The organism is Brevibacterium ihuae, from assembly GCF_900184225.1.
GTDB classification, from domain to species: Bacteria; Actinomycetota; Actinomycetes; order Actinomycetales; family Brevibacteriaceae; genus Brevibacterium; species Brevibacterium ihuae.
On the sequence record NZ_FXWZ01000002.1, the window covers coordinates 969,694 to 1,024,269 of the forward strand.

The following is a 54,576-nucleotide window of genomic DNA, read 5'->3' on the forward strand; positions in this document are numbered from 1 at the left end:
GGCGCGTCGGACACATCGCTGACGCTCGGGTCCTCCTTGCCTGCTTGCGAGGGGCCTCCGGCCCCCTCGACCCCCTGGAAGAGCGAGTGCTGAGAGGTGCTCACTGGGCACCTCCCGCGACCAGTGCCAGCGGCACATCGGGGCTGCGCACCGCGAGCCCGCTCAACAGCTCGACGACGGCGCTGTCGGCGTCGTGCTCCACGGAGCTCTCCGAACCGTAGGTGAGCTCGCGTGACGGAGCCACCTGCTGGTGGTAGCGCATGTCGGTGTTGTAGCGCCGGAAGGCAGGCACTGCCGCGTATGACTCGACCCTGCCATCGTGGCAGATGGTCCGGTGAAGCCTCAGACCGAGGACGCTTGACCTTGCCCCTGGGGGAAGGCGTCAAGTGGTTGCAGGTGGTCACAACGCCACCGGCAATACGGAAAGAGGACGTGATCTGAATGGCACTCAACATCGCAGCCGAAGAGCGGCAGACGGTTCATTACATCGGCGTTCCCCTCAGCGCCCGATTCTCGGAGTTCGGCGCGCCTGGTGGGCCGAACGAAGCGATCCCGCGGATCTATCAGTGGCTGGGCGAGCACCAGGTTGCGCCACTTGGCGGGCCTCTCTACGTCTACCGTCACATCGGAAGCAGTGATGACACGGTTGATCTCACCGTCGCGGTGCCGATCGCTGGACCGGTCAAGCCGACAGACGGTCTCGTTCTCGGTGCTCTCCCGGCAGGAACCTACGTCGTCGGCCGTCATGTCGGCGCGCCCGATGCCATTCCGGCGGCACACAGCGAGGTCAAGAAATGGGCCGAGGCCAACGGGCATCACCTCGACGTCCTCGAAGACGACAACGGTGGACTGTGGACCGGCCATGCCGAGCACTTCCTCACCGATCCCGCAGAGGAGCCGGACCCCTCCAAGTGGGTCACCCATCTGCTGTTCAAGACCGTCTAAGCGCGCAGAGCCCTCGATAGACTGGAGTACTGAGGAGGGGCATGGCCGATCTGATGACGATTGGAGAGTTCGCGGCCGCAACATGGCTGTCGCCGAAGGCGCTCCGGCTCTACGACCGGAACGGCCTTCTCTCGCCCGATGCGGTCGATCCGTTCAACGGCTATCGGAAGTACAGCCACTCTCAGATCGAAGTCGCTCGTCTCGTCACCATGCTCCGGCGCATCGACATGCCTCTTGACCAGATCAGGGAGCTGTTGGGACTGCCTGAAGACGAAAGATCAGCCTTCGTGACGCGTTATCGGGAAACCGAAGCGGACCGGCACGCGCGTCGCCAATCCCTGGCTCGCTTCATCGAGCACGCGGTCGCAGAGGGCTCGTTAGACGGAGACGGCCAGCCTGGATCCTCCCGGTTTGAGGTGTCGCTGCGAACCGTTCCAGACTGCGCGGTTCTGACGTCGACCCGGCACACGTCCGCCCGCGAGCTGCCGGACGTCATTCGCTCCAACGCAGCGAAACTCCTGCAACTCGCGGACGGACGCGGCGGTGCAAGCGGTGGGCCCGTCGTGATCTACCACGGCCAAGTCGGCTGGGAGTCCGACGGGCCCATCGAGGTCTGTGTGCCGCTCCGCGACGCGACGCACGCTCACCGAGTGGAACCCGAGCATTTGCAGCTGTTCACGCGCGTCGTTTCTGAGGATGTGCAGTTCCCCAGGATTCTCGCGGCGTTCGAAGCGGTCCAGATGCGTGCTCGTCAACTCGGTTTCGCCCATGCGGGTCCGCCGCGAGAAATCTACACGCCAGATAGCCAAGAGTCGGTGCCGCGATGTGAGGTTGCATTGCCGGTCACCACAAATGAAGGATAGTTGAGCATATGAAAATCGTCCTTCCCACGGACTGCGGCAATGCGCCGAGAACCTCCATTGTCGGAGAGTTCGTCACCAACTGGGCGAAGAGCGACGTCGAGGCCATGACAGCATGGTTGACCGACGATGTCACCTGGACAGTCGTCGGGCGAGAGACCGCCAGTGACGTTGAGCCAGCCGACTTCGGGTGCCCGGGCAGCATGCCCAACTACCTCGAAGTCAATACGATCATCACGCACGGACGACTCGCTTCTTGTGATGGCTTCGTGGATTCTGACTCAGGTCGGATGCACTTCAGCCACGTGTTCAAGTTCGCGAGCACGTCGAAGGCTGCCAAGATTAGGGCGGCCCGAACCTACCTCACCGATCTTTCTTACTGAGGTCCTGCGTCTACTTCCGCCAGCGGGGCCACGTCGGCATCCCTCGGCCCTTCCAGGTCTCCACGAGGCCGGCGGCCCAGCGGATGGACGCGAAGAGCCCGTAGCCGGCCCCGGCGAGGCCCACGGAGACCACGAGCCAGCGCCCGATGGCGAGCCATACGCTCCCGTCCACGGCGAGCGCCCACTGAGCGCCCGTGATGATCCCGGAGATGCCCATCCAGAGCCCGCCGACGACGACGAGCACCGGCAGGAGTGCGAGGCACATCGCCGCGACGGCGCTCCAGAGCTGGCGCGCCTCGACCTTCGCCGTGGCGGCGATGATCCGCTCGGCGCGCTCGTTCGAGGCGTCGAGGTTCGCGGTCATCGTGGCCGAGGCCTCCCCGTAGACCTGTTCGACGGCCTTCTGCACGCGCTCCTCGGTGCGCTTCTCGATCCGCTGTACGGCACCGCCGACCCTGCTCACGAGAGCTCGGTTCTCATCGGCCTGCGCCTTGATGAGCTTCTCAATCGCCGATGCCGTGGCCGCGTGGTTCCTCTGCGCCTCCGTGATCAAGCTCTGCGAGGCGGCGTTCAGCTTCTTCCCGTTGAGACTCTGCGCGAACTCGCCGAGCGTGCTCGCGATCTCGTTCTGCCTGCTCTCGATACTCGCGATCCTCGCGGACACGTCGCTGGAGGGCGAGGAGGTCGACGCCGGGGCCGTGATCCGCTCCAGCCGCCTCGTCGTCTCCTCGTCCATGACCTTCACGAACCCCGCGAGCTTCTTCTGCAGCTCGGCCAGCCGGTCGAGCCTCGCGTTCTGCGCCTCGACGGCGGTGAGGATCGAGGTCAACAGGTCCATCGTCTCCGGACTGCCGAGCTGCTGCCGCTGCTCGTCCTGCGCGTTCTGCTGCTTCAGCCTGTCGAGTGCTGCGCTCATGGTCCTGCTTCTTCTGCTGCTGGTGGTAGTCGAAGAACGCCTGCGCGCCCTCCGGGGTGAAGTCCGCCGAGAGGGCGCTCGTGCGCTTGCGGCGCTCGGCACGCCCGGACTCGCCGCGGCGGTCCTCGATGTAGAGCGTCCAGGTCTCCTGACCGGCGCGCCTGCCCTTCTTGCTGACCGTGGAGTGCAGACGCATCCGCGGCACCGGCGCGCCGTTCTCGTCGCGGCGGGGCACCCGCTTCCCGGTCTCGTCCTCGACCGTGTTCTGGTCGTCGATCACCGCTTCGAGACCGGCCTTGTCCGAGGATGCCGGCGAGCGCCGTGCCCGCCGCGTGCTCGACGGCGAGGCGGTACTCGTCCCACAGGTGCTGCCGCGCGCGGACGATCGCGTCGTCGGGAACGAGCACGGACACCACATCGCCCGACTCGGCGAGGCGCAGCGCGGCCTCGGACACGCGGCGCGCTCCGAGCGAGTCCGCCGCCACCGAATCCGGGGTGACGTCGACCGGGCGCCCCGCCTCGACGGCGGCGGCGAGCGCGCAGCAGTTCTCCGGCTCGACGGCCACCGTGCGGATCCCGAGGTGCCCCGCCGCCGTCGCGACGCCAGCGAACAGTCCGCCTCCTCCCACCGCGACGACGACGGTGTCGAGATCGGGCACCTGCTCGTGCAGCTCGACCATGACCGTGCCGGCGCCGGCCGCGATGAGCGGATGGTCGTACGCGTGCGATGACAGCGCGCCCGTCTGCGCGGCGAACTCCGCGCACGCGACCTGCGCCTCGGCGTACTCGACCCCGACCTGCCGGACGTCCGCGCCGTAGCCGCGCAGCCGCTCGACCTTGACCGCGGGCGCCGTGGTGGGGAGGAACACCGTCGCGTGGATCCCCTGTTCCCGGGCCGCCCACGCGCACGCCAGCCCCGCGTTGCCGCCCGAGGCGATCGTCACCCCGGCCGCGGGCAGCGTCCCGGCGTCCTCATGGGCCCGGATGAAGTTCTGTGCTCCCCGGGCCTTGAAGCTCCCGGAGTGCTGGAGGTGTTCGAGCGCGAGGACGATCCTGCACGTCCCGCCGTCGTCGGTGGGCAGGCCGTCCGCCCCGGCGACGGCGAGCCTCCGCACGGACGGGGCGATCCTCGCGCGCGCGGCCGTGACATCGGCGAAGAGCAGTCCGGTCATCGTGCAGTCACCGTGCGCTCGGCATCGAGCGACGACCAGAACGCCGCGAGCTCGGCCGCGAACTCCGCCGGCATGTCGGTGTTCAGCTCGTGCCCGCCGCCGATGAGCACCCGCAGCCGCGCCCCGGGGATCCCGGCTGCCAGCGCCCGCGCCGCCGGCAGGTTCGGCCGGTCGCGCGAACCGCACAGCACGAGGGTGGGGACGGTGACGTGGGCGAGGTCGCCGCGGAAGTCAGCGTGCGACGCGGCGTCGAGCGCGGAGAGGAACCGGTCGCGGGTCATCCCCTCCGGGACGGCGAACCGCTCCGGCAGGACGCGGAGGATCGCCGACTGCAGCGCCATGAGCGCGCGGGGCGGGTGCACCTGCCCGCCCGACAGCACGAGGGAGGCGACCCGGTCCGGATGATCGACGGCGACGCGCAGCGCGACCATCGCGCCGAGCGACAGCCCGCACACATGGGCACGGTCGATCCCGTCGCGGTCGAGTCCCGCGATGACGTCCTCGGCCGCACGTGCGAACGTCAGCGGCGCCGGGTCCACCGCCGGTTCCGGCACGTCGCTCAGCCCGAGGATCGGGGGCGCGGTGCCGCGGTAGCCCGGCGGAAGATCGGCGAGCACGCGCCGCCAGGAAGCAGGGCCCGCACCGACCCCGTGGAGGAACACGACCTGCTCGCTCTGCGCCATGCCCACCAGTGTAGGCAGGACTCACCTGTTCCCACGGGCGTGCTCCCCGACCCCGTGTCCGTGCCTCGTGGGACGCTCGCGGCATGAACCTCACCGCGCTCCTCATCACCGCAGTCCTCTTCCTCCTCGTCGGTGCCGCGCTCGGATGGCTCGTCGGCGCCGCGCGCACCCGCAGCGGCTACGTCGCCCGGCTCGCCGAGGCGCAGACCGCCGAGCGCCTGCTCAGCGAGCGCACCGCCGCGCTTGAGGCCGACGCCCGGCTCGCGACCGAGCTCACCTCCGCCGTCGGGCCGCTCGCCGCCGGCGTCAGGAGCCTCCACACCGAGGTCGGGCGGCACGATCGTGAGCGGATCGAGCAGATCACCCGACTGAGCACGCAGATCGCCGCCCTCACCGAACAGAACCGGCGTCTGCAGGAATCCACCGGGCGGCTGTCGACCGCGCTCCATTCGACGGCGGCCCGCGGGACGTGGGGAGAGGTCCAGCTCCGGCGGATCGTCGAATACTCCGGCATGCTCCCCCACGTCGACTTCGACACCCAGGTGACCGTGAACCGCGCCGGCGCGGGTGCGCGCGGCTCCCGACCGGACCTCGTCGTGCGCATCCCGGGCGGCGGCACAATCGTCGTCGACGCCAAGACCCCGCTCGCCGCCCGGCTGCGGTCCGGGGACGATGCGACGGCACAGAATGCGGGCGAAACCGCGACCGCAGAGGCACGGAGTCCCGGCGACGACCACGCCCGAGCGCTCCTCCGCCACGTCGACCAGCTCGCCTCGAAGGAGTACTGGGCGCTGTTCGACACCGCGCCGGAGTTCGTCGTGTGCTTCGTGCCCACCGACGGACTGCTCTCCGAGGCCGCGGCCGCCTACCCGCAGCTCGTCGACCGGGCGCTCGCGAAGAACGTCGTGCTCGCCTCGCCGTCCACCCTGCTCGTCCTCCTCAAGACCGTCGCACTCAACTGGCGCCAGCACGAGATCAGCACCTCGGCGCAAGAGGTCCTGCGGCTGGGCCGCGAACTCTACGAGCGGACGGGGCTGCTCGGCGACCGCCTCACCCGGCTGGGTTCGAGCCTCGAGCGGGCCGTGGCCGAGTACAACGGGTTCATCGGCTCCTTCGAGTCCCGGTTCCTCGTCACCGCACGGAAGTTCCCGGCGACCGGGGTCGTGCACGACGAACTCGCCGCACTCGACGAGCTCGATGGGCAGACACGCGGGATCAGTGCGGCCGAGCTCGCCTCTCCCCCGGAGCTCCGCGCCGGCCCGACCCCCTCCGGGTGGGGAGAGGGCCGGGCCGGATCGCAGAGCGCATGATCACGGTCGAGGCGGCTGCGGAGATTGCGGATCCGAGCCGCGATCATTCCGCTTCCGCCGGCGCAGCACCAGGACGATCGCGACGGCGGCGAGCGTGAGGACGAGGAGGACCCCGATCCCGATGACGATCATCAGCGGCGAGAAGGCGAACCCGATCGCAGAGTCATCACCGTCGCCGGCCCCGGCACCGTCGTCGCCGGTCTCACCGGCGCCCGCGGCGCCCTCGGCGTCGATCGGCTCGCCCACGGTGTCCCAGCTCAGGGTGAAGGCGCCCTCGACCCCTTCGAGCTCGGGGCTGTCGACCGACATGCCCACCGCCACGTAGTAGAAGCCGGCCACTCCGGCACTGCCCGGGCCGTCGGCACCGAGCCCGCCCTCGGCACCGTTGCGCGGGTTCACCGGGTAGGCGGAATTCATCGCGAGGACGGTGCCGACGCTCGCCGTCGAATACGCCCGGCCGTTCTCGCCGGCGACGAACTCCCCGTCGAAGTCCGCCGCGCCGTCCTCGCCGGGCCGCACCGATTCGACCTCGGCACGGTTGGGGTTGAGCAGCCACATCTGCGGCATGGCGCGCTCGAACGAACCCTCCTCCGGCTCCGGCAGAGTGACGTCGGCCCGCAGCCGCACCTGCTCGCCGTAGGCCACCGGGATCCGGTAGAACTGGACCTCGCCCGCGAGGATCGGGGCGTGGACCGTCGGCTCGGTGAGCTCGGGAGCGGTGCTGAACGAGGTGCCGCCGGGCATCGGGGTCCCGGCGTTCGCCGCCCCACCCTGGCCCCCGGACCCGCCTGCAGGTGCCGCGAGGAAGTCGTGCTGGACGGGCGCGGATGCCGGCTCGGGGAACGTCGACTCGTCGAGAGCCGGCTGGACGACGACACCGAGCTCGAGCGGATAGGCCGTCGCCGCGGTGTCCGCCGACCCGCCGGTGCGCGACACCGACACGAGGAGCTCGCCCGCCCCGTCGAGGCACGAGGCCTGCGCGTTGTCCGGACCGAGGACGCCGGAATCGGCGACGACGGAAGGCGGCACATCCCCGGAGTTCTGCGAGCTCGCCACCGAGTTCGCGAAGACCGAGCAGAACTCGTCATCGGCGCGCTCGATCCTCACGGTGAGCCCGTCGAAATCCGTCGAGCTCTGCGTGCTGCGCTGCGGGATCATCGTCCCGCTGACGAGCGCCCGCTCGCCGTCGCCCACCGCGATCCGGTACCAGCGGGAGTGCCGGTCTCTCCGGACGCTCCCCCGCCCTCCGGCAGCGAGTCGAGGTACTGGCCGGGCGCCACATCGACGGCCGTCTCCCTCGACTCACCGCCGGACACCGGCGTGCCCACGGTGTCGTACCCGGTGAGCGCGGCCCGGGTCGCCGCCTGCATCGCGCCCTCGATGCTCGTCGTGTCCGAGGCGTCCGCGTAGGTGCCGCTCGTCGCCTCGGCGATGCACTGGAGCTCGTCGCGCGCCTCGTCGTCGACCCGCAGGCCGATGGTGTGGATCTGCAGATCGATCCCCTCGCCCGCGAGGTCCTCGGCGACCTCGCACGCCGGCGGGGGCGCGCACGTGTCGATGCCGTCGGACAGCAGGACGATCCCGCCCTTCGCGCCGTCGGGCAGCGCATCCGCCGCCTGCTCCAGAGCTGCGCCGATCGGGGTGTACCCCGACGCGGTAATCCCATCGATCTGCTCGTGAAGCGCCTCCCGGTCCACCGGGCCGACCGGATTGAGCAGGGTGATGTCCCGGCACCCCTCGGTCTTCTCCGCATCCGTGCTGCCGGTCTTCGTGCCGTACTCCATGAGTCCGAGCTGTGCGCCGGCGGGAAGCGCGTCGACGACCGTGCGCGCCGCCTCCTTGGCCGCGTCCATCCGAGTCGTGCCGGAGTCGTCGACATCGGCCGCGGCCATCGAGCCGGAGCCGTCGATGACCATCATCACCGGCGCCTGTGCACCCCGGTCGGAGGGCTGCGCGCCGGCCACCGGCGGGGCGGAGGGGTCCGCGGTGTCCTGCGCCGCCGCGGGCACGAGGCCGGTGAGCACGACGGCGAGCATGCTGGTGAGCAGCACGACGAGGAGGGCGTGCGGGCGCCGAGGAGCGTGATCGTGTCGGTGAGCCCGGCCGCGTCGACGGCGGCGCGGACGGCGTCGAACAGCTCGCCGTCCCCGGCGATCCGCGCCTCCACGGCGACCCCGTCGGCGACGAGGCGGCCGACGGCCTCGACGAGATCGAAGAAGCCCTTCTTCTCCACCATCCGGCCCACCGCGGCGATGCGCAGCGGGCGCTCGGCGGACACGGGCTCCGGATCGGTGTAGGGGAAGCGGTCGAGCTCGAGCCCGTTGTAGACGAGGTGTATGCGGTCGGCGGACTCCGGGTAGCTCCGCCGCAGGTGCTCGAGGTTGTACTCGGAGATCGTGACGATGTGGTGGGCGCGGGCGACGGTGAGGCCGAGCCGGGCGGCGTCGACGGAGTCGTGGAACAGGTCCTTCGCGTGGGTCGTCACCGAGTACTCGATCCCCGCGAGGGCTGCTGCGATCTCGGCGGTGCGTCCGGCGAGCGAGCCGAAGTGGGCATGGAGATGGGTGATGCCGCGCTTGGCGGCCGAGCACGCGAGCTCGATCGCCTGGTGGGCGTCGGCGGCGTCGTAGCCGGCGAGTTCCGGGAGCAGCGCGGCGTAGCGCTCGGCGAACCCGGGGATCGCCGCGGTCGCACGGGCGTACACCTGCCAGGCGTCGGCGAGCTTGTACGGCTTCGACACGAAGTGCACGGGCGCCTGGACCCGTGCGATCTCCGGGTGGAACCGGGTGTCGGTGGTGGGGCGGAGCGCGAAGATCTCGAGGTCCTCCCCGGCGTCCTCGCGGGCGAGGATCTCGGTGACGATGAACGTCTCGGAGAAGCGCGGGTAGACCTTGACGACGTAGGCGGTGCGGCGCTCGGAGGCCGGTCGGACGGTTTCAGCCTGCAGCATTGACGACTCCTGAGATCGGTTCGAGCGCGGTGGCTCCGGCGGCGGCCGCCATGACGACGGGGGCGGCGAGGGCCGCGGCGGCCGGACGGCCGCGGACCGCGGTGGCGTCCCGCCGCGGTGGGCGGGTGGTGCGCTCGGCGCGGTCGGTGCGCCAGGCGAGGGTCTGGGCGAGCTCGACGACGTGGTCGAGACCGGCGAGATCGAGTGCGGCCCGGGCGGCCGTCTGGCGTTCGGCCTTCTTCCCGGTGGCGGCGGCTGCGGCGAGCCACTCCCCGATCGCCTCGGGGGTCGCCTCCGCCGGGTCGAGCATGTCGAGGGCGCCGGCCCGGGCGAGGCCGCGGGCGCGGATGAGCTGTTCGGCGCGCGGGAGCGTGCGCGGGACGACGAGCGCGGGGGTGTCGGTCGACAGGGTCTCCGCGATGGTGTTGTAGCCGCCCATGGTGATCGCGGCCTCGGCCCCGACGACATACGCCAGGCCGTCGGACACCTTCGCGGTGACCTTGGTCGCGGGTCCGGCCGCCGCCTCGACCTCGGCGCGCATCGCGGCAGGCATCCGGGGGCCGGTGACGACGAGGTGCTGCATGCCGTCGGGCACCGGGGCGGCGGCCGCGGCGAGGGCGACCTTCCCGCCGTCGGACCCCCACCGAGCATGGTGACGACGAAGGCACGGCGGGCGGCCGGCGACCGGCCGGTGGTCTTCCGGCCCTCGGCGAGCAGACCGGTGTGGTCGACCATGTCGGCGAATGCGGCCGGCAGCTCACCGGTGGCGAGCGGGTCATGCACCGCGCGATCGCCGTACACCCAGATCCGGTCGAAGAGCTCCGCGACCCGGTCGACGCCGACCTTCTCCCATTCGGCGCGGGCGACCTCGGGGTCGTCGAGCACCTCGCGCAGGCCGAGCACGAAGGTGACCTCCGGCTTGACGGCCCGGAGCGCGCGGAGCGGCTCGACGAGCTCGCCGTCCACCCCGAACGCGTGGCGGTCGACGATGACGATGTGGGGGCGGAAGGAATCGAGGGCACCGCCGATGACCGCGGAGCGGATGTCGAAGAGCCGGTTCGAGCGGACCGCGAGGGTGCGCGGCTCGTACCGGCCCTCGCCCTTGCGGATCCCGGGCACGACGACCCAGTCGAACCCCTCGGGGCACCGGTAGGAGGTGGCGGTCCGCTCCCCGGTGATGAGGAGGCCGGACACGGTGCGGCCGGTGAGCCCGGGCAGGGAGTCGGCGAGCGCCTGGGCGATCGCGAGGTTGCGACGCGCGTGCCCCAGTCCCAGGGAGTCGTGGGAATAGAGCGCGACCCGCAGCTCCTGCGGGCTGTCTGCTGCATTCATGGCGTTCCCTCACGTTTCGGTCCGGAGACGGGCTCCGGCGGTCGGACCTTGACGTGGAACACGGTATGGACCGTCGATGAAACGCAGATGATATGCGGATGAGAACCTTCTCATCCGGGGCGGGCGGGTCAGCGCAGCTCGTGCTCCCGGTCCGCCCTGCCCTTCTTGTTCGAGGTCTCCTGCCCGGCGGCCTTGAGGTCCTTCCGCAGCTCGCGCGGCAGGGAGAACATCAGGTCCTCCTCCGCGGTGCGGACCTCCTCGACGGCGGCGAATCCGTAGTCGGCGAGGAGCCGGAGCAGGTCCTGGACGAGGGTCTCGGGCACGCTCGCTCCGCTCGTCACCCCGACGGTCGCGACGTCGTGGAACCACGACTCGTCGACCTCGCGGGCGAAGTCGACGCGGTACGCGGCCTTCGCCCCGTGCTCGAGCGCGACCTCGACGAGCCGCACCGAGTTCGAAGAGTTCGCCGAGCCGACGACGAGCACGAGGTCGGCGTCGGGAGCGACCTTCTTCACTGCGACCTGGCGGTTCTGGGTGGCGTAGCAGATGTCGTCGCTCGGCGGGTCCTGGAGCGCGGGGAACCGCTCGCGGAGGATATTCACCGTCTCCATCGTCTCGTCGACGCTCAGCGTGGTCTGCGAGATCCAGACGAGCCTGTCCGGGTCGTCCACGGTGACCGTGCGCGCCTCGGCGGGGTTCTGCACGAGGGTGATGTGGTCCGGGGCCTCGCCCATCGTGCCCTCGACCTCCTCGTGCCCGGCGTGGCCGACGAGGAGGATCGAGTAGCCGTCGCGCGCGAAGCGCACCGCCTCGCGGTGGACCTTGGTGACGAGCGGGCAGGTCGCGTCGATCGTCGACAGGCCGAGCTCCGCGGCCTCGCGGTGGACCTGCGGGGACACGCCGTGGGCGGAGAACACGACTCGCTCGCCGGCGGGCACATCGGACGTCTCGTCGACGAAGATCGCGCCGCGGGCCGACAGGGTGTCGACGACATGGCGGTTGTGGACGATCTCCTTGCGGACGTACACCGGGGCGCCGTAGTGGTCGAGCGCGCGCTCGACGGCGATGACCGCGCGGTCCACGCCGGCGCAGTAGCCGCGCGGAGCGGCGAGGAGCACCTTCTTCTCCGCCCCCTCGGGGGACCGGATCTCGGACGGGTCCAGCCGCTTGCGCGGCATGGCGGGCACGGGAACAGTCACGGTAGAAGTCACCCGATCAGTCTAGGGAAGGAACCTGAGCGCCTCCACCGAGCACGCGGTCCCGCCCGTGTCCGCGCCGGCCACTAGACTCGGTCCGGACACCGAAGGGAGGGCGGCGATCATGGCGCAGAGGATCTCGGGCACCCCGGGGACGCTGGGGGCGCAGCCCGCCGCGGAGCGCGCGCGGACCGCGGCGGAGACCACCCCGGACAACCCTTGGCCGCTCAGCCTGCTCAGCCGCAACATCAAGGCCTACATCGACCGGATGTCCGCGGTGTGGATCGAGGGGCAGGTCATCGAGCTCAACCGGCGCGGCAAGGCGAGCTATCTCACGCTGCGCGACGTCGACGAGGAGATGTCCCTGCCGGTGCAGGTGTGGAACTCCGTGCTCGACCGGATCGACGCCCCGCTGTTCGAGGGTGCCCGGGTGGTCGTCAACGTCAAGGCCGACTTCTGGCTCAAGGCCGGTCGGCTGTCCATGCGGGCCAACGACATCCGGCCCGTCGGGCTCGGCGAGCTCCTCGCCCGCTTGGAGAAGCTCCGTCGCCAGCTCGGCGCGGAGGGCCTGTTCGCCCCCGAGCTCAAGCGGCGGCTGCCGTTCCTGCCGAACCGGATCGGGCTCATCACCGGTCGGAACTCCGACGCGGAGAAGGACGTCATGCGCAATGCCGCGCTGCGCTGGCCGGCCGTCGAGTTCGAGGTCCGGAACGTCGCCGTGCAGGGCCCCGATGCCGTCCCGCAGGTGCGCGCCGCCCTCGCGGAGCTCGACGCCCTGCCGGAGGTCGACGTCATCGTCATCGCCCGCGGCGGGGGCAGCCTCGAGGACCTCCTCCCGTTCTCCAACGAGTCCCTCGTCCGTGCGGTCGCCGGCGCGAGCACTCCCGTGGTGTCCGCGATCGGCCACGAGGCGGACCGTCCGATCCTCGACGAGGTCGCCGACCTCCGCGCCTCCACCCCGACGGACGCCGCGAAGCGGATCGTGCCGGACATCCACGAGGAGCGGATGGGTCTGCTCCAGGCGCGCGCCTCGCTCGACGGGGCGCTCGAGCGCCTCCTCCATCGGGAGTCCGAGGCGCTCGCCGCGGTCCGCTCCCGGCCCGTGCTCGCCCAGCCCGAATCGATGATCACCATCCGCGCCCGGGACGTCGACGCGCTCCGCGCCCGCGCCTGGCAGTCCGGGAATGCGGCGGTGGTCCATGGCTCCGCGCAGATCGAGCACCTGCGCGCCCAGGTCCGTGCCCTCTCGCCGCGCAATACACTCGCCCGCGGCTACGCGGTGGTGCAGTCCGCGGACGGCACCGCCCTGCGGTCCTCCGCCGAGGTCGCCGCGGGCCAGGACGTCGATGTCCGGCTCGCGAGCGGAGGCTTCTCCGCCCGCGTCACCGACATCCATCCCGAACCCGTCCGCCACCGGGCGGCCGACCCCGCACCCCCGCACGAGGAGACCGCGCATGACCGATAGCCCGCACACCCCCGACACCCCGGCACCGGACGACGGCGTCGCCGCGCTGAGCTACGAGGAGGCGCGCGCCGAACTCGTCGACACGGTCACCCGGCTCGAGGCAGGGAATCTGCCGCTCGAGGAATCGCTGCGTCTGTGGGAGCGCGGCGAGGCGCTCGCCGACCGGTGCCAGGCGTGGCTCGACGGCGCCCGCGAGAAGCTCGAGACCGCGAAGGCCGCGCGCGAGTCCGCCGACGCCGAGGGCTGATCTGCACCGCGCGTGCGGCACGAGGCATGCTTCCACCCCATTGACAGTCTGCTGTCATTGTGACAGTATCCTGTCGTTCGAGGAACACCTCCTCGACCAGCGGAAGGAACCGCTATGACCACGACGATCGCCGTCTACGCCACCGACACCATGGCCGACTGGGAGTACGCCTACCTCACCGCCGAGGCGGCGCGCGCCGTCCAGCTCCGGCCCGACCACATCGCAGTCCGCTTCGTCGGCGACGGCACGGAGTCCGTCCGCTCGCTCGGCGGGATGACGGTGGAGCCGAGCCTCGACCTCGCCGAGCTCACCGCCCTCCCCGAGCTCGCAGCCCTCGTGATCCCCGGCGGCGACACCTACTTCACCGGGCACGAGCGCCTGCTCGTGACCGTCTCCGCACTTCTCGAGAGGGACATCCCGGTGGCCGCGATCTGCGGGGCCACGTTCCTCCTCGCCCGCGGCGGCCACCTCGACGAGCGCGCGCACACCTCGAACGCCCCGGAGTTCCTCGCATACAGCGGCTACGGCGGCGGGGAGCACTACGTCGCGGCACCGGTGGTCACCGATCGCGGCGTGACGACGGCCACCGGGCTCCGACCGATCGAGTTCACCGCGGAGGTCATGCGGCTCACCGACCTCTACCCGAAGGACCTCGCCGATACCTGGGAGCGGCTGAACCACACCGCTGACCCGGCCGACTACCGGGCCCTCATGGAGGCCACCGATGCCTTCGCGCAGTCCTGAGGGCGATGCGCTCACCGCGCTCGTCCTGCCGGCCTTCGAGCTCAACGGCGAGTTCCTCGCCGCGGCGGAGATGATCACCGCCCCGCGGGAGCTCACCCCCGCGCTGTGGCAGGTGCTCGGCGCCACCCTCGACGCGCCGCTGCCGGTCGCGGAGATCGCCCGCAGGGTGGGTCTCGGACTGGCGCGGCAGAGCGTGCAGCGGGTGGCGAATGTGCTCGTCGAGCGGGACTGGGCGGAATGGCAGGACAACCCGAGCCATCAGCGTGCCAAGCTCCTGGCACCCACGGCCGCCGGTCGACGCGCGGTCGCGGCGATGGCGGCAGAGCAGCACGCGTGGGCGGATGCGGTCGGAGCGGCGCTCGGCACCGAGGACCTCGACCGGCTCCGCTCACTCATCGAGCGGGTGATCACGGCCTCGCGCGACTACCGCCGGGCGCAGGACGGGTGAGGCCGGTCAGGCGCCCGCGATGATCTCGGCGGCGAAATGGTCGTAGGTCTCCCAGGCCGCGGTCCCCTTGAGGACGACGGTGGTGTCGCCCACCGGTCCGACGAGCGCCTGCTCGCCGCGGGAGTTCTCGTAGGCGGTGAACGTCTGCCCGGAGACCTCGCGGGTGCCGACCTCGGCGAGCTCGTCGGTCACCATCGACCGCACCCAGTTCTCGTTCCCCCGGGACTGCCGCAGGGACATCCACTCGCGCTCGGGTCCGACCCACGACACGTACCACGTGTCGACGGCGGGGGTCCCCATGGGCTCGAAGTTCACCTCGTTGCTCACCCAGCCCTCGGGCAGCTCGGGCACCGCGAGGGGGAAGTCGGAGGAGGTCTGCGCCGATTCCGCCATCCCGACGTAGTCGACCTCGCGCTCGAGCTCGTTCGCCGGCTCCGGCACGAAGGCGAAGGCGACGAGGACCGCGGCGAGGCACACGCCGAGCGCGATCGCCATATTCACCCAGTTGGAGGACATGCGGATCTGCCGCATCTCCTCGCGCGAACCCGGCTGCACCGGGGCTGCCCCTCTGTCGTCCACCCGGCCATTGTGCCGTGTGCGCGCCGCCCGGCCAAACCGGTCCGGGCCCCGGGCGTGCGGCCGGAGTCCGACCGTGCGGGAGTCCCGCCGGCGTCGGTGCGCGCGAGACCCGCTGGTTGCCGGACCTGGGCGAGTGGCACAATGACACTATGAGTGAGACGACGCCGTCAGAGAACCCGTCCGAGACCACCGACGCCCCGAAGGCGCACCACGGCGGAGGTCGGGCAGAGACCCCGCCCGTCGCGGTGACCGACACCTGGACGCAGAAGCTCCGGGGCGACGAGAGCGGGCCCGACCGCAACCTCGCCCTCGAGCTCGTCCGCGTCACCGAGGCCGCCGCGATCGCCGCCGCCCCGTGGGTGGGACGCGGGGACAAGCTCGCCGCCGACGGCGCCGCCGTGGCCGCGATGCGCAACGTCATCTCCACCGTCCGGATGGACGGCACCGTCGTCATCGGCGAGGGCGAGAAGGACGAGGCGCCCATGCTCTTCAACGGCGAGGCCGTGGGCGACCGCCAGGGACCCAAGTGCGACGTCGCCGTCGACCCGATCGACGGCACCACGCTCACCGCCAAGGGCATGCCGAACGCGATCTCCGTCATGGCGGTGAGCGAGGGCGGCGCGATGTACGATCCGTCGGCCGTCTTCTACATGGAGAAGCTCGTCACCGGACCCGAGGCGGCCGACGCCGTCGACCTCCGCCTCCCCGTCGCGGAGAACATCCGCCGGGTGGCGAAGGCCAAGGGCAAGCGCACCGACATGTCCTCGGTCACCGTCGTCATCCTCGACCGACCGCGCCACGCCGAGCTCATCGACGAGGTCCGGCAGGCCGGCGCCCGCATCCGCCTCATCAGCGACGGCGACGTCGCCGGTGCGATCGCGGCCTGCCGTCCCGGAACCGGCATCGACATGCTCATGGGCATCGGCGGCACCCCGGAGGGCATCATCACCGCCTGCGCGATCAACGCCCTGGGCGGAGTGATCCAGGGCCGCCTGTGGCCGCAGTCGGACGAGGAGCGCACCAACGCCGAGCGCGCCGGCCTCGAGCTCGGCGCGGTGCTCAACATCGACGATCTCGTCACCGGCGACAACACGTACTTCGTCGCCACCGGCATCACCGAGGGCGACCTCCTCGAAGGCGTCCGGTACGAAGGTCAGCGCGTGCTCACCCACTCGCTCGTCATGCGCTCGAAGTCGGGCACGGTGCGCAACGTCTACGCCGAGCACCAGCTCGAGAAGACCGCGTCCTATGTCGAGGCGGCCGAGGAGGCAGCACGCCGTGGCCTCGTCTGAGCTGCAGCGTCCGAGCACCCCCTCGGAGGTCTACCGGACCCTCATGGAGGGCAACGACCGCTTCGTCAACGGGACGCCCGCCCATCCGAACCAGGACGCCTCCCGGCGGCAGGCGCTCACCGCGGCGCAGGCGCCCTTCGCCACCCTGTTCGGCTGCGCGGACTCCCGGGTCGCCGCAGAGATGATCTTCGATGTCGGGCTCGGCGAGATGTTCGTCGTCCGGACCGCCGGCCAGGTCGCGGACTCGGTGACGATCGGCAGCCTCGAGTACGGCGTCGAAGTGCTCGGCACCCCCCTGCTCGTCGTCCTCGGCCACGACAGCTGCGGGGCGATCACCGCCGCGCTCGACTCCTTCGAGACCGGTGCGATGCCCGAGGGCTTCATCTCCGATGTCGTGTCCAAGCTGCTGCCCTCGGTCGTGCGGGCGAAGGGCGCCGAGCGCGGCGACGTGCAGGGCACCGTCGTGCAGAACACCATCGACACCGTGCGCCGGCTCCCCCAGCGCTCGGCGATCCTGCGCACCGCCGTCGAGGACGGCCGCCTCGTCATCGCCGGCCTGACCTACCGCCTGGCCGACGGCAGGGTCAACCTCGTCGCGAAGCTCGACGCGAGCGGCGTCACCGAGACCCCGGACGCCGATTCCTGAGACCTCCCCGTCCCCCGGACGGCACATCCGCAGCGGACCGGCCCCGGCCGCACCCACCCCAGCAAGGAGCTGACACGCAATGACCGAAGAATTCCGCATCGAGCACGACACCATGGGCGAGGTCAAGGTCCCCGCCCAGGCCCTCTACCGGGCGCAGACGCAGCGCGCCGTCGAGAACTTCCCGATCTCCGGTTCGACCCTCGAGAGCGCCCACATCGCGGCCCTCGCCCAGGTGAAGAAGGCCGCCGCCCGCGCCAACGAGGAGCTCGGGGTCCTCGACGCCGAGCGCTCGCAGGCCATCCAGACCGCCGCGGACGCGGTCATCGCGGGCGAGCACGACGGCGAGTTCCCCATCGACGTGTTCCAGACCGGGTCGGGCACCTCGTCGAACATGAACACCAACGAGGTCCTCGCCACGCTCGCCACCCGCGCCCTCGAGGGCACCGGCACCGAGGTCCACCCCAACGACCACGTCAACGCCTCACAGTCCTCGAACGACGTGTTTCCCACCTCGGTCCACGTCGCCGTGACCTCGGCGCTGGTCCACGACCTCACCCCGGCGATGGCCCACCTCGCGGAATCGCTCGAGAAGAAGGCCGCGGAGTTCGAGAACATCGTCAAGTCCGGCCGCACCCACCTCATGGACGCCACCCCGGTGACCCTGGGCCAGGAGTTCGGCGGCTACGCCGCCCAGGTCCGCTACGGCATCGAGCGCATCGAGGCCTCCCTGCCCCGCGTCGCCGAGGTCCCCCAGGGCGGCACCGCGGTGGGCACCGGCATCAACACCCCGGCCGGCTTCTCCTCGCGCGTCGTCGAGCTCCTCGCCGAGCAGACCGGGCTGCCGATCACCGAGGCCCGCAACCACTTCGAGGCGCAGGCCAACCGCGACGGCCTCGTCGAGGTCTCCGGCCAGCTCCGCACGATCGCGTACAGCTACATGAAGATCAACAACGACCTGCGCTGGATGGGCTCGGGCCCGAACACCGGTCTGGGCGAGCTCCACATTCCCGACCTCCAGCCCGGCTCCTCGATCATGCCCGGCAAGGTCAACCCGGTGATCTGCGAGGCCGCGATCCAGGCCGCCGCCCAGGTCATCGGCAACGACACCACCGTGGCCCTGTCCTCGACGAACGGCGCCTTCGAGCTCAACGTCGGGATCCCGGTGATGGCGAAGAACCTCCTCGAGTCGATCCGCCTCATCGCGAACGTCTCGCGCGTCATGGCCGACAAGATGATCGACGGGCTCACCGCCAACGAGGAGCGCTGCCGCTTCCTCGCCGAGGCCTCACCCTCGATCGTCACCCCGCTCAACAAGGTCATCGGTTACGAGGCGGCGGCGAAGATCGCCAAGCACGCGGTGGCGAACAAGATGACCGTCAAGGAGGCGACGATCGCCCTCGGCTTCGTCGAGGACGGCTCGATCACCGAGGCCGACCTCGACAAGGCGCTCGACGTCACCACGATGATCGGCGACTACCGCTAGAACCCGGCGGGCGGCTCCGTCCGCCCTGCAGCACCGGCCGTCCTGCCGCGTCCCTCCGGGGTCGCGGCGGGGCGGCCGCTGTCGTCCGCGGGCACGACGCCCGGCCCCTCGACCCCAGGAGGACCCACCATGACCGCCCTCGCCGACCGCCTGCGCCGCGCCCATTCCCGGGCGACGATGGTGGGCTGGGACTTCTCCCGCCTCGACGGCCGGCTCAGCGCCGACGATCCGCCGTGGGACTTCGAGGCCGACTGCCTGAGCGCGCTGCGGACCGCGCGGACGGCCGCCGACCTCGGCACCGGGGGCGGTGAGCGCCTGCTCGCGCTCCTCGCCCGGATGCCGCAGGAGGACAGGGGCACGATCGCGGCGACCGAGGGGTGGGCGCCCAACCTGCCCGTCGCCCGGCGTGCCCTCGCTCCGGCGGGCATCGAGGTGCTCCCCTACGACTCCGAGGCCGGCGACGCCCTGCCGTTCGCCCCCGCCGCGCTCGACCTCGTCATGGCCCGGCACGAGTCCTTCGACCCGGTCGAGGTCGCCCAGAGCCTCTGCCCGGGCGGCAGGCTGCTCACCCAGCAGGTCGACGGCACCGAGGCCGGTGAGCTCCGGGAGTGGTTCGGTGGCGAGCCGCAGCACCCCGAGGTCACGCTCGATCGGATGACGCACGACCTCACCGCGGCCGGGCTGCGCATCGAGGTCGGCGAGGAATGGACGGGCACGATGGTGTTCTCCGGAGCCGAGGCGCTCGTCGAGTACCTCGGCCTCGTCCCGTGGGACGTGCCGGGATTCGACGTCGACGACCATCTCCCGATGCTCGCCCGGCTCGATGCCGGCGGCTCCATCGCGGTGACGCAGAAGCGGTTCCGGGTGACGGCCGTCCGCCTATGATGAGGCATGAGCATCCACCCCGACCTCGCACCCCTCGCCCGGCTCGTCGGGACCTGGCGCGGCACCGGCAGCGGTGAGTACCCGACGATCGAGCCCTTCTCCTACACGGAGGAGCTCGTCCTCACCGACATCGGCAAGCCGTTCCTCGAGTACCGGCAGCGCACCCGCGCCGCCGACGGCCGACCGCTCCACACCGAGACGGGTTACCTCCGCGCACCCGCACCGGGCCGCATCGAGCTCGTCCTCGCCCAGCCCATGGGTCAGACCGAGCTCGCGGAGGGGACGGTCACCTGCGGGCAGCGGGACGACGAGTCGCCGGCGACCGCTCCCGGAGCGGAACCGGACATCGAGATCCGCCTACGGTCCCGAGTGGTGAACTCCGCGAGCGCGAAGCACGTGGAGTCGACCGAGCGGATCTACCGGCTCGTCGGCGACACCCTCATCGCCGAGTTCGCCATGGCCGCGGTGGGACTCCCCCTCACCCACCACCTCTCCTCCGAGCTCCGCCGCGTCGCCGAGGACTGAGCGCGGCCCGTTCAGTGGAGGTCGTACTCCTCGAGCACGCTCGTGACGAGGGCGGCGATCGCGGAGCGCTCGGACCGGGTGAGCGTGATGTGGGCGAACAGCGCGTGCCCCTTGAGCTTCTCGATGACCGCGGCGACGCCGTCGTGCCGGCTCACCCGGAGATTGTCGCGCTGGGCGACGTCGTGGGTGAGGACGACCCGTGAGTTCTGGCCGAGGCGCGAGAGCACGGTGAGGAGCACGTTCCGCTCGAGCGACTGCGCCTCGTCGACGATGACGTAGGCGTCGTGGAGCGAGCGGCCGCGGATGTGCGTGAGCGGCAGCACCTCGAGCAGCCCGCGGTGGACGACCTCGTCGATGACGTTCTTCGACACGAGCGCCCCGAGCGTGTCGAACACCGCCTCCGCCCACGGGTTCATCTTCTCCCCCTCGGAGCCGGGCAGGTACCCGAGATTCTGCCCGCCCACCGCATAGAGCGGCCGGAACACCATGATCTTCTGCTGCGTGCGGTCCTCGAGCACCGCCTGCAGGCCGGCCATGAGCGCGAGCGCGGATTTGCCGGTGCCGGCGCGGCCGCCGAGCGACACGATGCCGAGGTCCTGGTCGGTGAGGAGATCGATCGCGATCCGCTGCTCGGCCGAGCGACCGTGGACGCCGAACACGTCCCGGTCCCCGCGCACGAGCCTGATACGGTTCGGACCCACCACACGGCCCAGTCCGGACCCGCGCGGGGAGCTGAGCACGAGGCCGGTGTTGACGACCTCGCCGAAGACCGCCGCGGTCTCGAGGTGACCGGTGTCGAACAGCTCCTTCATCTCCGCCTCGTCGAGCGCCGCCTCGGACAGGCCGGTGAAGCCGGAGTCGACGGCGAGCTCGGCGAGGTACTCCTCGGCGCGGAGCCCGAGCGCCGAGGCCTTGACGCGCATCGGGACGTCCTTGGTGACGACGGTGACGGAATCGCCCTCGGCCTGGAGGTTCCGCGCGACGGCGAGGATCCGGGTGTCGTTCTCCCGCCGGTCGAAGGCCACGGGCATGGCGGTCGCGTCGACGTGGTTGAGCTCGACGCGCAGCGTCCCGCCCTCCTCGCCCACCGGCACCGGCTCGTCGAGCCGTCCGAACTCCTGGCGGAGCTCGTCGAGCAGGTTGAGGGCCTTCCGGGCCGCGTAGCCGAGCTCCGGGTGGTCGCGCTTGCCCTCGAGCTCGCTGACGACGATGAGCGGGATCACCACCTCGTGCTCGGCGAAGCGGTACACCGCGTTCGGATCCGAGAGCAGGACCGAGGTGTCGAGGACATAGGTGGTGCGGTTCGTTGCGGCCATCGCGGGCTCCCCTGTGCAGCGGCTGCCGAGGTGCCCAGTGCTCCGTCCTTCCCCGACGAGGTGTTCACCCCGGGTTGGTGTCGGCCAACTGCTCCCAAACTACCCGCGCGCGGGCGCAGGGCCCGGCGCCATGCCGCAGCGGCGGGTGACATCCCGGTGAATCGCCGCTGAATCGCACGCCGCGAGCCGCGGCGGACGTCCGCGTCAGCGGCCGTAGCGGCGGTTGCGCTGCCCGTAGGCGCGCACGGCGCGGAGGAAGTCGGTGCGCCGGAAGTCGGGCCAGTAGGCCTCGCAGAAGTAGAACTCGGAGTACGCGCTCTGCCACATGAGGAAGCCCGAGAGGCGCTGCTCGCCGGAGGTCCGGATGATGAGGTCCGGATCCGGCTGGCCCTTCGTGTAGAGGTGCTCGGCGATGCACGCCTCGTCGAGGTCCTCGAGCGCCCCGTCGATCGTCGCCCCGGCCGCGCGCTCGTCCTCGAGCCAGCTCCGCACCGCGTCGACGACCTCCTGGCGTCCCCCGTACCCGACGGCGATGTTGACGGTGAGCCGCTTCTTCGTCGGTTCGCCGGAGGCGGAGCGCTGCTGGGCGCCGAGGAGCTGCGAGCGCAGCGGTTCGGGGATCATCCGGAGGTCGCCGACGAGCTGCACCGAGGCGGTCTCCCGGTCCGCGATGTCGGAGGCCATGCGGGCGATGATGTCGGTGAGGACTGCGACCTCCGCGGCCGGACGGTCGAGATTCTCCTTCGAGAGCACGTAGAGCGTGACGACCTCGACGCCGATCTCCTCGCACCAGTCGAGCAGGTCGAGGATCCGGCCGGCCCCCATCCGGTGGCCGTGCGCGGTGCTCGCCCCGAACTCCTTCGCCCAGCGCCGATTGCCGTCGGTGATGACGCCGACGTGGCGGGGCACCGGCTCGCCCGGCCCGAGGTTGCGCACGATGCGGCGGTCGTACAGGCGGTAGAGGCCCGACCGGAGGGTTCCGAGGATGCGCATGCCCCTCAGACTACCGGGCCGGCGCATGCCGATCACCCTCGCAGCCGATAGACTCACCGGCATGGAATCCGCCGCGCTCAGCCCGCCCGAGAACCGCCCCGACGCGGCGGCCGTGACCGGCGCGCGCGCAGCGGAGACGGCGGATGCCCGACCCGCGAGCACGTTCTACGGGAGTCGGCGCGGCCGGGCGCTCCGGCTCGAGCTCAGCCGGCTCGCCGGACAGATCCGACCCTCGTGGCGCGGCTGGATCCACACCGGGGCGTTCCCGCTCGCGGTGATCGGCGGCCTCGCACTCATCATCCTCTCGCCCACGATCGCCTCGCGGCTCGCCGCGGCGGTCTTCACCCTCACCGGCATGATGCTCTTCGGGACCTCGGCGGTCTACCACCGCGGTCGCTGGCGGATGCGGGTGCGCCTCCTGCTCCGTCGCCTCGACCACGCGAACATCTTCCTCATCATCGCCGGCACCTACACGCCGCTCGCGGTGCTCATGCTCGAGCCGCTCGGGACGACGATCCTCCTCAGCATCATGTGGACCGGTGCGATCCTCGGGGTGATCTTCCGCATCGTGTGGACCACGGCGCCGCGCTGGCTGTTCGTCCCGGTGTACGTGGGGATCGGCGTGACCGGGGTCGGCTACGTCCCCGGGATCTGGCAGGCGAACCTCGCCGTCGCGATCCTCGTCATCGTGGGCGGCGCGCTCTACATCGCGGGTGCGGTGATCTACGGCATCAAGCGCCCCGACCCAGCGCCCCGCGTGTTCGGCTACCACGAGATCTTCCACACCCTCACGGTGCTCGGCTTCGGCTGCCATCTCGCGGCGCTCCTCGTCGCGGCGGTGTCGATGAGCCCGGAGCTCTGAGCGGTCGACCCCGTCCTCGCGGCTCAGCGCTCCTGGGGGTCTCCCCCGGTGTCCGGCTCGCCGCCGGTCCGCGGCGCGGTTCCGTCGGGGCTCGGCGCCTCCGTCCGCCCGTCCGCCCCGGGATCGATCGCCCCGCCCCGGCCGTCGTGCCCGTGATTGAGGGGCTGGTTCTCCTCACCTGCCCGGCGCATGGGGATGGGATACCGGTCGACCGCGCGGTCCCGCGCGCGCACCCGGCGCACCCGGCGCAGGGCGTCGCGGACGAGGAGCACCACGGCGACGGCGATGAAGAGCGTGACGAGGAAGCCGATGGTGCCCGGGGTGACGAGCACCGGATCCGGGTACTCGATCTCCTCGGTGGGCGCCGGTGACTGCGCCAGCAGGCTGAGCACTGCGGTCATCGTCCGTCCTCCCCGAGGTCGCCGGCCCGGTCCGCCGTCGCGGCCACCTGCCGCCCATGGTCATCGGTGACCCCGGCGAACAGATCGGTCTCGACGAAGTCCTTCGTGTCGTCGAGCGGCGGGCGCCCGGTGCGGTCGAGCGCGAGCTCGAACTCCTCGGACGTCCAGTACTTCTTCGACGCCTCGCGGGCGCCGGTGAAGAAGCCGCCGTTCGGGTCGATCTGAGTCGCATGGGCGAGCAGCGCGCGATCGCGCCGGTCGAAGTGCTCCCGGCACTCGATGCGCGTCGACAGCCAGGTGCGGCGCGTGTCGGCCCGCTCCCGGTAGCGCTCGAGCATCTCGCCGAACGGCGACTCGATGCCGTCGGCGAGCATCCGCTCGTGGATGATGAGCCACTTCGTCGGCGACAGGTCCTGGTTGTAGTACACCTTCTGCACCTGCCACGGAGCGCCGAGCTCCGGATTGTCCTCCGGGTGGGCGGCGGATTCGACGGCCGCCATCGTCACCTCGTGCGTCTTGATGTGGTCCGGGTGCGGGTATCCGCCGAGCTCGTCGTAGGTCGTCACGACGTGCGGCCGGAATCCGCGGATGAGGTGGACGAGCGGCCGAGCGGCGACGGCGGTGGGGGTGCGGTAGAAGCACCCGTGCGGGGTCTCGACGGCGGGGTCGCCCTCGGGCAGGCCCGAGTCGACGAAGCCGATCCAGCGGTGCTCGGCACCGAGCTCCGCTGCGGCCCTGGCCATCTCGTCGCGGCGCAGGCCCGCGATGTCGCGGGCGGCCTGCGGGCTCTGGAGCAGCGCGGGGTTGAGGATGTCGCCGGCCTCGCCGCCGGTCATCGTCGCGATCATCACCCGCGCCCCGAGACTCGTGTAGAGCGCGGTCGTCGCGGCGCCCTTCGAGGACTCGTCGTCCGGATGCGCGTGCACCGCGAGCAGACGCAGGCCGTGATAGGGCGCGGACTCCGGGGACGGGTGGTTCATGAGCGGGAGGACCTCTCGACGGTGGGACGGCCGGACCCGCCGCTGCGGGCGGGCGGAACGGTCGGCCGACGATTCGACTACTCTAGGTTAGTGCGCCGGACGGACCCGAGACGAATCGAGAACGACACCAGATGAGCACGGCACAGGCCTCCCTTGCCGACAGGTACGGCACCTCCGGACGTCGCGCGCCGCGCACTCCGCGCCGCCGTCGCGCCTCGGTGATCGCCGCGGCGGCCGGCATCGGCGTCCTCGTGGTCCTCGCCGGCTGGTACGCCTTCTCCCCGAGCGACTCGCCCGTCGACCCGACGACGATCTCCTACGACGTCGTCGACTCGACCCTCACCACCGCGCACGTCTCCGTGGTCCCGGATGAGGAGCGGACGATCGAGTGCATCGTGCAGGCGACGAACGAGCAGGAGGCGATCGTCGGCTTCCGCGAGGTCACCGTCGCTCCCGACCCGGCCGCCGACGACGCGCGACCGGTCGAGCTCCGTCTCGACATCGCCACCACCCAGCTCGCGGCGAGCGGACATGTGGATTCCTGCTGGTTCCTCGACTAGACTGGTCCTTCACAGTTGCGATCTGCTCCCGGAAGCCCACCGGCCTCCGGGAGTTCTCATTGCAGTTCAGTTCTCATTGCAGTTCGGCCGCAGCCCGCGGCCGGGATTAGGAGTGACATGACCGAGGACATCACGGGCGAGGAGACCTGGCTCAGCCAGGAGGCCTTCGATCGCCTGACCAAGGAGCTCGAGCACCTCAAGGGGCCCGGTCGTGTCGAGATCGCCGAACGCATCGAGGCGGCGCGCGACGAGGGCGACCTCAAGGAGAACGGCGGCTACCACGCCGCCCGCGAGGAGCAGGGCAAGCAGGAGGCCCGCATCCGCCAGCTCGAGCACCTCCTCGCCCATGCGCAGGTCGGCGCCGCCGACACCGACACCACCGTCGTCTCGCCGGGCAAAGTCATCACCGTCGACGCCGGCGGCCGGGAGCTCACCTTCCTCCTCGGCTCGCGCGAGATCGTCGACGAGGACGAGACGATGAACGTCGTCTCCGAGCAGTCGCCGCTCGGCGCGGCCGTCAACGGCAAGAAGGTCGACGACTCCGCCTCCTACGAGGCCCCCAACGGCCGGACCATCTCCGTCACCGTGAAGAAGATCGAGGCATTCTCCGGCTGATCCGACACCGCGCCGGCCGGCGGACACCGCCGGAGGATCGAGCGGCCCGGGGCATTGTGCCCCGGGCCGCTCGCGCGTGTGCAGACGCTTCCCGTCAGAGCCGGTCGCCCGGATCGCCGGACCCGGCTCCCGGGCCGCGCCCGGACGGGGGTGCGCTCGTCCCGGACCGATCATTCCCGCTCCCGCGGTCGTGCTCTCGGACCGATGCCGCCGTGGAGCCTGAGGCGGTGGACGACTCCCGCTCCTCCGGCAGTGTGGTGCGCAGCGGGGAGTCATCGGGATCGCCCTCGAGCCGCGGCTTCTCCTCCCCGTCCGCGACGTGCGTCTTCGCCTCGTCGTCGGGGGCGAAGACGTCCCGCCCGGCGAGATAGAGCACGACGGTGTTGATCACCGCGATGAGCGGAACGGCGAACAGCGCTCCCGGGATGCCGTAGAGGAAGCCGCCGGCGGCCACCGCGAGCACCACGGCGAGCGGATGGACGGCCACGGCTTTGCCCATGATGAAGGGCTGGAGGACGTTGCCCTCGATCTGCTGGACGAGGAGCACGACGCCGAGCATGATGAGCGCGGGCACGAAGCCCTGGGACACGAGGGCGACGACGACGGCGATGGCGCCGGTCGCCACGGCACCGACGATCGGGATGAAGGAGCCGAGGAACACGAGCACGGTGAGCGGGATGACGAGCGGCAGCCCGAGGAAGAACGCGCCGATTCCGATGCCGATCGCGTCGACGCCGGCGACGATGATCTGCACCCGCACGTACTGGACGAGGGTCTGCCAGCCGCGCAGCGCGGCGCCCTCCGCCTGCGCGCGGGCGGGCTTGGGCAGGAGTCCGACGAACCAGTTGAAGATCGACCGGCCGTCGTAGACGAAGAAGAAGGCGGTGAACAGGGTGAGGAGGAGACCGGTGAGGAAGCTCCCCACCGAGGTCGCCGCACCGACCGCACCGCCGAGAATCTGCGAGGTGTTCGACTGCAGCAACGCCACTCCCTGCGCGACCGCGTCGTCGATCATCTGTGAGACGCGCGAGGCCTCGAACCCGAACGGATTGCTCTGGAGCCAGTCGCTGATCGACAGGAAGCCGGCGACCACCTGATCGGTGAGGTCGGCGAAACCGACGACGATCTGCTGGCCGACGAGGTAGATGAGCCCGACGACGAACACGATGAAGCCGAAGAACGCGATGACGGCAGAGAGGACCTGCGGGAGGCCGATCCGGCCGAGGAAGGCGACGAGCGGGGACAGGAGCGCGGAGATGAGGAGAGCGATGAGCGCCGGCAGCACGATCATGCTGATCTTGGACAGGAGCCACAGCGCGACCCCGATCCCGGCGAGCACGACGATGCTGCGCCAGCTCCACGCGGCGGCCAGCCGCATGGGCGGCGCGACGTAGGGCTCGTAGGCCCCGCGACCGAGCTCGTCCTCGGTGGGCTCGGCGTACACCGCGGGACCCGGTTCGAGGGTGCCGAAGCTCCCGCCGGGCCGGCTCGCGGCCGCGTCCCGCCGGAGCCGGAACTCGTCCCACACGCTGCGCAGTCGCCGGGTCATGCCGGCGCGGGTCTGTTTGGCCATGCGCCCCACTGTATCCCCTAGACTCGGCTCGGAACGGGAAGGAACTCCGATGCGCCGAGCGACGATGTGGGCCCTGGGCCTCGGGCTCGGAGTGCCCGCGCTCGCACTCGCCGCCGGCAGCATCCAGCTCCGTCTCCAGTCGAGCCGGCTGCGCGCCGCGGTCGAGCAGGACGCGCGCCGACCGATCCCCCCGCTCGCCCTCCTCGTCGACCGGCGGACCGGCCGGGGCCGCCCGCTGCTCGAGAACCCGGCGGACAAGGACCATCCGGCGATCGCCGTCCTCGGCGACTCGTGGGTCGCCGGGCTCGACGTCGGCTCCCGGAAGCGCACCCCGGGCATGCTGCTCGCCCGCGGCCTGTCCCGCCTCCTCGACGAGGACGTACGCCTGCGCGTCGTCGCCGAACCCTCCGCCGGCGCCGACGACGTCCTCCGCCAGGTATCGACGGTGCTCGCCGACCGCCGGATGCGCCGCTCCCGCACCGGCGCCTCCCGGCCCCGCTACGCGGTGCTCTCGATGGGCACCGCCGACCTCGTCCATCCGCTCAGCGGCTCGATCGGCCTGCCGGTGCTGTCGACGGCGATCAACCGGCTCCAGCGCGAGGGCGGCTATCGGGTGCTCGTCCTCACCGTGCCCAACCTCGGCCTCCTGCCGCTCATCGGCAGGCCGCTGCGTGACGTGCTCCGCCGCAGCTCGCGCGTGCTCTCCGGTTCGCAGTGGCTCACCGCGGTGAGCACGGGGGCGCTGCCGGTGTCGCTCAACCGGACGCTCGCCGGCACGTCGCGGATCGGGCTGCTGAGCCCCGGCGGGCGCTCTCCGAGCCTGCTCGGCACCACCCAGCTCGCCGCCGCGGTCCTACGGCGGATCGCCGAGGACCTCGAGCTCCCCGTCGAGGTCCGCCCTGCACCCGAACCCGCAGACGATACCGAGGAGCACCCCGCATGACCGCCGTCGTCCTCGCCTCCGGGTCCCCGTCGCGGAGGAAGATCCTCGCCGGCTCCGGAATCACCGCCCACGTCCTCGTCCCCGAGGTCGACGAGGCGGCGGTCGCCGCGGCGCACCCGCGGGCGAGCGTCGTCGAGCTCGCCGCGCTGCTCGCCGAGGCGAAGGGGCGGGCCGTCATCGACCGGATCCTCGGCGGCGCCGATGAGATCCCGGGGGCCGACGACACCGCGGTGCTCTTCGCCTCGGACTCGATCCTCGAGCTCACCGGCCGCCCCGTCGGCAAGCCGCACACCGCCGAGGCGACCCGCCGGGTGTGGGAGGAGATGGGCGGGAGGAGCGCTGCGCTCCACACCGGCCACTACGTCGCCCGGCTCGACCGCACCGGCACCGGCGGACGCTGGGAGCTCGCCGCCGCGGTGTCGGAGCCCGCGACCGCGGTGATCCACACCGCCCGGCCCACCCCGGAGGAGCTCGACGCCTACATCGCGACCACGGAGCCCTTCGAGGTCGCCGGCGCGCTGACGATCGACGGCTACGGCGGCGCATTCGTCACCGGGATCGAGGGCGATCATCACACCGTCATCGGGCTCAGCCTGCCGGTGTTGCGCCGGCTCGTCACCGACCTCGGCGTGTTCTGGCCGTCCCTGTGGGACATCCGCCGGTGACCGGCGGGGACCCGGAAGCCCGCGCTCGGCGACACTCCCGGGGCGTGCGGAGAACTTCGCACAGATCTTTTGTGGATCGCCCACAAGCGTTTGGCGGTGCTCCCTAGATTTGTGCTGATCCACACCGACCGCCACAGGAGACCCCACATGAGTCAGCTGGCCGCGGACTACTCCGCGAGCGTGACGCACCGCCCGATCAGCTCGGTGTTCATCGCCAACCGCGGAGAGATCGCCGTGCGCATCATCCGCGCCTGCCACGACCTGGGGATCCGCGCGATCGCGGCCTACACCCGGCCGGACGCGAACGCCGACTTCGTGCGGCTCGCCGACGACGCCTGGCTGCTCGACGGGATGGGCCCGTCGGACACGTATCTCAACATCACCCGGCTGCTCGAGCTCGCGGAGCGGGCCGGGGCGGATGCCGTGCACCCCGGATACGGCTACCTCGCCGAGAGCCCCGACTTCGCGCAGGCCGTCCTCGACGCCGGGCTCGTGTGGGTGGGCCCGCCGCCGGCCGCGATCGCCCGGCTCGGTGACAAGGCCGGTGCCCGCGACGTCGCCGAGGCCGTCGACGCCCCCGTCACGCGCGGCTCCGGCGGCGCGGTGGCCGACCTCGCCGCGGCCCGGGAGATCGCCGAATCGATCGGCTACCCCGTTGCCATCAAGGCCGTGTACGGCGGCGGCGGGCGCGGCTTCCGCACCGCGGCCGACCCCTCCGAGCTCCAGCCGGCCCTCGAGTCCGCGACCCGCGAGGCGCGCAGCGCGTTCGGCCGCGGCGAGTGCCTCATCGAGCAGCAGATCGTCGACCCGCGCCACATCGAGACCCAGTGCCTCGTCGACGCCGCGGGCACCGTGCACGTCGTGTCGACCCGCGACTGCACCCTCCAGCGGCGCAATCAGAAGATCGTCGAGGAGGCGCCCGCCCCGTTCCTCAGCGAGGAGCAGCGCGAGACCGTGTCCGCGGCCTCGGAGCGGATCCTCGCCCACGTCGGCTACGTCGGGGCGGCCACCTGCGAGTTCCTCCTCGGGCGGGACGGCCGGCCGACCTTCATGGAGGTCAACGCCCGGATCCAGGTCGAGCACACGGTCACCGAGGAGGTGTCCGGCGTCGATCTCGTCGCCTGGCAGCTCCGGATCGCCGCCGGCGAGTCGCTGCCGGCCACGCTGCCCGCCCCGCGCGGCCACTCGATCGAGTTCCGGATCAACGCGGAGGACGCGCGCCGCGGGTTCTTCCCCGCGACCGGGCGGATCTCGCGCTACGTCCCGCCAGCCGGGCCCGGGGTCCGGCTCGACTCGGGCGTCGGCGTCGGGACCGAGGTCGGCACCGATTTCGATCCCATGCTCGCCAAGCTCATCGTCACCGGCGAGGACCGGGAGCAGGCGCTCGCCCGCGCCCGGCGGGCCCTCGACGAGTTCACCATCGAGGGCGTGCGCACGCTCATCCCGCTCCACCGGCGGCTCGTCGACGAGCCGGCCTTCACCGAGGACTTCACCGTGTCGACGCACTGGCTGCAGTCGACGTACATGACCGAGCTCGACACCCCGGAGGAACCCATGTCCGTGCACACCCCGCCCGCAGAGGACGTCATCGACATCGTCGTGGAGGTCGAGGGCCACCGCATGACCGTCAAGGTCCCCGCCGAGCTCGCCCGTCCGGCGGCCCCCGGCGCCACCACCCGCCGCGGCGGCCTGCAGCGCAAGGGCTCGCGCAGGGAGGACGACTCCCCCACCCTGTCCGCCCCGATGCAGGGCACGATCGTCACCGTCGAGGTGTCCGCCGGCGACACCGTCGAGGCGGGCCAGCGCCTCGCCGTCATCGAGGCGATGAAGATGGAGCAGCCGCTCACCGCCACCCACGCCGCCACGGTCGCCCGGGTGCTCGTCGAGGAGGGCCAGGGCGTGCGCGCCGGCGAGGCGCTCATCGAGTTCGAGGCCTGAGCCGCGCCAGAGCGCCTCAGGCGACGCCGCGCCTCAGTTTGCGCGGTGGTGGAGCTTGCGAGCGGCCTCGGTCACCGAGCCGCTGAGCGAGGGGTACACGGTGAAGCTCGCGGACAGCTGATCGACGGTGAGCCGGTTCTCGACGGCGAGGGTGATCGGCAGGATGAGCTCGCTCGCCTTCGGGCCGACGACGACGCCGCCGAGGATCGAGCCCGAACCGCGCCGTGCGAAGAGCTTGACGAAGCCGTCGGTGATCTCCTGCATCTTGGCCCGCGGGTTCGTCGCGAGGGTCTGGGTCACGGTCTCGACCTCGTCGGAGTTCTCGAGGTAGTCCGCCTGGCTGAACCCGACGGTCGCGATCTCCGGGGCGGTGAACACGTTCGAGGCGACGTTGCGGAGCTTGAGCGGTGAGACCGCGTCCCCGAGCGCGTGCCACATCGCGATCCGTCCCTGCATCGCCGCGACCGAGGCGAGCGGCAGCACCGCCGTGCAGTCGCCGGCGGCGTAGACGCCGGGCGAGGAGGTGCGCGACACCCCGTCGACGGTGATGTGCCCGGACTCCTCCGTCTGCACCCCGGCGTCCTCGAGGCCGAGGCCCTCGGTGTTCGGGATCGAGCCGACGGCCATGAGGCAGTGCGAGGCCATGACCGTGCGCCCGTCCTCGAGCCGCACCTCGACCCCGGTGTCGGTGCGCGTGACGGAATCGGCCCGCGAGCGGGAGAGGACGTTCATCCCGCGGGACCGGAAGACCTTCTCGACGACCTCGGCGGCGTCGCTGTCCTCCCCCGGGAGCACCTGGTCGCGCGAGGACACGAGGGTGACCTCGCAGCCGAGCGCGTTGTACGCCGAGGCGAACTCCGCGCCGGTGACGCCGGAGCCGACGACGACGAGGTGCTCCGGGAGCTCCTCGAGACCGTAGAGCTGGGTCCAGGTGAGGATCCGCTCGCCGTCGGGACGGGCGCTGTCGAGCTCGCGCGGATGGGCGCCGACGGCGAGGAGGACGGTGTCGGCCTCGAGGGTGTAGGTCGTCTTGGAGGACTCGACGACCTCGACCTGGCGCGGGCCGATGAGGCGCGCCTGGCCCTTGATCGCCTTGACGCCTGCGCGCACGAGCCCCTCGTAGATGTCGGTCGCCTGGGCGTTCGCGAGCTCGAGGATCCGGGTGTTGATCGCTCCGAGGTCCGCGCGGATCCGCCCGCCGGTGCTCGTCGAGGCCTCCTCGGTGTCGCCGTCGTCGAGCCGGATGCCGAGCGATCCGGATTCGGCGATGTCGCCCATGAGTCCCGCGGTGGCGATGAGGGTCTTCGAGGGCACGACGTCGGTGAGCACGGCGGCGCCGCCGCAGCGGTTGCGCTCGATGAGCATGACGTCGGCGCCGAGCTGGGCGGCGACGAGGGCGGCTTCATAGCCGCCGGGGCCGCCGCCGATGACGACGACGCGGTTCTGGGCGGGATCCAGTACGTTCTTCACCCGCTCATCATGTCAAACCTCGGAAGCGCTGGCGAAATCCTCCTGCGGAGCCGTCGGCACCTCGAGCGGAGTGCCGCCGAGAGCCCGGAGCGCACCGAGGATCGCGACGAGATCGACGCCCTCCTGGAGGAGCGCGCCGACGACCGCGGGCAGGTGGCCGAAGGCTGCGACGAGCATGAGGCCGAGCGAGATCGCGATGCCGAGCCAGATGCTCTCGAGGGCGACGCGGACGGTCCGCTGGGCGATCCCGACAGCCTGGGCGGCCTTCGAGAGGTCGTCGGCGACGACGACCGCAGCGGCGGACTCGCTCGCCGCGGTCGCCCCGCGCGCTCCCATCGCGATGCCGACGTCGGCCGCCGCGAGGACCGGGGCGTCGTTGATGCCGTCGCCGACCATGAGCACCGGGCGGGGCCGGGCCGCGGCGACGAGGTCGACCTTCCCGGACGGGGAGCACTCCGCGTCGAACTCGTCGATGCCCGCCGCCCGCGCGATCGACTCCGCGGTCGGGGCGACGTCGCCGGTGATCATCCGGCAGTGCTCGACCCCGAGCCCGCGCAGGGCCGCGACGGTGCCCGCGGCCTCCGGGCGGAGCGGGTCGGCGAGCACGATGACGCCGGCGAGCGCGTCGCCGCGCGACACGTACACCGCGGTCTCCCCCGGTCCGAGCGGGAGGCGCGCGAGGTCGGGCACCCGCTCGGCGATGAACGTGGGCTTGCCCACCCGCACCTCGGCGCCGTCGGGCAGCGTCGCACGGACCCCATTCGTCGCGATCTCGTCGGCACCGGAGACCGCCGGCAGCGGCAGCCCGCGCTCCGCGGCGGCGGCGACGATGCGGGCGGCGAACACGTGGACGGAGTACTGCTCCGCCGCTGCGGCGAGGGAGAGCAGCTCGTCCTCGGTCGCGCTCGCGGGGTGGAGGGCGCGGATCTCCGGCCGCCCGCGGGTGAGCGTCCCGGTCTTGTCGAAGGCGGCGGTGCGGACGCGGGACAGCGCCTCGATCGCCCCGCCGTTCTTGACGATGACGCCGGTGCGCGCGGTCCGGCTCATCCCGCCCATGAAGGCCACCGGGGCGGCGATGAGGAGCGGGCACGGGGTGGCGACGACGAGCACCTCTGCGAAGCGCACGGGATCGCCGCTCACCGCCCAGGCGATGCCGGCGATGGCGAGCGCGACGAGGGTGAAGGGCACGGCGTAGCGATCGGCGAGCCGGACCATCGGCGCCTTCGAGCTCACGGCCTCGCTGACGAGGGTGACGATCGAGTGATACTGCGAGTCCTCCTCCGCGGCGGTGGCGCGCATGGTGAAGGCCTCGGTGCCGTTGACGGTGCCGGAGTACACCGCATCCCCGGCGGTCTTCGTCACCGGCAGCGGCTCGCCGGTGAGCGAGGACTCGTCGATCGAGGCGTGCGCGTCCGCGACCGCGCCGTCGACCGGCAGCACCTCGGCCGGGCGGACGAGCAGGCGGTCACCGGGGACGACCTCGGCCACGGGGATCCGGGTGATCTCGCCGTCGGACCCGATGCGGTTCGCGAAGGACGGCGCCCTGCTCAGCAGCGCGTCGAGCTCGCGCCCTGCGCGGCCGGCCGCGAAGTCCTCGATCGCCTCGCCGCCGGTGAGCATGAGGACGATGATGAGTCCGGCCACGTACTCCCCGACGAGCACGGTGGCCACCATCGCGACGACGGCGAGGATGTCGAGGCCCCAGGATCCGCGCAGGATGTCGCGGATCATGTCCCGCGCGGTGAGCACGACGACGAGCCCGATGACGCCGGTGGCGATGATCCGGGCCGGTCCGGGATGCCCGAGGCCGAGCAGGACGAGGACCGTCGTGAGCGCGGCGAGGGCGAGCGCGACGAGCGGATAGCTGCGGAAGAAGTCGAGCGCCTTCATACCCCCATGGTGGCCCGGACCGGCGCGGTCCGCCACGAAGGACAGGACAACCTCAGTCGCCCGGAACCCGCCTCAGAGGATGCGACCGCGGTCGCGGTGGAGCGCGGTGATCTCTTCGTAGGCCTCGGCGTTGGCGTGGACGCGCGCGAGGTCGTCGTCGGTGAGCGGCCGGCGCACCTTCGCCGGCACCCCGGCGACGAGCGAGCCGTCGGGCACCTCGGTGCCCTCGAGGACGACGGCGCCGGCGGCGACGAGTGAGCCGCTGCCGATCCGGCACTCGTTGAGCAGGGTGGAGCTCATCCCGACGAGGACGTCGTCGCCGATGATGCAGCCGTGGACGAGTGCCCGGTGGCCCACGGAGACCCGGTCCCCGATGACCACCGGCCGTCCGGGATCGGCGTGCATGACCGTGCTGTCCTGGACGTTCGTGCCCGAACCGATGGTGATCGAGTTGCGGTCGGCCCGGAGCACGCAGCCGTAGTAGATGCTGCTGTTCGGCCCCACACGGACGTCGCCGATGAGCGTGGCGCCGGGGGCGATGAAGGCGGTCGGGTCGATCGTCGGGGAGACGCCGTCGATCGCGATGAGGCGGACGTCGGCGAGGTCGCCGAGCGGGCGGCCGGGTGCGGTGTGCGTGTCGGTCATGGGGTCCAGCCAAGCAGACGCCGGTGCGGTGCACAAGACCGGTCGGGCGCCGTCCCACCGCTGGCCGACGGATTTGCGCCGGGCGCCGGGATGTGCCGAGAATGGGAATCTGTCAGTGATTTCACACTGCTGCACCCTTGTGCCCTCTTCCGGCCTGTGTGAGTCTGGTGATGATCATTTCACCGATCGTCGATGACACATGCCGCGAGACCGTGCCCGCGCTCCCTGGGAGACGCCGCCGCGATCCGGCTTCGGCGAATTCCGCTTCCAGGAAAGGACACCATGGATTGGCGCCACCGCGCGGCGTGCCTCAATGAGGACCCGGAGCTCTTCTTCCCCATCGGCAACACCGGGCCCGCCCTGCTCCAGATCGAAGAGGCCAAGAGCGTCTGCCGCCGGTGCGAAGTCGTGGAGACCTGCCTCCAGTGGGCACTCGAGTCCGGTCAGGACTCCGGGGTCTGGGGCGGACTGAGCGAGGACGAGCGCCGCGCCCTCAAGCGCCGCGCCGCTCGCGCCCGCCGCGCAGGCTGAGCCGCGCACCGCACGTCCCCGACGGCCGCCGACCGCGAGGTCGGCGGCCGTCGGCGTTCCGGGCCCGCACTGCGGTGACGCCGGAGGCTCGCACCCGCAGGCGTCCGGGGCTCACACCCCGTCGGCGCGCAGCGGCACGTCGATGACCGCCTCGGTCCCGCCGCCCTCGCGCGGGCGCCATTCGATGCTTCCGGAGAGGTCGCTCGTGATGAGCGTGCGCACGATCTGGGTGCCGAGGCCGCGGCCCGGCCCCTCCACCGGCCGCAGGCCCACGCCGTCGTCGGCGATCGTCACCGTGAGCCGGTCGGGCTGCCGCTCGGGGGTGACCCACACCGAGCCGCGCAGCGTGTCCTGGTCCGCGGGCTTCGCCGAGAGCGGGAAGCCGTGCTCGATCGCGTTCGTCACGAGCTCGGTGAGGGCGAGCGCGAGCGAGGTCGCGTCGGCCGAGGAGATCGCGCCGAAGCTCGCGGTGCGGCGCAGCGAGATCTCGACGCCGGGCGAGGTGAGCTCCGGAGTGAGCCGCAGGCCCTTGTCGACGATCTCGTCGAAGTCGACCTCGCTCTCCACCCCCTGGCTCAGCACGTCGTGGACGACGGCGATGATCGCCACCCGGCGCATCGCCTCCTCGAGCGCGGCGCGCGACTCCTCGGACTCCATCCGGCGGGCCTGGAGCCGCAGGAGCGCCGAGACCGTCTGGAGGTTGTTCTTCACCCGGTGGTGCATCTCGCGGATCATCGCGTCGCGGCTCAGCAGCTCGCGCTCGCGACGGCGCAGCTCGGAGACGTCGCGAGCGAGGATGATCGCCCCGGTGCGAGTCCCGGCGCGGGTGATCGGGATCGCCCGCAGCGACACCGTCACGCGACCGGACTCGACCTCGGTGCGCCACGGCGCGCGCCCGGTGAGGACGAGCGGCAGCGTCTCGTCGACCGGGCGCAGCTGCGCGATGAGCCCGGAGACGACCTCGGCGAGATAGCGGCCCTCGATCTCCCCCTCATGGCCGAGCCGGTGGAGCACCGACACGCCGTTGGGCGAGGCATAGCGCACCCGGCCCTCCCGGTTGAGCACGATGAGGCCGTCGCCCACCCGCGGTTCGCCGCGTTGAGCGCCGGAGGGGGCGCTGAGGTCGGGGAAGGCGCCCTCGGCGATCATCGACAGGAGCATCGTCGCGCTGCTCCGGTAGTAGCGCTCGAGGCGGGACGAACCCTGGCGCCGGCTCTCCTCGGTGTGGCGGGTGAGGACGGCGATGACCCGGCCGGCGCGCACGACCGGCACCGCCTCGGCGCCGACGAGGGGCGGCTCCCCCGCCTGGGAGATGACGATCCGCTGCTCGGAGTGCGCGGCATCGAGCAGCGCCTGCTCCTCAGCGGAGGCGAGGGTGCCGACCTCGTCGCGCGGATACACCGTGGAGCCGGTGGTCGGTCGGCAGTGGGCGATGACGCGGAAGTCGGGCAGGCCCGGGTCCCGGTCGCCCGCCTCGTCCTCCCGGGCGCGGCTGGGCACCCAGAGGACGAGGTCGGCGAAGGACAGATCGGCGATGAGCTGCCAGTCGCCGACGACGAGGTGGAGCCATTCGACGTCCTCCCCGTCGACGATCCCCTCCGCAGCCAGCAGATCGCTCAGCAGACCCATGCTCCTCCTCAGATCAGGTGTCCTGCAGACCCCACTCGGTGGATCGCACCACCGAGCGCATCATCCGCAGGAGCACCGACAACGGCGCCTGATCGACCTGGTCGAGCGCGACGACCTCGTCGATCGTCGACAGGACCTGGCGCAGCGAGGCGTCGGTGCGCACCCGCCACTGGGCGATCCGGTCGTCGGCGCGCTCGGCCGGGGTGGCCCGGTCGCTGTCCGTCGCCGCGAGGATCGCCCCGACCATCGAGTGCACCGCCTGGTAGTAGTCGTCGCGCATCGCTCCCCGGGCCAGCGCCGTCCACCGATTGCGGCGATCGAGATCGCCGATCATCTCGAGCAGCTCGGAACCGGAGAGCAGGTCGGTCACCGCATAGTACACCTCGGCGGCGTCCATCGCGGGCGTACCGGAGCGCGTCGCCGCCTGCGCGACGTCGAGCAGCGCGAACTCGTCGAGCAGCGCGGCGGCGCGGAACGCGAGGTCGTGGGGCACGCCCTCGCCGATCCAGCCGTGCGCCGCGTCCTCGAGCTCCGCCCGGTCCCGACCGCGGAGCAGCCCGTGGATCCGGGGACGCAGCTCGCGCACCGCCTGCCGGTAGCGCTCGATCTCCGCGGTGACGTCGAGGCCGTCGGGCACCTGGTGGACGAGCCAGCGCGAGGCCCGGTCGAGGAGCCGCACGTAGCCGTGGAGCAGCTCGACCTGCACGGCGGCCGGCACCCGGTTGTCGAGCCCGCAGATCGCCTCGAAGTGCTCATCGAGGTCGAACACGCGGCTCACCACGGTGAAGACGCGGACGATCTGCGGGACCGAGGCGCCGGTCTCCTCCTGCATCCGGTACAGGTAGGTCAGGCCGCCGCGGTCGACGACCCGGTTGACGAGGTGCGCCGTGGCGATCTCGCGGCGCAGCGGGTGCGCCGACAGCGCCTGGGAGTGGGCCCGGGCGAGGCTGTCGGGGAAGTACTCGGCGAGATGCTCGGCCATCCAGTCCTCGTCCGGCACGTCGCTGCCGAGGATCCGGTCGGCGGCGTCCATCTTGACGTAGGCGAGCAGCACCGCGAGCTCCGGCGAGGTGAACCCGCCGCCCGCCTCGGCGCGCCGGGTGAGCGCGCGGTCGTCGGGCAGGAACTCGACCGCCCGGTCGAGGTCGGCGGTCTTCTCGAGATGGCTGAGGAGGCGCCGCTGGGTGCTCGTCATCGACAGCGCGCGGTCGCGGGCCTCGCCGAGGGCGACGTTCTGGCTGTAGTTGTTCGCGAGCACGAGATCGGCGACCTCGTCGGTCATCGACTCGAGCACCGACTCCCGGTCCTCCGGGGAGAACTCCCCGCGGCGGATGAGGAGGTCGAGGAGGAGCTTGATGTTGACCTCGTGGTCGGAGCAGTCGACGCCGGCGGAGTTGTCGACGGCGTCGGTGTTGAGCCGCACTCCGCCGAGCGCGGCCTCGATGCGGCCGAGCTGCGTGAAGCCGAGATTGCCGCCCTCGCCGACGACGCGCACCCGGAGGTCCGCCCCGTCGATCCGGATCGCGTCGTTCGCCCGGTCGCCGACCGCGGCGTGGGACTCCGATCCCGCCTTGACGTAGGTGCCGATGCCGCCGTTGTAGAGCAGGTCCACGGGGGCGGCGAGGATCGCGCGGATGACCTCGGTGGGCGGGTACGGACCGGGCCGGATGTCGAGCCGCTCGGCGGCCTGCGGGCTGAGGTCGATCGACTTGAGCGAGCGGGAGTACACGCCGCCGCCTTCCGAGATGAGCTCGGGATCGTAGTCCTGCCAGCTCGAGCGCGGGGTCTCGAACAGGCGCCGGCGCTCGGCGTAGGAGCGCGCGGCGTCGGGATCGGGGTCGATGAACACGTCGCGGTGGTCGAAGGCCGCGACGAGCCGGATCCGGTCGCTGCGGAGCATGCCGTTGCCGAACACGTCACCGCTCATGTCGCCGATGCCCACCGCGGTGAATTCCTCTCTCGCGGTGTCGAGCCCGAGCTCCCGGAAGTGCCGCTCGACGGACTTCCACGCACCGCGCGAGGTGATCCCCATCGCCTTGTGGTCGTAGCCCACCGAGCCGCCCGAGGCGAAGGCGTCGCCGAGCCAGAACCCGCGGTCGAGAGCGATCCCGTTCGCGACGTCGGAGAACCGTGCGGTGCCCTTGTCGGCGGCGACGACGAGGTAGCTGTCCTCGCCGTCGTGGACGACGGTGCGCTCCGGGGTCACGGTGCGCGTCCCCTCGCCCTCGGGCACGAGGTTGTCGGTGACGTCGAGGAGCGCGCCGATGAAGAGCTCGTAGGCGTGCTGGCCGGCGGCCGCCCAGGCCTCGCGGTCAGCCGCCGGGTCCGGCAGCTGCTTGGGGTAGAAGCCGCCCTTGGCGCCCGTCGGCACGATGAGCGCGTTCTTCACCATCTGCGCCTTGACGAGCCCGAGCACCTCCGTCCGGAAGTCGTCGGCGCGGTCCGACCAGCGCAGCCCGCCGCGCGCCACGGGTCCGAAGCGCAGGTGGACGCCCTCGACCTCCGGGGAGTACACCCACATCTCGAGGGCGGGGCGCGGCTTGGGCACGAAGTCGAGCTCGGTGGGGTGGATCTTGAACACCGCGGCGGCCGGCATCCGGCCGTCGGCGGGCTGGTAGACGTTCGTCCGCACCGTGGCGCGGATGAGCGCGAGCACCGAGCGGAGCACCCGGTCGGCGTCGAGGCTCGCGACCTCGGCGAGCGTCTTCTCGATCCGCTCCTCGACCTCGGCGGCCCGGTCCGCGCGGGATCCCTGCTCCTCGTCGAGGTCGGGGTCGAAGCGCACCCGGAAGAGCTCGACGAGCGCGGCGGTGATCTCCTCGTGGGTGGTGAACACCTCTCCCATGTGCCGCTCGGTGAGGGAGAACCCCGCCTGCCGCAGGTAATGGGTGAAGGCGCGGATGATGCTGACGTCCTGCCACTCGAGGCCGGCGGCGACGAGGCTGTCCATCCGGCCCGTCTCGCGCTCGCCGGTCCAGGCCGAGGCGAACGCGCTCTCGATCCGGGCGAAGTCGCCGTCGGCGAGCGGCCGGGAGAAGGACAGGCCGAAGTCGTAGACGTAGCGGTGCTCGCCGTCGGGGAGGTCGAGCTCGTAGGGCCGCTCGTCGTGGACGACGGCGCCGAGGTTCGCGAGGAACGGGAGGATCGCGGACAGCCCGGCCGGGGCGATCCGGTAGAACGCGAGGCGCACATCGGCCTCGTCCTCGCCCTCGGGCCGGTATATCCGCACGAACGGCCGGTCGTCGGATTCGAGGGCCTCGAAGCGCTCGATGTCGGCGACCGCCTGCCGCGGCGTGTGGTACTCCTGGTAGCTCAGCGGGAAGGCGTGCATCCAGCGGTCGCGCCGGGCCATGTCCTCGGCGGTGATCGCATCGCCCGCCGGGGCGGTGAATTCCGCGATGTCCTCCTCCCACGAGCGCAGCGCGCCGACGATCCGGTCGGTCACCGTCTCCGCGTCGACGTCCGGGAGCACGGCGTCGCGCGGCACCCGGGCGACGAAGTGGAGGCGGGCGAGCGCGGAGTCGCTCAGCAGCACGTCGAAGTCGACGGATTCCGCGCCGTAGTAGTGCCGCAGCACGTCCTCGACCCGGAGCCGGGCGGCGGTGTCGTAGAGATCGCGGGGCACGTAGACGAGCAGGGACACGAAGCGCTCGTAGGGGTCCCGCCGGATGAAGACGCTCGATTCGCGCTTCTCCTGGAGGTCGAGCACCTGGGCGGCGACATCGAGGATCTCCTGGGGGTCGGAGTGGAGGAGGTCGTCGCGCGGGTAGCTCTCGAGAATCGACACGAGCTCGTCGCCGGCGTGGGTGTGGCGGGCGAGCCCCGAGTGCTCGAGGACGTAGCGGATCTTCGCCTCGACGAGCGGGATGTCGAGGACCGAGGCGCTGTACATCCCCGAGGTGTAGAGGCCGACGAAGCGGCGCTCGCCGACGATCCGGCCGGACGCGTCGAAGGTCTTGACGCCGACGTAGTCGAGGTAGCCGCGACGGATGACCTTCGAGCGCGAGTTCGCCTTGGTGAGCACGAGGACGCGCGGCTCCTCGGCCTTGGCCGACACGGCGCGCGACAGCGGGGAGCTCAGCGCGCTGCGGAGCGCGGAGATGCCGAGTGCGGTGTCCTCGACCGGGACGAGGATCTTCTCGTCCCCGGAGGTGTCGAGGACGTACTCCCGGTATCCGAGGAAGGCGAACCGGCCGTCGAGCCAGTCGAGCAGATCCGCCGAGTCCGCGGCCTCCTCGGCGAGCTCGGGGCGCGGCGGGTTCGTCCGCAGGTCCGCGGCGATCTCCCGGGCGGTGCGGGTCATCGCCTCGCGATCACGGTCGGCGGCCGCGACGAACTCGATCGTCGAGAGCAGGTGCTCCTCGATGTCGGCGAACCGCTCCTCGGGCACCCGGTCGATCTCGATGTGGACCCACGACTCCCGCCGGCGCTCGGGCAGGCTCGGATCGCCGCCGATCACCGGCAGCGCGGTGGTGTCGGTGACGGTCCGGCGCAGGTCCTCCGGGGCGACGATGCGCAGGTCCTCGCCGCTGCCCTCGACGGAGAGGATCGGATGATGCACCTCGCGGATCGCCACGCCGAGGCCCGTGAGCTCGGCGACGAGGGAGGAGAGGAGATGGCGCATGTCGTCGGCGACGACGCTGATCGCCGTCCGGTTGCCGATCTGCTCGATCGACGACTCACCGGGGTTGCGGATGTCGATGGTCGGGGTGCCCGGGCGGTGCCGGAGCGCGGTGCGGTAGTGCTCGATCGCCGACGCCGCGAGCTCGCGGGGGCGATACCGGTCGGCCGGCGTGGCCTCCGGTCGGGGATAGTACGCGGCCAGGAGATTCTCCGGCGGGGTGCTGCCGGTGAGCTCCTCCCAGTGCTGTGCGATCTCGGCCGTTCTGACCTCGGTCACGGTTCCACCTCGTGTTCGTCTCGGATTCCCGCGGGCCTCGTCATTGAGACCCTCCGCCCACTCTATGCCGCAGGTCGGATGCGTGCCGAGTCCGGCCGGCCGCACGCGCGGACGAATCCGCCGGACCGGCCGCGGGCGGGGTCCGGACGACCGCGGACCGGGCCCGGACGGTCGCGCGCAGGGCCGCGGGACGGCCATGACAGACTGGGGCCCATGAAGACGATCGAGCTCCGCCGTCGGGCGGCGCGGACGCCTGCCCAGATCCTCCGCCAGGTGGCCGATCCCCGCACCTGGGCCGCCGAGGACACCGCCGTCACGGTGCACCGCGGGGCGGCGGAGGGCATCCACCTCACCACCCGCACCCACATCCCGGCATCGAAGCTGCCCCCCGCGGCCTCCCGCTTCCTCGGCGACGGCGCCGAGCTCCGGCAGGACGTCCGGGCGGATCCCGTGGGTCCCGAGGCGCAGGCCGCCGATGTCCGGATCGACGCCGAGGTCGTCGGGGCGCCCGTCGACGTCGACGTCGCGATCGCCCTGCGGGTCGTCGGCGAGGGCACCGACATCCACGCGATCACCCGGATCGCGTCCTCGGTGCCGCTGTTCGGTTCGATGATCGAATCCGCCCTCGAGCCGTACGTCGAATCACTCCTGACCGAGCGCCTCGATCAGCTCATCGATCTCTGAGACGTCGTACCACAGCAGGGCGCTGTCCCGCAGCGCCGCCGCGGCCGCCGCAGGATCCTCGGGCAGGGCGGCGACGACCGCGGGGTCGTCGATGTGCGCGCTGACGACCCGTGCCGGATCGAGCGCGCTCGGGCCGAGCGCGGTCACCCCGGCGCTCACCGGACGCGAGCGGAGATCGGCCGGGAGATCGCAGGCGAGGACGACGCGCGCACAGCGCTCGCCGACGGCGGCGTCGACAACGACCTCGGCGGCGGCGGCCATCGCGATCCACTCCGCCTCCTCGAGCTCCTCGCCGCGCAGCCGGCGGGCCCGCTCGTCGGGCGCGAAGCCGAGCGCCCCGGACACGTGCGGCCACGCGGCAGCGAGCGATCGGTGGGTCAGCGGCACATAGGCGCGCACGGAGCCGGCAGCATTCATGCCCTCATTCTCCCCCGGGCCCGGCCCCGGCGCGGGCGCCGCGCGGCACCCGGCGTGTCCGGACGCGGGACCGGGAGCGCCGCCGCGAGCGCGTCGATCGCCCGCGCGAGTCCGCTGTGCGGGGCGGACTCGGTGACGATCCGGCCGGCGAGCAGTGCCGCGTCGACGGCCGGCCGGTCCTCGGGGAGGAAGCGGACGTCGGTGAGGCCGGCGAAGCGCTCGAGCGTGGCCGCGATCCGCGCCTCCGGCCCCGGGCCCACCGCCGAGGCGCGCACCCGGTTGACGACGACGGTGCAGTCCGCGCGCACCGCGAGCCCGCGCTCGGTCTCGAGCAGCCGGACGAGGCGCTGCAGACCCACCGGGTCGCCGGCGGCCACGACGACGGCGTGATCGGCGCGGTCGAGCACCGCCCGCGTGGCCCCATGCCGGTCGTAGTGCGGGTCGGCGTACGGATCGTCCGGATCGATCCGGTCGGAGACGTCGACGACGGTGCACGCGTGCTCTCCGCTGAGCGCGGTGAGGACCTCGCCGAGCACTCCCGGCCGCACCTCGGGCCAGCGCTCGGCCCGGCTGAGCCCGGTGACCGCGCTCAGCGTCGCGTCGATGACGGAGACGTGGCGGTGCAGCGCGGCGGCGACGGATCCGGAGGACGCCGCGCGGCACAGCGCGGCGAGCTGCGGGGCGTCGTCGAGGAGTCCGAGCAGCGCCGCCTGCGAGGCCGCGACGGTGTCGGCGTCGACGAGGACCGTGCGGCCGACGGTCCGCCCCAGGGTGTGGGCGAGTCCCGCCGCCACGGTGCTCCGGCCGGGTGCCCCGGCGGTGCCCCAGACGGCGATCACCGGGCCCTGCCGCCTGGCCGGAGCGCTCGGGGGTGCGGCGGGAGGCGGGGGTACGGGGACGGCGGTCGCCGTCGCGCGCACTGCCGCAGCGAGGTCCTCGGGCGTCGCCCACGGCGAGACGGCCGTCGGGATCCCCCAGCCGGCGAGCACCGCCGGGTCCTCGGCGAGGCCGAGCACCCGCACGCCCTGCCCGAGGAGCCGCCGGACCACCTCGGCGTCGGCCCCGGTGAATTCCTGCCCGAGCACGACGACGTCGCCGATCCCCGCGGCGCCGGCCGCGAGCAGCTCGACCTCGTCGGCCGGGCGGCGCACGACCTCGATGTCGGCGATCGAGCCGAGTGCGGCGACGACCCGCGCTTCGAACTCGACGTCGACCGCGACGACGACCTCAATCACGGGCCGGCTCCGGGACGGAGACCACGGACAGATGGTGCTCCTCCGCGAGCGCGCGCATGACGTCGCCGACCTGCCGATTGGGCACGAAGATCTCGATGACCTGGTCCCCGGTGGCGAAGTCCCCGGTGTCGCGGTCGACGGCGATGACGTCAACCGCGGTGAGGATCTCCCGCGGGTCGACCGGATCCGCGTCGGCATCGGTCGCCCACACGTCGACCGCGCTTCCCGGCCGGACCGCCGCCGGGAGGGCATCGGGCACCGCGAGCGCCATGACGCGCCCGGCGAGCTGGTCGGGCGAGCCGAGCTGGGAGGCGGGGACGAGCTCTCCGGCGCCCACAGCGGCGAGCACCGTGGCGCCCTCCGGGATCGCGGCATCGGCGCTGAGGTACACCCCGGGGTCGCCCATCCGCACCTCGGTGGCGACGAGATCGTCGGGCACGAGCACGCTGCCGGGCACGAGCGGCCGGGCCGCGGCCCACACCGTGGTCGTGGCGGCGACCCGGGTGACGACGAACCACGTGCCGAGCACGGACACGAGGACGATGAGGGCGCCGATGACGAGGCGGGGATCGCGCAGGCGCGGTGCGCGGAGGCGGTCGGCGGGCCGCGGCGGGAGGGAGGACATGAGGGGATGCTCCGGATTCGGGGTCGGCACGAGGGGGATTTCTGCACCGATCGGACGGGGGACGGAGTGCACAAACGCACTCAAGTGCTATTATTCGGGGACAAACGCCCGCGAATCAAGAGTCGCGCGGCAGTTTCCGCACACCGCACCCCGTCCCGGCGATGACACCCGGGACGCCCGATGAGAGGCCGGACCATGGTCGTCGAAGCCCGCTTCCTGCCGTTGACCGACGTCGCCGAGATCCTCAACGTCTCCGCCGCCCAGGCGCGCGCCCTCGTGCGCTCGGGCGAGCTCCGCGCGATCAAGGTCGGCGGCCGGGGCCAGTGGCGCGTCGAGAAGACCGAGCTCGAGGACTACATCCAGCGCATGTACCGCCAGACCCGCTCCGAGGTCGAGGCCGGCAGCACCGACGTCTGACCCGCCGGGGCGCGCCTCAGCCGAGGGCGCGCACCGACGACACCGCGCCGAACGGGACGAGCTCGCCGCCGGAGGCCCCCGACCGCATCTCGAGGTGATCCCGGGCGACGCCGGCGAGCAGTCCGTCGAGGATCCGGCCCGCAGCCCGCACCCGGCACACACGTCGTTCTGCGGCCCAGCGCCGCAGCGGCGAGGCGAAGGACAGCACGGACGCCTCCTGACCGCCGGCCGCACCCCGGTCCCGCAGCCGGATGCCGTGCACATGGTCGAGATTGACGAGGACCTCGTCGGCCCCTGCGATCCGGCACCAGCCGGTGCCGATCTCCGCGAGCTCACCGGTGATCCGCTCGTCCGCAGCGAGGATCTCGACTGCGGTGCCGAGCGCCCCGGCGAGCCGGTCCTCGAGCGTCGTCTGCGCGAGCTCGCCGGCGACGAGATCGCCGTACTCGCCCATCCGCTCGTGCTGCTCCGCGCCTGCGTGCGCGGCATCGAGATCGGCGAACAGGCGGTCGAAGCGGTCCTCGGTCATGCCCCTCATCCTGTCGGGCGTCGGACCGGGGCACAAGCGCGGGAAGCCGAGTCGCGCAGACGAGGGCCGGCTCTGCGCACGACGGACGGCGACGACGGACCGTATCCGGGGCCGGATCCGCATACCGAATGGGCGATCCGCATCATCGGATGCCCTTCGGCGTCATCCACACCTTTCTGATATGTCTTGACATCGTTTGCTGTCGTTTGCCACAGTGTGATGACCCCACCGAGGAGTCGTCCCATGCGCCATCTCCCGTTCGTCGCCGCCGCCGCGCACTGCGCTCTCGCGCTGTGGCTGCTCTCCGCGCTCCCCGCGCTGTGGTCCCGGCTCGACGACGGCGACCTCGGTGCCGGTCTCGTACTCGTGTGTGCAGTGGCGACGGTGCTCGCGGGCCTGCCGACGACGGTCGCCGTGCTCCTCGCACTCCTCGCCCGCGCCCTCGGCGGGGTCCATGCCCGCTGCGCCGGAGCACTGGCCCGGGCGGCGATGCGCTGCAGCCCGCGGGTCCTCCGGTCCGCGCTCGCCGCCGGACTGTCCGGTCTCGTCGTCGCCGGGCCGCTCGTCATCGGGCCGGCCGCGGCACTCGACGCGGGTGGCGATCCGACCGCCTCACCGGCGTGGCCGGTATCTGCGGCTCCTGCTGATCGCCCGAATACCGGACCCTCCCCGGGGTGGCCCGTCTCGGCAGCTCCCACTGACCGCCCGAGCACCGGTCCTTCCCCGGGCTGGCCGGTGTCGCCCGAGGGCCACCCGGATCCCGGCCCCTCCCCGGGATGGCCGGTGTCGCCCGAGGAGGACGACGGCGGCGATGCCCCGGATCGCGAAGGCGCACCGGATACCCGGCCGCGCGAGGAGCCCCGAACCCCGGCGGACGACCCGGATCCGCGGACGGAGGTCGTCGTCGCACCGGGCGACAGCCTGTGGTCGATCGCTGCGGCTCAGCGGCCGGAGGCGTCAGCGGCGGACATCGCCCGGGACGTCGACACGATCCACCGGGAGAACCGCGCGGTCATCGGCGCGGATCCCGACCTCATCCTGCCCGGCTCACGTCTGGAGATCCCATGAGCACCCCACTCGTCCTCACCCGCCCCGCCGGCCGCTCGGCGTCGGTCCGGGGTCCTGTCCGACGCGCCCCGCGCCGGCCCCGGCAGACGGCGCCGGTCGAGCGCGAGGAATTCCTCCGTGCCACGGTGCAGTCGCTCGCGGTGGCCGTGGTCGAGGTGCTCACCGGCAGCCGCGCGTGCACCTCGATCGCCCGCTGGATCGAGCCCGCGCTGTACGAGCGCATCCGCACGCACGCCGCGCTGCGGCAGGATCTCGCGCGGTCGGTCGCACCGCGCGGGCATGTCTTCACCGCCGGACGTCCGCGCGTGTGCCCGGTCGGCGAGTCCGTCGTCGAGGCGTGCGTCGTGGTCCGCGGGACCCGCCGTCATCGGGCGGTCGCGATGCGCCTCGAGCACGCACGCGGCCGCTGGCAGGTCACCGAGTTCGTCAGCGTGTGACGCGCGCTCGGGCTCAGCGCTTCTTCGCGCGCCGCTGGGCGCGGTTGCCGGCCTCCTCGGGTGCCGCCGCCGCGCCGGAGCTGTCGGAGCGCACCTGCACTCCCCCGGAGTCCGAGGGCGCCGAGAGCTGGAGCTGCGGCTTGCGCGGTCGCAGCTCCTCGGCGTCGACCTCGACGACGTCATCGGACGGATCCTCGAGGTCCTCGCCGGGATTCACCTTCACCTTGACCTCGAGCGTGCTCGTCAGGCGGACGACGTCCTCCTTGATGCCCTCCTGCATGGAGTTGAACATCTCGAAGCCCTCGCGCTGGTACTCGACGAGCGGATCGCGCTGGGCCATCGCGCGCAGCCCGATCCCGTTCTTGAGGTAGTCCATCTCGTAGAGGTGCTCGCGCCAGCGCTTGTCGATCACCGAGAGCACGACCCGGCGCTCGAGCTCGCGCGTCGCCTCCTCGCCGAGCTCCTCCTCGCGGGTGTCGTAGGCGAGGTCGGCATCGGCCCGGATCTCCCGCAGCAGGGTCTCGCGGGTGAGATTCGCCTGCCCGCCGACGTCCTCGATGAGGTCCTCGGCGGTGATCGTCGGGTTGTACAGCTCGCCGAGCGCGGTGAACAGCTCCTCGATCTCCCAGGTCTCCGCCGGACCGCGGGTGGCGCCGTCGACGTAGGCGGTGATGACATCGTCGCGGAAGAGCTGCACCTGCTCGGCGAGGTCCGCCCCCTCGAGCACGCGGCGGCGCTCGTCGTAGATCACCGTGCGCTGACGGTTGAGGACGTCGTCGTACTTGAGCACGTTCTTGCGCTGCTCGGCGTTGCGCTGCTCGATCTGGGTCTGCGCCGACAGGATCGCCCGCGACACCATCTTCGATTCGAGCGGCACATCGTCGGGCACGTTCGCGGTGGCCATGATGCGCTCGGCCGCACCGGACCCGAAGAGCCGCATGAGGTCGTCGGTGAGCGAGAGGTAGAAGCGCGACTCGCCCGGGTCCCCCTGGCGGCCGGAGCGTCCGCGGAGCTGATTGTCGATGCGCCGGGACTCGTGGCGCTCGGTGCCGAGCACGTAGAGCCCGCCGAGCTCGCGGATCTCCTCCGCCTCCTGCTCGACGCGCTCCTCGGCGGCCTCGAGCACCTCGGGCCAGAGCTTCTCGTACTCCTCCGAGTGCTCGACCGGGTCGAGGCCCTTCTCCGCCATCTCCGCGACGGCGATGTGCTCGGCGTTGCCGCCGAGCATGACGTCGGTGCCGCGGCCGGCCATGTTCGTCGCCACGGTGACGGCGCCGCGGCGGCCTGCGAGCGCGATGATCGAGGCCTCGCGCGCGTGGTTCTTCGCGTTGAGCACCTCGTGCTTGACGCCCTTGCGCGCGAGCTGCTTCGACAGGTACTCGCTCTTCTCGACACTCGTCGTGCCGACGAGGATCGGCTGGCCCTCGGCATGGCGCTCGACGATGTCCTCGGTGACGGCGTCGAACTTCGCCTTCTCGTTCTTGTACACGAAGTCGGACTGGTCGATGCGCTGCATGGGCTTGTTCGTGGGGATCGGGACAACCCCGAGCTTGTACGTCGACATGAACTCCGCCGCCTCGGTCTCCGCGGTGCCGGTCATGCCGGAGAGCTTCTCGTAGAGCCGGAAGTAGTTCTGCAGGGTGATCGTCGCGAGCGTCTGGTTCTCCGGCTTGACCTTGACGGCCTCCTTGGCCTCGATCGCCTGGTGCAGGCCCTCGTTGTAGCGCCGGCCCTTGAGGATGCGGCCGGTGTGCTCGTCGACGATGAGGACCTCGCCCTTGAGGACGACGTAGTCCTTGTCCTTCTTGAACAGCTCCTTCGCCCGGATCGCATTGTTGAGGAAGCTGATGAGCGGGGTGTTGTCGGAGTCGTAGAGGTTGGCGATGCCGAGGTAGTTCTCGACCTTGTCGATGCCGGACTCGAGGATGCCGATGGTGCGCTTCTTCTCGTCGACCTCGTAGTCGAGCTCGGGCTTGAGCCGCTTGACGACGGTCGCGAACTCCGAGTACCAGCGGTTGACGTCGCCCTCCGCGGGGCCGGAGATGATGAGCGGTGTGCGGGCCTCGTCGATGAGGATCGAGTCGACCTCGTCGACGATCGCGAAATGATGGCCGCGCTGGACCATTTCCGCAGAGGTCCACGCCATGTTGTCGCGCAGGTAGTCGAAGCCGAACTCGTTGTTCGTGCCGTAGGTGATGTCCGCGGCGTACTGCTTGCGCCGGATGTCGGGGTTCTGCTGGGCGAGGATGCACCCGGTCTCCATGCCGAGGAACCGGAACACGCGGCCCATGAGCTCGGACTGGTATCCGGCGAGGTAGTCGTTGACGGTGATGACGTGGACGCCGTCACCGGTGAGCGCGTTGAGGTACGCCGGCGCGGTGGCGACGAGGGTCTTGCCCTCACCGGTCTTCATCTCGGCGATGTTGCCGAGGTGGAGGGCCGCGCCGCCCATGAGCTGGACGTCGAAGTGGCGCATTCCGAGCGTCCGGCTCGAGGCCTCGCGGACGGCGGCGAAGGCTTCGGGCAGCAGCGCGTCGAGAGTCTCCCCGTCGGCATAGCGCTCCTTGAAGCGATCGGTCTCCTCCCGGATCTCCGCATCGCTCATCTCCTCGAACTCGGCGGAGAGATTGTTGATCGCCGTCGTGTAGTTCCGCAGCCTCTTGAGCGTGCGACCCTCGCCGGTCCTCAACAGCTTTTCCAGGAAGTTCGCCACGATTCTCCTTGCGTCCGGTCCGCGTGACCGGCTCGGTGTTCCGTCTCTTGCGTCAGTGGCCCAGTTTAGCGCCGAACCCCGGCAGGCCCGTCATCGCACGACGACCGAGCCGAGGCGCAGCCAGCGGCCCAGCTCGGCGAGCTCGGCGGCGAGCGCCTCGGGATGCGCCTCGCCCTCCCAGTGGACACGGTGGGCGACGAGCGCATCGGCCCTCCGGTCCGCGGCGAGGTCGACGCGGCCGACCATGTCCTCGCCGAGGAGGAACGGCATGACGTAGTAGCCGTGGACCCGGTCCGGTGCGGGGGTGTAGATCTCGATCCGGTAGTCGAAGTCGAACAGCCAGCGCAGCCGGTCCCGGGTGAAGACGAGCGGGTCGAACGGGGCGAGCAGCGCGCGGGCCGCGATCCGCCGGGGTGTGCGAGCGGCGTGCCAGCGGTAGGCGCGCGTCCCCTCGACGTCGACCTCGACGAGCTCCCCGGTCCGGACGAGCGTCTTGACCGCAGCGCGGACGGGGGCGATCGGCTGGCGGAAGTAGTCGGCGAGGCAGTGCACCGTGCCGATGCCGATCGCCCGGGCGGCGATCCGCACGAGAGCCTCCGCGTCGTCGGCGGCACCCCCGACCCCGCGGGGGAGCCGGCCGGCACCCGGGCGCAGACCGAGCTCGGGGTCGTCGTCGGGACCGAAGCGCAGGTCGGGCACGGGGAGGCCGGGATGGACATCGCCCGGCAGCGCATAGACCCGCTCGAAGGACGGGGTGCGCGCGGCCACGGAGACCCGCCCGGCCCGGAGCAGCGCCTCGAGCCCGGCCTTGACCCGGCTCGGGTTCCAGCCCCAGTGGTCCCGGGCGCGCTCGGGGATGTCGTGCTCGACGCGGGCGCCGAGGTCCCGGGCCGTGCCGGGGCCGTCGGCGAGGGCAGCCTCGAGGTCGCCGAGGAGGCGGACGAAGGCCGGACCGGTCACCGGATCGCGCTGTCCGTAGTCGCGGCGGAACCAGTCGGCCCGCCGGCCCGCGGCGTGCGCGAGGCTCGACGGCGGGACGTAGGCGGCCTCGTGCATCCAGTACTCGACACCCATCGGATCCGGCGCGCGGAGCAGGGAGTCGAGGGCCGCGGTGGGGTACGGGCCCAGACGGGAGTAGAACGGCAGGTAGTGGCTGCGGGCGACGCGGGCCACGGAGTCGATCTGGACGAGCCCCAGGGTGTCGAACACCGTCCGCAGATGGCGCCGGGTGACCCGCTCCGGCCGGGGCCGGGCAAAGCCGGAGGCGGCCAGCGCACAGCGCCTGGCCGCCTCCCTGCTCAGCGAGCGCGCCACCTTATTCGGCGAGCTCCGGATCGAGCGAGATCACACCGTAGCTCCAGCCCTTGCGGCGGTAGACGACGGACGGCTTCCGGTTCTCCTCGTCGATGTAGAGGTAGAAGTCGTGGCCGACCATCTCCATCCGGTTGAGCGCCTCCTCGATGCCGATCGGGGTGGCCGGGAAGTTCTTCTCGCGGAGCACCACCGGGGAATCGCCCTCGGACTTGATCCGCCCGTTCGTCCGGTCCGCGGCCTGCGGCTCCTCCGACTGCGCGGCGGTCTCCTCCTCCTGCGGCGGGACGTACTCCATGCGCGCCATCGCCTCGGCGGTCGACTCCGGGCGGTGCTTGCCGCGGTGGGAGATCTTCTGCCGGTCGCGGGCGCGGCGCAGGCGCTCGAGCACCTTGGCCCAGGCGAGGTCGAGCGCGGCGTACTTGTCCGAAGCGCTCGCTTCGGCGCGGAGCACTGGGCCCTTCGCGATCACGGTGATCTCGACGGTCTCCGCGGTCTCCGGCTGGCGCGCGTTCGGTTCGCTGGTGATCTGGACCTCGACGGCGAGCGCCCGCGGGGCGAGCTGCTCGACTTTGGCGACCTTGTCCTCGACATGTGCGCGGAAACTGTCGGAGATTGTCAGATGACGACCCTTGACGACGATGTCCATTGTGCGTTCCTTTACACCTCGGGAAACGGATCGCTCCGCTGCCGTCACGGTTCGACGGCTGCTTCCATTAAATACCATCACCAGGGCCGTTGCGAGGTCCGCCGGGAGCGATTCCGACCACCGCGACGCCGTGTGCCGGGATCCGGGACGCAGCGAGAGCGCGCACGGACTCCGCCGTCGTCGCGCCGGTCGTGCAGATGTCGTCGAGCACGATCACCGGGGTCCGCCCGATGACCTCCCGGGCACGCCGGCCCGGACCGGCCACCCGGTGGGTGCCGCGCACGTTGCGTCGCCGGGCGCGCGAGCCGAACCCCACCTGATCGCGGTGCGCCCCGACCTCGAGCAGGGACCGGCAGCGGACGTCGAGACCCTCCGCGCGGAGCACTGCGGCCGCCGCCGCGCCGAGCACCGCGACGTGGTCGGCACCGCGCCGGCGCACCGCCCGCCGGGTCGCGGGCACCGGCACGAGGACGGCGGCGCCGGCCGGCCCGGTCGCTCCCCGTCCGGCTCCCGGCGGGTGCTCGAGCACCGCGAGGACCGCGCGGGCGAGGAGCAGCCCGAGCACTCCGACGAGATCGCGCCGGTCGTGCTCCTTGTAGGCGAGCAGGCAGCTGCGGAGCACTCCGGAGTACTCGCCCGCGCCGACGACCGGGAGCACTCCGTACCGCGGCGAGGTCATGCGCACCGGAACGGCGAGCGCACCCAGGCAGTCGCCGCACAGGGTCACGGTCTCCGCCCCGCACCCGGCGCACACCGGAGGGACGACGAGGTCGAGGAGCTCGGCGAGGACGCGGCGCATGGTGCCATGCTCGACCGCACTCCCGCCGCCGGCAAGGCCGCACCCCCGGCTGTGACCTGCCGCGGGTTCCGCCCGGGAGGTCAGCCCGGGTACGCCGGGTCGGAGACGCGGACGTCGACGAGGTTCTGCCAGCTCCCGGCGCTGTACGTGTAGAGCTCGCCGTCCGCGGTGGAGACGCGGATCGAGCCGCCGTCGCCGCCGGAGGTGATCGCCACTCCCCGGTCGATCGCACCGAGCAGGCTGTACGGCCCTCCGACCGGGGAGCTGTACGGGGTCTCCGGCGCGCCGGTCGCCGGGGAGGCGAGCATGACGAGGGTCTGCGGACCCGACCACGAGAAGTCCGCGATCGAGTCGAAGCCGGCGCCGACGACGAGCGGGGCGGACTGCACCGTGCCGGTGGGACGACCGCTCCCGTCGCGGGTGATGCCGATGACCTCGATCCGGCTGCGCCCCTCGGTATCGCTCGACAGCACCCCGAGCTGGGCGCCGTTGCGCGACACGTGGACGGCCTCGACGCGGCGATCGGTGAGGAACGGGGTGTCGAGCGCGGCGAGCTCGCCGGCGCGGTCGACCGCCTGGAGGGTGCCGTCGGAGTCCGCCTCTGCGGTCCATGTCCAGCCGAACCGGTCGAAGCTCGGCCCCACGAGCTCGTCCCCGGTGAGCACCACCGCATCGGCCATCGAATCGGCGAGGACCCGGTGGAGAGCCGTGCGGTCCTCGCTGCGATAGGCGTACATCGACTCGTCGAGCGCGATCGCCGGCGCGGCGTCCTCCGCGGAGAGCTCGGGGCTGCCTTCGATGGACTCCACCCCGGAGCCGACGACGCGGACGAGCCGGTCGTCGGAGACCGCGATCGGCCGGGCGTCGATGGGGACGACCGTCGGTGCGGCGTCCTCGGACTCCGGGTCGAGCAGACCGGAGGGGACGTCGACCTCGACCTCGGTGAGCGAGGTGATCTCGCGCAGGGTCTGCCCGATCTGGTGGACGAGCCGGGCCTGGCCGACCGCGTCGAGCCCGTCGGCGGTCTCGGAGAGCCCGACCTCGGCGAGCCCCTCGGAGACCGCGACGACCTGGGGGTCGAGTCGAGTGCCCTCCGGGACCGCGGACACGGTCGCCCCCGCCAGGTGGTCGGCAGGTCCGCGCAGCATCTCCGTCAGCGCCTCCGTGGAGGTCGCCGGGGAGCGGATGAACCACCGGGTGTCGGGCACGAGATAGGCGAAGTCCGGGGTGTAGAAGTACACCGGGTACGCCTGGAACAGGGTGCTGAAGTTCGAGGAGGAGACCACGAGGCCCGGGGGCGCCTGGGCGATCCGCCATTCGCCGTTGACCTGCCGGAGCGCGAACTCCATCTCCACGACGGTGTCCTCGACCGATTCGCGGTACACCCGCCGGTCGTCGAGGCTCGCCTGGAGCGGGAGATCGAAGGACACCGTCTGCGAGTCGGCGGTGATCTCGCTCGTGAGCTCCTCGAGACCGGTGCCCGACGGCATGATGCGCACGACGGACCGGGGGTCCCAGTCCGCGGCGAAGCTCTCGGTGAGGAAGGAGCGGGCGACCTCGAAGTTGTTGCTGTAGCCGGCGCCGGCCGCGAGGAAGCCGCGCACGATCTCGTCGGGTCCGGCGCCGGGCACCGGGCCGTCGGGATCGATCCGCGACTGGACGCCGGACTCGCCGTCGCCGACGGTGATCCGGCCGATCCCGCCGTCGCGCGGGATCGACA

Annotated in this window: 55 protein-coding genes (2 of these 55 cut by a window edge); 25 read left to right on the plus strand and 30 right to left on the minus strand. The window is 71.9% G+C overall.

Annotated features, from left to right (window positions below):
- Positions 1-104: the start of a hypothetical protein gene (locus C1A17_RS04505; protein ID WP_101651112.1), read on the minus strand. It extends 487 nt beyond the left edge of the window; the window shows 104 of its 591 coding nt (coding positions 1-104); the start codon lies at positions 102-104; its stop codon lies beyond the left edge, outside the window.
- Complete coding sequence (locus tag C1A17_RS04510) at positions 101-262, minus strand: hypothetical protein (RefSeq protein ID WP_245873428.1); 162 nt, start codon at positions 260-262, stop codon at positions 101-103. Before C1A17_RS04510 ends, C1A17_RS04505 begins: the two co-directional genes overlap by 4 nt.
- A gap of 179 nt (positions 263-441) precedes the next feature.
- Here C1A17_RS04510 and C1A17_RS04515 point away from each other — a divergent pair, with 179 nt between their 5' ends.
- The 3 genes from C1A17_RS04515 to C1A17_RS04525 are packed head-to-tail and all read left to right on the plus strand — an operon-like array spanning position 442 to position 2,188.
- Complete coding sequence (locus C1A17_RS04515; RefSeq protein ID WP_101651114.1) at positions 442-945, plus strand: GyrI-like domain-containing protein; 504 nt, start codon at positions 442-444, stop codon at positions 943-945.
- Positions 946-986: 41 nt separating this feature from the next.
- A complete protein-coding gene (locus C1A17_RS04520; protein ID WP_101651116.1) occupies positions 987-1,808 on the plus strand; it encodes a MerR family transcriptional regulator in 822 nt (273 codons plus the stop codon).
- An 8-nt stretch (positions 1,809-1,816) separates the two neighbouring features.
- A complete protein-coding gene (locus C1A17_RS04525; RefSeq protein WP_101651118.1) occupies positions 1,817-2,188 on the plus strand; it encodes a nuclear transport factor 2-like protein in 372 nt (123 codons plus the stop codon).
- 10 nt (positions 2,189-2,198) lie between these two features.
- Here C1A17_RS04525 and C1A17_RS04530 read toward each other — a convergent pair whose 3' ends face one another.
- The 3 genes from C1A17_RS04530 to C1A17_RS04540 are packed head-to-tail and all read right to left on the minus strand — an operon-like array spanning position 2,199 to position 4,959.
- A complete protein-coding gene (locus C1A17_RS04530) occupies positions 2,199-3,104 on the minus strand; it encodes a hypothetical protein (protein ID WP_101651120.1) in 906 nt (301 codons plus the stop codon).
- A complete protein-coding gene (locus tag C1A17_RS04535) occupies positions 3,101-4,276 on the minus strand; it encodes a serine/threonine dehydratase (protein WP_101651122.1) in 1,176 nt (391 codons plus the stop codon). Before C1A17_RS04535 ends, C1A17_RS04530 begins: the two co-directional genes overlap by 4 nt.
- The gene (locus C1A17_RS04540; RefSeq protein WP_101651124.1) at positions 4,273-4,959 is read right to left on the minus strand and encodes an alpha/beta fold hydrolase; all 687 of its coding nucleotides are present in this window, start codon (positions 4,957-4,959) and stop codon (positions 4,273-4,275) included. The genes C1A17_RS04535 and C1A17_RS04540 overlap by 4 nt, the downstream gene beginning before the upstream one ends.
- An 83-nt stretch (positions 4,960-5,042) precedes the next feature.
- On the opposite strand from C1A17_RS04540, the gene C1A17_RS04545 reads away from it, so the two are divergent.
- Positions 5,043-6,269 carry a DNA recombination protein RmuC gene (locus tag C1A17_RS04545; RefSeq protein WP_101651126.1) on the plus strand — a complete coding sequence of 409 codons (1,227 nt, stop codon included), beginning with the start codon at positions 5,043-5,045 and terminating at the stop codon, positions 6,267-6,269.
- On the opposite strand, the gene C1A17_RS04550 is transcribed toward C1A17_RS04545, so the two are convergent.
- The 4 genes from C1A17_RS04550 to C1A17_RS14450 are packed head-to-tail and all read right to left on the minus strand — an operon-like array spanning position 6,270 to position 9,802.
- Positions 6,270-7,463 (minus strand): EGFR-like transmembrane domain-containing protein, encoded by a 1,194-nt coding sequence (locus C1A17_RS04550; protein ID WP_101651128.1) that lies wholly within the window; start codon positions 7,461-7,463, stop codon positions 6,270-6,272.
- Positions 7,424-8,305, minus strand: a complete 882-nt coding sequence (locus C1A17_RS04555; RefSeq protein WP_342750299.1) for a vWA domain-containing protein — start codon at positions 8,303-8,305, stop codon at positions 7,424-7,426. Before C1A17_RS04555 ends, C1A17_RS04550 begins: the two co-directional genes overlap by 40 nt.
- Positions 8,188-9,219: a glycosyltransferase gene (locus C1A17_RS04560; protein ID WP_245873429.1), complete on the minus strand. Its 1,032-nt coding sequence runs from the start codon at positions 9,217-9,219 to the stop codon at positions 8,188-8,190. Before C1A17_RS04560 ends, C1A17_RS04555 begins: the two co-directional genes overlap by 118 nt.
- Complete coding sequence (locus C1A17_RS14450; RefSeq protein ID WP_245873430.1) at positions 9,206-9,802, minus strand: glycosyltransferase; 597 nt, start codon at positions 9,800-9,802, stop codon at positions 9,206-9,208. The genes C1A17_RS04560 and C1A17_RS14450 overlap by 14 nt, the downstream gene beginning before the upstream one ends.
- A 194-nt stretch (positions 9,803-9,996) precedes the next feature.
- Between C1A17_RS14450 and C1A17_RS14455 the strand changes: the two genes are divergently transcribed.
- Positions 9,997-10,653, plus strand: a complete 657-nt coding sequence (locus C1A17_RS14455) for a hypothetical protein (RefSeq protein ID WP_245873431.1) — start codon at positions 9,997-9,999, stop codon at positions 10,651-10,653.
- 26 nt (positions 10,654-10,679) lie between these two features.
- Here C1A17_RS14455 and C1A17_RS04570 read toward each other — a convergent pair whose 3' ends face one another.
- Positions 10,680-11,738 carry a 4-hydroxy-3-methylbut-2-enyl diphosphate reductase gene (locus tag C1A17_RS04570; RefSeq protein ID WP_180953227.1) on the minus strand — a complete coding sequence of 353 codons (1,059 nt, stop codon included), beginning with the start codon at positions 11,736-11,738 and terminating at the stop codon, positions 10,680-10,682.
- Between the two features lie 133 nt (positions 11,739-11,871).
- Here C1A17_RS04570 and xseA point away from each other — a divergent pair, with 133 nt between their 5' ends.
- The 4 genes from xseA to C1A17_RS04590 all read left to right on the plus strand — a co-directional run bounded on the left by xseA (position 11,872) and on the right by C1A17_RS04590 (position 14,651).
- On the plus strand, positions 11,872-13,212 hold the full coding sequence (gene xseA / locus C1A17_RS04575; RefSeq protein WP_101651134.1) for an exodeoxyribonuclease VII large subunit: 1,341 nt from the start codon (positions 11,872-11,874) through the stop codon (positions 13,210-13,212).
- Positions 13,202-13,459 (plus strand): exodeoxyribonuclease VII small subunit, encoded by a 258-nt coding sequence (locus C1A17_RS04580; protein ID WP_101651136.1) that lies wholly within the window; start codon positions 13,202-13,204, stop codon positions 13,457-13,459. Before xseA ends, C1A17_RS04580 begins: the two co-directional genes overlap by 11 nt.
- 114 nt (positions 13,460-13,573) lie before the next feature.
- Positions 13,574-14,203 carry a DJ-1/PfpI family protein gene (locus C1A17_RS04585; RefSeq protein WP_101651138.1) on the plus strand — a complete coding sequence of 210 codons (630 nt, stop codon included), beginning with the start codon at positions 13,574-13,576 and terminating at the stop codon, positions 14,201-14,203.
- Complete coding sequence (locus C1A17_RS04590) at positions 14,184-14,651, plus strand: MarR family winged helix-turn-helix transcriptional regulator (RefSeq protein ID WP_101651140.1); 468 nt, start codon at positions 14,184-14,186, stop codon at positions 14,649-14,651. The genes C1A17_RS04585 and C1A17_RS04590 overlap by 20 nt, the downstream gene beginning before the upstream one ends.
- 6 nt (positions 14,652-14,657) lie before the next feature.
- Here C1A17_RS04590 and C1A17_RS04595 read toward each other — a convergent pair whose 3' ends face one another.
- On the minus strand, positions 14,658-15,230 hold the full coding sequence (locus C1A17_RS04595) for a DUF4245 domain-containing protein (RefSeq protein WP_146000578.1): 573 nt from the start codon (positions 15,228-15,230) through the stop codon (positions 14,658-14,660).
- Positions 15,231-15,379: 149 nt separating this feature from the next.
- Between C1A17_RS04595 and glpX the strand changes: the two genes are divergently transcribed.
- The 5 genes from glpX to C1A17_RS04620 all read left to right on the plus strand — a co-directional run bounded on the left by glpX (position 15,380) and on the right by C1A17_RS04620 (position 20,061).
- On the plus strand, positions 15,380-16,522 hold the full coding sequence (gene glpX, locus C1A17_RS04600; RefSeq protein WP_101651144.1) for a class II fructose-bisphosphatase: 1,143 nt from the start codon (positions 15,380-15,382) through the stop codon (positions 16,520-16,522).
- A gap of 43 nt (positions 16,523-16,565) precedes the next feature.
- Positions 16,566-17,168 (plus strand): carbonic anhydrase, encoded by a 603-nt coding sequence (locus tag C1A17_RS04605; RefSeq protein WP_245873486.1) that lies wholly within the window; start codon positions 16,566-16,568, stop codon positions 17,166-17,168.
- 79 nt (positions 17,169-17,247) lie between these two features.
- Positions 17,248-18,651, plus strand: a complete 1,404-nt coding sequence (locus C1A17_RS04610) for a class II fumarate hydratase (RefSeq protein WP_101651148.1) — start codon at positions 17,248-17,250, stop codon at positions 18,649-18,651.
- A gap of 129 nt (positions 18,652-18,780) precedes the next feature.
- Entirely contained in the window at positions 18,781-19,536 is a 756-nt protein-coding gene (locus C1A17_RS04615; protein ID WP_101651150.1) for a class I SAM-dependent methyltransferase, read from the plus strand.
- A 6-nt stretch (positions 19,537-19,542) separates the two neighbouring features.
- Entirely contained in the window at positions 19,543-20,061 is a 519-nt protein-coding gene (locus tag C1A17_RS04620; protein WP_101651152.1) for a heme-binding beta-barrel domain-containing protein, read from the plus strand.
- 11 nt (positions 20,062-20,072) lie between these two features.
- Here C1A17_RS04620 and phoH2 read toward each other — a convergent pair whose 3' ends face one another.
- Entirely contained in the window at positions 20,073-21,377 is a 1,305-nt protein-coding gene (gene phoH2, locus C1A17_RS04625; RefSeq protein ID WP_101651154.1) for an RNA 5'-3' helicase PhoH2, read from the minus strand.
- Positions 21,378-21,581: 204 nt separating this feature from the next.
- Positions 21,582-22,370, minus strand: a complete 789-nt coding sequence (gene uppS / locus C1A17_RS04630; protein WP_101651157.1) for a polyprenyl diphosphate synthase — start codon at positions 22,368-22,370, stop codon at positions 21,582-21,584.
- A 25-nt stretch (positions 22,371-22,395) separates the two neighbouring features.
- Here uppS and trhA point away from each other — a divergent pair, with 25 nt between their 5' ends.
- Entirely contained in the window at positions 22,396-23,232 is an 837-nt protein-coding gene (gene trhA / locus C1A17_RS04635) for a PAQR family membrane homeostasis protein TrhA (protein ID WP_245873432.1), read from the plus strand.
- 23 nt (positions 23,233-23,255) lie between these two features.
- Here the strand turns inward: trhA and C1A17_RS14145 are convergent, their stop codons facing one another.
- Complete coding sequence (locus tag C1A17_RS14145; protein ID WP_180953211.1) at positions 23,256-23,633, minus strand: hypothetical protein; 378 nt, start codon at positions 23,631-23,633, stop codon at positions 23,256-23,258.
- The gene (gene mca / locus C1A17_RS04645) at positions 23,630-24,613 is read right to left on the minus strand and encodes a mycothiol conjugate amidase Mca (protein ID WP_101651159.1); all 984 of its coding nucleotides are present in this window, start codon (positions 24,611-24,613) and stop codon (positions 23,630-23,632) included. Before mca ends, C1A17_RS14145 begins: the two co-directional genes overlap by 4 nt.
- A gap of 131 nt (positions 24,614-24,744) precedes the next feature.
- Between mca and C1A17_RS04650 the strand changes: the two genes are divergently transcribed.
- A complete protein-coding gene (locus C1A17_RS04650; protein ID WP_101651162.1) occupies positions 24,745-25,173 on the plus strand; it encodes a DUF4307 domain-containing protein in 429 nt (142 codons plus the stop codon).
- Between the two features lie 117 nt (positions 25,174-25,290).
- Positions 25,291-25,788 (plus strand): transcription elongation factor GreA, encoded by a 498-nt coding sequence (gene greA, locus C1A17_RS04655; protein WP_101651164.1) that lies wholly within the window; start codon positions 25,291-25,293, stop codon positions 25,786-25,788.
- 94 nt (positions 25,789-25,882) lie between these two features.
- Here the strand turns inward: greA and C1A17_RS04660 are convergent, their stop codons facing one another.
- Positions 25,883-27,361, minus strand: coding sequence for an AI-2E family transporter (locus C1A17_RS04660; protein WP_101651166.1), 1,479 nt, complete (start codon positions 27,359-27,361; stop codon positions 25,883-25,885).
- A 49-nt stretch (positions 27,362-27,410) separates the two neighbouring features.
- Here C1A17_RS04660 and C1A17_RS04665 point away from each other — a divergent pair, with 49 nt between their 5' ends.
- The 3 genes from C1A17_RS04665 (at position 27,411) to C1A17_RS04675 (ending at position 30,907) form a co-directional block, all read left to right on the plus strand.
- Positions 27,411-28,304, plus strand: coding sequence for an SGNH/GDSL hydrolase family protein (locus C1A17_RS04665; protein ID WP_101651168.1), 894 nt, complete (start codon positions 27,411-27,413; stop codon positions 28,302-28,304).
- Positions 28,301-28,969, plus strand: coding sequence for a Maf family protein (locus C1A17_RS04670; protein WP_101651170.1), 669 nt, complete (start codon positions 28,301-28,303; stop codon positions 28,967-28,969). Before C1A17_RS04665 ends, C1A17_RS04670 begins: the two co-directional genes overlap by 4 nt.
- 147 nt (positions 28,970-29,116) lie before the next feature.
- A complete protein-coding gene (locus tag C1A17_RS04675; protein ID WP_101651173.1) occupies positions 29,117-30,907 on the plus strand; it encodes an acetyl/propionyl/methylcrotonyl-CoA carboxylase subunit alpha in 1,791 nt (596 codons plus the stop codon).
- Between the two features lie 33 nt (positions 30,908-30,940).
- Here the strand turns inward: C1A17_RS04675 and C1A17_RS04680 are convergent, their stop codons facing one another.
- The 3 genes from C1A17_RS04680 to C1A17_RS04690 form a co-directional block, all read right to left on the minus strand.
- Positions 30,941-32,377: an NAD(P)H-quinone dehydrogenase gene (locus C1A17_RS04680; RefSeq protein WP_101651175.1), complete on the minus strand. Its 1,437-nt coding sequence runs from the start codon at positions 32,375-32,377 to the stop codon at positions 30,941-30,943.
- Positions 32,378-32,389: 12 nt separating this feature from the next.
- Positions 32,390-34,267 (minus strand): heavy metal translocating P-type ATPase, encoded by a 1,878-nt coding sequence (locus C1A17_RS04685; RefSeq protein WP_101651177.1) that lies wholly within the window; start codon positions 34,265-34,267, stop codon positions 32,390-32,392.
- Positions 34,268-34,339: 72 nt separating this feature from the next.
- Positions 34,340-34,912, minus strand: coding sequence for a gamma carbonic anhydrase family protein (locus tag C1A17_RS04690; RefSeq protein WP_101651180.1), 573 nt, complete (start codon positions 34,910-34,912; stop codon positions 34,340-34,342).
- Between the two features lie 282 nt (positions 34,913-35,194).
- Between C1A17_RS04690 and C1A17_RS04695 the strand changes: the two genes are divergently transcribed.
- Entirely contained in the window at positions 35,195-35,443 is a 249-nt protein-coding gene (locus tag C1A17_RS04695; RefSeq protein WP_101651182.1) for a WhiB family transcriptional regulator, read from the plus strand.
- Positions 35,444-35,554: 111 nt separating this feature from the next.
- Here C1A17_RS04695 and C1A17_RS04700 read toward each other — a convergent pair whose 3' ends face one another.
- Together C1A17_RS04700 and C1A17_RS04705 are read right to left on the minus strand one after the other, a co-directional pair.
- Complete coding sequence (locus C1A17_RS04700; RefSeq protein WP_180953212.1) at positions 35,555-37,072, minus strand: sensor histidine kinase; 1,518 nt, start codon at positions 37,070-37,072, stop codon at positions 35,555-35,557.
- Positions 37,073-37,085: 13 nt separating this feature from the next.
- Entirely contained in the window at positions 37,086-41,972 is a 4,887-nt protein-coding gene (locus tag C1A17_RS04705; RefSeq protein WP_245873433.1) for an NAD-glutamate dehydrogenase, read from the minus strand.
- A gap of 213 nt (positions 41,973-42,185) precedes the next feature.
- On the opposite strand from C1A17_RS04705, the gene C1A17_RS04710 reads away from it, so the two are divergent.
- A complete protein-coding gene (locus C1A17_RS04710; RefSeq protein ID WP_180953213.1) occupies positions 42,186-42,656 on the plus strand; it encodes a DUF2505 domain-containing protein in 471 nt (156 codons plus the stop codon).
- Here the strand turns inward: C1A17_RS04710 and C1A17_RS04715 are convergent.
- Genes C1A17_RS04715 through C1A17_RS04725 form a run of 3 tightly spaced genes read right to left on the minus strand, consistent with a single transcriptional unit; the run spans position 42,615 to position 44,933 of the window.
- Positions 42,615-43,073 (minus strand): DUF6912 family protein, encoded by a 459-nt coding sequence (locus tag C1A17_RS04715; protein ID WP_101651188.1) that lies wholly within the window; start codon positions 43,071-43,073, stop codon positions 42,615-42,617. The two genes, C1A17_RS04710 and C1A17_RS04715, sit on opposite strands and share 42 nt — an antisense overlap.
- A complete protein-coding gene (locus tag C1A17_RS04720) occupies positions 43,070-44,308 on the minus strand; it encodes a CpaE/TadZ family protein (protein ID WP_101651190.1) in 1,239 nt (412 codons plus the stop codon). Before C1A17_RS04720 ends, C1A17_RS04715 begins: the two co-directional genes overlap by 4 nt.
- Positions 44,301-44,933 (minus strand): SAF domain-containing protein, encoded by a 633-nt coding sequence (locus tag C1A17_RS04725; protein ID WP_146000579.1) that lies wholly within the window; start codon positions 44,931-44,933, stop codon positions 44,301-44,303. The genes C1A17_RS04720 and C1A17_RS04725 overlap by 8 nt, the downstream gene beginning before the upstream one ends.
- 195 nt (positions 44,934-45,128) lie before the next feature.
- Here C1A17_RS04725 and C1A17_RS04730 point away from each other — a divergent pair, with 195 nt between their 5' ends.
- Positions 45,129-45,350 carry a helix-turn-helix domain-containing protein gene (locus tag C1A17_RS04730; RefSeq protein ID WP_101651194.1) on the plus strand — a complete coding sequence of 74 codons (222 nt, stop codon included), beginning with the start codon at positions 45,129-45,131 and terminating at the stop codon, positions 45,348-45,350.
- 16 nt (positions 45,351-45,366) lie between these two features.
- On the opposite strand, the gene C1A17_RS04735 is transcribed toward C1A17_RS04730, so the two are convergent.
- Positions 45,367-45,879: a hypothetical protein gene (locus tag C1A17_RS04735; RefSeq protein ID WP_101651196.1), complete on the minus strand. Its 513-nt coding sequence runs from the start codon at positions 45,877-45,879 to the stop codon at positions 45,367-45,369.
- Between the two features lie 243 nt (positions 45,880-46,122).
- On the opposite strand from C1A17_RS04735, the gene C1A17_RS04740 reads away from it, so the two are divergent.
- Together C1A17_RS04740 and C1A17_RS04745 are read left to right on the plus strand one after the other, a co-directional pair.
- Complete coding sequence (locus C1A17_RS04740) at positions 46,123-46,947, plus strand: LysM peptidoglycan-binding domain-containing protein (RefSeq protein ID WP_101651198.1); 825 nt, start codon at positions 46,123-46,125, stop codon at positions 46,945-46,947.
- The gene (locus C1A17_RS04745; RefSeq protein WP_101651200.1) at positions 46,944-47,384 is read left to right on the plus strand and encodes an Rv3235 family protein; all 441 of its coding nucleotides are present in this window, start codon (positions 46,944-46,946) and stop codon (positions 47,382-47,384) included. Before C1A17_RS04740 ends, C1A17_RS04745 begins: the two co-directional genes overlap by 4 nt.
- Positions 47,385-47,397: 13 nt before the next feature.
- Here the strand turns inward: C1A17_RS04745 and secA are convergent, their stop codons facing one another.
- The 5 genes from secA to C1A17_RS04770 all read right to left on the minus strand — a co-directional run.
- The gene (secA, locus tag C1A17_RS04750; protein ID WP_101651202.1) at positions 47,398-50,097 is read right to left on the minus strand and encodes a preprotein translocase subunit SecA; all 2,700 of its coding nucleotides are present in this window, start codon (positions 50,095-50,097) and stop codon (positions 47,398-47,400) included.
- Positions 50,098-50,187: 90 nt separating this feature from the next.
- Positions 50,188-51,411 (minus strand): winged helix-turn-helix domain-containing protein, encoded by a 1,224-nt coding sequence (locus tag C1A17_RS04755; protein ID WP_245873435.1) that lies wholly within the window; start codon positions 51,409-51,411, stop codon positions 50,188-50,190.
- 1 nt (position 51,412) lies between these two features.
- Positions 51,413-52,057 carry a ribosome hibernation-promoting factor, HPF/YfiA family gene (hpf, locus tag C1A17_RS04760; protein ID WP_101651204.1) on the minus strand — a complete coding sequence of 215 codons (645 nt, stop codon included), beginning with the start codon at positions 52,055-52,057 and terminating at the stop codon, positions 51,413-51,415.
- Between the two features lie 67 nt (positions 52,058-52,124).
- Entirely contained in the window at positions 52,125-52,856 is a 732-nt protein-coding gene (locus tag C1A17_RS04765; RefSeq protein ID WP_101651207.1) for a ComF family protein, read from the minus strand.
- An 80-nt stretch (positions 52,857-52,936) separates the two neighbouring features.
- Positions 52,937-54,576, minus strand: partial view of an LpqB family beta-propeller domain-containing protein gene (locus C1A17_RS04770; protein ID WP_101651209.1) — the 3' portion only. The gene runs 61 nt beyond the window's last position; 1,640 of the gene's 1,701 nt are visible here — the last part of the coding sequence; its start codon lies beyond the right edge, outside the window — the gene reads right to left on this strand; its stop codon occupies positions 52,937-52,939.

Coding starts and splice junctions, on each gene's coding strand:
- C1A17_RS04715 (WP_101651188.1), bottom strand. CDS start 43,073: ATGAATGCTGCCGGCTCCGTGCGCGCCTATGTGCCGCTGACCCACCGA.
- C1A17_RS04650 (WP_101651162.1), top strand. CDS start 24,745: ATGAGCACGGCACAGGCCTCCCTTGCCGACAGGTACGGCACCTCCGGA.
- C1A17_RS04580 (WP_101651136.1), top strand. CDS start 13,202: ATGACCGATAGCCCGCACACCCCCGACACCCCGGCACCGGACGACGGC.
- C1A17_RS04560 (WP_245873429.1), bottom strand. CDS start 9,219: ATGCTGCAGGCTGAAACCGTCCGACCGGCCTCCGAGCGCCGCACCGCC.
- C1A17_RS04670 (WP_101651170.1), top strand. CDS start 28,301: ATGACCGCCGTCGTCCTCGCCTCCGGGTCCCCGTCGCGGAGGAAGATC.
- C1A17_RS04535 (WP_101651122.1), bottom strand. CDS start 4,276: ATGACCGGACTGCTCTTCGCCGATGTCACGGCCGCGCGCGCGAGGATC.
- C1A17_RS04545 (WP_101651126.1), top strand. CDS start 5,043: ATGAACCTCACCGCGCTCCTCATCACCGCAGTCCTCTTCCTCCTCGTC.
- C1A17_RS14455 (WP_245873431.1), top strand. CDS start 9,997: ATGCACCGCGCGATCGCCGTACACCCAGATCCGGTCGAAGAGCTCCGC.
- C1A17_RS04620 (WP_101651152.1), top strand. CDS start 19,543: ATGAGCATCCACCCCGACCTCGCACCCCTCGCCCGGCTCGTCGGGACC.
- C1A17_RS04695 (WP_101651182.1), top strand. CDS start 35,195: ATGGATTGGCGCCACCGCGCGGCGTGCCTCAATGAGGACCCGGAGCTC.
- phoH2 (WP_101651154.1), bottom strand. CDS start 21,377: ATGGCCGCAACGAACCGCACCACCTATGTCCTCGACACCTCGGTCCTG.
- C1A17_RS04660 (WP_101651166.1), bottom strand. CDS start 27,361: ATGGCCAAACAGACCCGCGCCGGCATGACCCGGCGACTGCGCAGCGTG.
- C1A17_RS14145 (WP_180953211.1), bottom strand. CDS start 23,633: ATGACCGCAGTGCTCAGCCTGCTGGCGCAGTCACCGGCGCCCACCGAG.
- C1A17_RS04730 (WP_101651194.1), top strand. CDS start 45,129: ATGGTCGTCGAAGCCCGCTTCCTGCCGTTGACCGACGTCGCCGAGATC.
- C1A17_RS04665 (WP_101651168.1), top strand. CDS start 27,411: ATGCGCCGAGCGACGATGTGGGCCCTGGGCCTCGGGCTCGGAGTGCCC.
- C1A17_RS04515 (WP_101651114.1), top strand. CDS start 442: ATGGCACTCAACATCGCAGCCGAAGAGCGGCAGACGGTTCATTACATC.
- C1A17_RS04740 (WP_101651198.1), top strand. CDS start 46,123: ATGCGCCATCTCCCGTTCGTCGCCGCCGCCGCGCACTGCGCTCTCGCG.
- C1A17_RS04725 (WP_146000579.1), bottom strand. CDS start 44,933: ATGTCCTCCCTCCCGCCGCGGCCCGCCGACCGCCTCCGCGCACCGCGC.
- trhA (WP_245873432.1), top strand. CDS start 22,396: ATGCCGATCACCCTCGCAGCCGATAGACTCACCGGCATGGAATCCGCC.
- C1A17_RS04735 (WP_101651196.1), bottom strand. CDS start 45,879: ATGACCGAGGACCGCTTCGACCGCCTGTTCGCCGATCTCGATGCCGCG.
- C1A17_RS04530 (WP_101651120.1), bottom strand. CDS start 3,104: ATGAGCGCAGCACTCGACAGGCTGAAGCAGCAGAACGCGCAGGACGAG.
- C1A17_RS04520 (WP_101651116.1), top strand. CDS start 987: ATGGCCGATCTGATGACGATTGGAGAGTTCGCGGCCGCAACATGGCTG.
- C1A17_RS04710 (WP_180953213.1), top strand. CDS start 42,186: ATGAAGACGATCGAGCTCCGCCGTCGGGCGGCGCGGACGCCTGCCCAG.
- C1A17_RS04605 (WP_245873486.1), top strand. CDS start 16,566: ATGGAGGGCAACGACCGCTTCGTCAACGGGACGCCCGCCCATCCGAAC.
- C1A17_RS04610 (WP_101651148.1), top strand. CDS start 17,248: ATGACCGAAGAATTCCGCATCGAGCACGACACCATGGGCGAGGTCAAG.
- C1A17_RS04675 (WP_101651173.1), top strand. CDS start 29,117: ATGAGTCAGCTGGCCGCGGACTACTCCGCGAGCGTGACGCACCGCCCG.
- C1A17_RS04745 (WP_101651200.1), top strand. CDS start 46,944: ATGAGCACCCCACTCGTCCTCACCCGCCCCGCCGGCCGCTCGGCGTCG.
- C1A17_RS04585 (WP_101651138.1), top strand. CDS start 13,574: ATGACCACGACGATCGCCGTCTACGCCACCGACACCATGGCCGACTGG.
- greA (WP_101651164.1), top strand. CDS start 25,291: ATGACCGAGGACATCACGGGCGAGGAGACCTGGCTCAGCCAGGAGGCC.
- xseA (WP_101651134.1), top strand. CDS start 11,872: ATGGCGCAGAGGATCTCGGGCACCCCGGGGACGCTGGGGGCGCAGCCC.
- glpX (WP_101651144.1), top strand. CDS start 15,380: ATGAGTGAGACGACGCCGTCAGAGAACCCGTCCGAGACCACCGACGCC.
- C1A17_RS04590 (WP_101651140.1), top strand. CDS start 14,184: ATGCCTTCGCGCAGTCCTGAGGGCGATGCGCTCACCGCGCTCGTCCTG.
- C1A17_RS04700 (WP_180953212.1), bottom strand. CDS start 37,072: ATGGGTCTGCTGAGCGATCTGCTGGCTGCGGAGGGGATCGTCGACGGG.
- C1A17_RS04525 (WP_101651118.1), top strand. CDS start 1,817: ATGAAAATCGTCCTTCCCACGGACTGCGGCAATGCGCCGAGAACCTCC.
- C1A17_RS14450 (WP_245873430.1), bottom strand. CDS start 9,802: ATGCAGCACCTCGTCGTCACCGGCCCCCGGATGCCTGCCGCGATGCGC.
- C1A17_RS04540 (WP_101651124.1), bottom strand. CDS start 4,959: ATGGCGCAGAGCGAGCAGGTCGTGTTCCTCCACGGGGTCGGTGCGGGC.
- C1A17_RS04765 (WP_101651207.1), bottom strand. CDS start 52,856: ATGCGCCGCGTCCTCGCCGAGCTCCTCGACCTCGTCGTCCCTCCGGTG.
- C1A17_RS04690 (WP_101651180.1), bottom strand. CDS start 34,912: ATGACCGACACGCACACCGCACCCGGCCGCCCGCTCGGCGACCTCGCC.
- mca (WP_101651159.1), bottom strand. CDS start 24,613: ATGAACCACCCGTCCCCGGAGTCCGCGCCCTATCACGGCCTGCGTCTG.
- hpf (WP_101651204.1), bottom strand. CDS start 52,057: ATGGACATCGTCGTCAAGGGTCGTCATCTGACAATCTCCGACAGTTTC.
- C1A17_RS04510 (WP_245873428.1), bottom strand. CDS start 262: ATGCGCTACCACCAGCAGGTGGCTCCGTCACGCGAGCTCACCTACGGT.
- C1A17_RS04615 (WP_101651150.1), top strand. CDS start 18,781: ATGACCGCCCTCGCCGACCGCCTGCGCCGCGCCCATTCCCGGGCGACG.
- C1A17_RS04555 (WP_342750299.1), bottom strand. CDS start 8,305: ATGCTCGCCGTCGTGCTCACCGGCCTCGTGCCCGCGGCGGCGCAGGAC.
- uppS (WP_101651157.1), bottom strand. CDS start 22,370: ATGCGCATCCTCGGAACCCTCCGGTCGGGCCTCTACCGCCTGTACGAC.
- C1A17_RS04685 (WP_101651177.1), bottom strand. CDS start 34,267: ATGAAGGCGCTCGACTTCTTCCGCAGCTATCCGCTCGTCGCGCTCGCC.